The sequence below is a fragment of the Rhizobium sp. AG855 genome (assembly GCF_003610655.1).
GTDB lineage: Bacteria > Pseudomonadota > Alphaproteobacteria > Rhizobiales > Rhizobiaceae > Allorhizobium > Allorhizobium wuzhouense.
On sequence record NZ_RAQG01000003.1, the window covers coordinates 2355088 to 2410889 of the forward strand.

At 60.8% G+C, this 55802-nt stretch carries 59 protein-coding genes (2 of these 59 only partly in view); 35 read left to right on the forward strand and 24 right to left on the reverse strand.

What is annotated here, in order from left to right; translation table 11 throughout:
• From DFO46_RS11615 to DFO46_RS11685, 16 genes are all read left to right on the forward strand, one after another.
• A protein-coding gene (locus tag DFO46_RS11615; protein WP_120277387.1) for a glycosyltransferase crosses the window boundary here: on the forward strand, positions 1–365 show its final stretch. Its footprint begins 784 nt before the window's first position; only the last 365 of its 1149 coding nucleotides appear in the window; the start codon falls outside the window, past its left edge; its stop codon occupies positions 363–365.
• Positions 362–580 (forward strand): SGNH hydrolase domain-containing protein, encoded by a 219-nt coding sequence (locus DFO46_RS24270; RefSeq protein WP_281039946.1) that lies wholly within the window; start codon positions 362–364, stop codon positions 578–580. The genes DFO46_RS11615 and DFO46_RS24270 overlap by 4 nt, the downstream gene beginning before the upstream one ends.
• Positions 581–630: 50 nt before the next feature.
• Positions 631–1665, forward strand: a complete 1035-nt coding sequence (locus DFO46_RS11620) for an N-acetylneuraminate synthase family protein (RefSeq protein ID WP_120277388.1) — start codon at positions 631–633, stop codon at positions 1663–1665.
• The gene (gene neuC, locus DFO46_RS11625; RefSeq protein WP_120277389.1) at positions 1658–2812 is read left to right on the forward strand and encodes a UDP-N-acetylglucosamine 2-epimerase; all 1155 of its coding nucleotides are present in this window, start codon (positions 1658–1660) and stop codon (positions 2810–2812) included. The genes DFO46_RS11620 and neuC overlap by 8 nt, the downstream gene beginning before the upstream one ends.
• Positions 2805–3500, forward strand: a complete 696-nt coding sequence (locus DFO46_RS11630; RefSeq protein WP_120277390.1) for an acylneuraminate cytidylyltransferase family protein — start codon at positions 2805–2807, stop codon at positions 3498–3500. Before neuC ends, DFO46_RS11630 begins: the two co-directional genes overlap by 8 nt.
• On the forward strand, positions 3488–4417 hold the full coding sequence (locus DFO46_RS11635) for a D-isomer specific 2-hydroxyacid dehydrogenase family protein (protein ID WP_120277391.1): 930 nt from the start codon (positions 3488–3490) through the stop codon (positions 4415–4417). The genes DFO46_RS11630 and DFO46_RS11635 overlap by 13 nt, the downstream gene beginning before the upstream one ends.
• Positions 4404–5639 (forward strand): hypothetical protein, encoded by a 1236-nt coding sequence (locus DFO46_RS11640; protein ID WP_147412757.1) that lies wholly within the window; start codon positions 4404–4406, stop codon positions 5637–5639. Before DFO46_RS11635 ends, DFO46_RS11640 begins: the two co-directional genes overlap by 14 nt.
• Positions 5640–5657: 18 nt before the next feature.
• On the forward strand, positions 5658–7025 hold the full coding sequence (locus tag DFO46_RS11645) for a hypothetical protein (protein WP_120277393.1): 1368 nt from the start codon (positions 5658–5660) through the stop codon (positions 7023–7025).
• Positions 7018–7773: a hypothetical protein gene (locus DFO46_RS11650; protein WP_120277394.1), complete on the forward strand. Its 756-nt coding sequence runs from the start codon at positions 7018–7020 to the stop codon at positions 7771–7773. Before DFO46_RS11645 ends, DFO46_RS11650 begins: the two co-directional genes overlap by 8 nt.
• A gap of 3 nt (positions 7774–7776) precedes the next feature.
• Complete coding sequence (locus DFO46_RS11655) at positions 7777–8763, forward strand: polysaccharide deacetylase family protein (protein WP_120277395.1); 987 nt, start codon at positions 7777–7779, stop codon at positions 8761–8763.
• On the forward strand, positions 8760–9581 hold the full coding sequence (locus tag DFO46_RS11660) for a formyltransferase family protein (protein WP_120277396.1): 822 nt from the start codon (positions 8760–8762) through the stop codon (positions 9579–9581). Before DFO46_RS11655 ends, DFO46_RS11660 begins: the two co-directional genes overlap by 4 nt.
• Positions 9582–9692: 111 nt before the next feature.
• On the forward strand, positions 9693–10979 hold the full coding sequence (locus tag DFO46_RS11665; RefSeq protein WP_210210626.1) for a nucleotide sugar dehydrogenase: 1287 nt from the start codon (positions 9693–9695) through the stop codon (positions 10977–10979).
• A gap of 2 nt (positions 10980–10981) precedes the next feature.
• Positions 10982–12028: an SDR family oxidoreductase gene (locus DFO46_RS11670; protein WP_120277397.1), complete on the forward strand. Its 1047-nt coding sequence runs from the start codon at positions 10982–10984 to the stop codon at positions 12026–12028.
• On the forward strand, positions 12025–13143 hold the full coding sequence (locus DFO46_RS11675; protein WP_120277398.1) for an NAD-dependent epimerase/dehydratase family protein: 1119 nt from the start codon (positions 12025–12027) through the stop codon (positions 13141–13143). Before DFO46_RS11670 ends, DFO46_RS11675 begins: the two co-directional genes overlap by 4 nt.
• On the forward strand, positions 13140–14150 hold the full coding sequence (locus tag DFO46_RS11680) for a hypothetical protein (RefSeq protein ID WP_120277399.1): 1011 nt from the start codon (positions 13140–13142) through the stop codon (positions 14148–14150). Before DFO46_RS11675 ends, DFO46_RS11680 begins: the two co-directional genes overlap by 4 nt.
• Positions 14151–14159: 9 nt before the next feature.
• On the forward strand, positions 14160–16187 hold the full coding sequence (locus tag DFO46_RS11685; RefSeq protein WP_120277400.1) for an acyltransferase family protein: 2028 nt from the start codon (positions 14160–14162) through the stop codon (positions 16185–16187).
• 82 nt (positions 16188–16269) lie between these two features.
• On the opposite strand, the gene rfbA is transcribed toward DFO46_RS11685, so the two are convergent.
• The 10 genes from rfbA to DFO46_RS11735 all read right to left on the reverse strand — a co-directional run bounded on the left by rfbA (position 16270) and on the right by DFO46_RS11735 (position 26343).
• A complete protein-coding gene (rfbA, locus tag DFO46_RS11690; RefSeq protein ID WP_120278227.1) occupies positions 16270–17139 on the reverse strand; it encodes a glucose-1-phosphate thymidylyltransferase RfbA in 870 nt (289 codons plus the stop codon).
• A gap of 34 nt (positions 17140–17173) precedes the next feature.
• Positions 17174–18061 carry a dTDP-4-dehydrorhamnose reductase gene (rfbD, locus tag DFO46_RS11695; RefSeq protein WP_120278228.1) on the reverse strand — a complete coding sequence of 296 codons (888 nt, stop codon included), beginning with the start codon at positions 18059–18061 and terminating at the stop codon, positions 17174–17176.
• Positions 18061–19128: a dTDP-glucose 4,6-dehydratase gene (gene rfbB / locus DFO46_RS11700; RefSeq protein ID WP_120277401.1), complete on the reverse strand. Its 1068-nt coding sequence runs from the start codon at positions 19126–19128 to the stop codon at positions 18061–18063. The genes rfbD and rfbB overlap by 1 nt, the downstream gene beginning before the upstream one ends.
• Position 19129: 1 nt before the next feature.
• Positions 19130–19702: a dTDP-4-dehydrorhamnose 3,5-epimerase gene (gene rfbC, locus DFO46_RS11705; protein WP_120277402.1), complete on the reverse strand. Its 573-nt coding sequence runs from the start codon at positions 19700–19702 to the stop codon at positions 19130–19132.
• Positions 19703–19982: 280 nt separating this feature from the next.
• The gene (locus DFO46_RS11710; RefSeq protein WP_245422554.1) at positions 19983–21185 is read right to left on the reverse strand and encodes a GGDEF domain-containing protein; all 1203 of its coding nucleotides are present in this window, start codon (positions 21183–21185) and stop codon (positions 19983–19985) included.
• Between the two features lie 182 nt (positions 21186–21367).
• Positions 21368–21718: a carboxymuconolactone decarboxylase family protein gene (locus DFO46_RS11715; protein WP_110789358.1), complete on the reverse strand. Its 351-nt coding sequence runs from the start codon at positions 21716–21718 to the stop codon at positions 21368–21370.
• Between the two features lie 228 nt (positions 21719–21946).
• Positions 21947–22150: a heavy-metal-associated domain-containing protein gene (locus DFO46_RS11720; RefSeq protein ID WP_120277403.1), complete on the reverse strand. Its 204-nt coding sequence runs from the start codon at positions 22148–22150 to the stop codon at positions 21947–21949.
• Between the two features lie 72 nt (positions 22151–22222).
• A complete protein-coding gene (gene cueR, locus DFO46_RS11725; RefSeq protein ID WP_120277404.1) occupies positions 22223–22666 on the reverse strand; it encodes a Cu(I)-responsive transcriptional regulator in 444 nt (147 codons plus the stop codon).
• Positions 22667–22668: 2 nt separating this feature from the next.
• Positions 22669–23547: a hypothetical protein gene (locus DFO46_RS11730; protein WP_120277405.1), complete on the reverse strand. Its 879-nt coding sequence runs from the start codon at positions 23545–23547 to the stop codon at positions 22669–22671.
• A 48-nt stretch (positions 23548–23595) separates the two neighbouring features.
• Positions 23596–26343: a heavy metal translocating P-type ATPase gene (locus DFO46_RS11735; RefSeq protein WP_120278230.1), complete on the reverse strand. Its 2748-nt coding sequence runs from the start codon at positions 26341–26343 to the stop codon at positions 23596–23598.
• Positions 26344–26671: 328 nt separating this feature from the next.
• On the opposite strand from DFO46_RS11735, the gene DFO46_RS11740 reads away from it, so the two are divergent.
• The 4 genes from DFO46_RS11740 to DFO46_RS11755 all read left to right on the forward strand — a co-directional run bounded on the left by DFO46_RS11740 (position 26672) and on the right by DFO46_RS11755 (position 28620).
• Positions 26672–27073: a GFA family protein gene (locus tag DFO46_RS11740; protein ID WP_120277406.1), complete on the forward strand. Its 402-nt coding sequence runs from the start codon at positions 26672–26674 to the stop codon at positions 27071–27073.
• A 96-nt stretch (positions 27074–27169) separates the two neighbouring features.
• On the forward strand, positions 27170–27547 hold the full coding sequence (locus DFO46_RS11745) for a VOC family protein (RefSeq protein WP_120277407.1): 378 nt from the start codon (positions 27170–27172) through the stop codon (positions 27545–27547).
• Between the two features lie 102 nt (positions 27548–27649).
• Positions 27650–28000 (forward strand): type II toxin-antitoxin system prevent-host-death family antitoxin, encoded by a 351-nt coding sequence (locus DFO46_RS11750; protein ID WP_120277408.1) that lies wholly within the window; start codon positions 27650–27652, stop codon positions 27998–28000.
• Entirely contained in the window at positions 27997–28620 is a 624-nt protein-coding gene (locus DFO46_RS11755; protein ID WP_245422555.1) for a hypothetical protein, read from the forward strand. Before DFO46_RS11750 ends, DFO46_RS11755 begins: the two co-directional genes overlap by 4 nt.
• Positions 28621–28822: 202 nt before the next feature.
• On the opposite strand, the gene DFO46_RS11760 is transcribed toward DFO46_RS11755, so the two are convergent.
• Complete coding sequence (locus DFO46_RS11760) at positions 28823–30607, reverse strand: PAS domain-containing methyl-accepting chemotaxis protein (protein WP_120277410.1); 1785 nt, start codon at positions 30605–30607, stop codon at positions 28823–28825.
• A 219-nt stretch (positions 30608–30826) separates the two neighbouring features.
• Between DFO46_RS11760 and DFO46_RS11765 the strand changes: the two genes are divergently transcribed.
• On the forward strand, positions 30827–31714 hold the full coding sequence (locus tag DFO46_RS11765) for an AraC family transcriptional regulator (RefSeq protein WP_120277411.1): 888 nt from the start codon (positions 30827–30829) through the stop codon (positions 31712–31714).
• Positions 31715–31775: 61 nt separating this feature from the next.
• On the opposite strand, the gene DFO46_RS11770 is transcribed toward DFO46_RS11765, so the two are convergent.
• The gene (locus tag DFO46_RS11770; protein WP_120277412.1) at positions 31776–32240 is read right to left on the reverse strand and encodes a YcgN family cysteine cluster protein; all 465 of its coding nucleotides are present in this window, start codon (positions 32238–32240) and stop codon (positions 31776–31778) included.
• A 303-nt stretch (positions 32241–32543) separates the two neighbouring features.
• On the opposite strand from DFO46_RS11770, the gene DFO46_RS11775 reads away from it, so the two are divergent.
• Both DFO46_RS11775 and DFO46_RS11780 read left to right on the forward strand, forming a co-directional pair.
• On the forward strand, positions 32544–34790 hold the full coding sequence (locus tag DFO46_RS11775; RefSeq protein WP_245422556.1) for a PBP1A family penicillin-binding protein: 2247 nt from the start codon (positions 32544–32546) through the stop codon (positions 34788–34790).
• Between the two features lie 350 nt (positions 34791–35140).
• Positions 35141–36295 carry a GGDEF domain-containing protein gene (locus DFO46_RS11780; RefSeq protein WP_245422557.1) on the forward strand — a complete coding sequence of 385 codons (1155 nt, stop codon included), beginning with the start codon at positions 35141–35143 and terminating at the stop codon, positions 36293–36295.
• A 162-nt stretch (positions 36296–36457) separates the two neighbouring features.
• On the opposite strand, the gene DFO46_RS11785 is transcribed toward DFO46_RS11780, so the two are convergent.
• Entirely contained in the window at positions 36458–37378 is a 921-nt protein-coding gene (locus DFO46_RS11785) for an HNH endonuclease (protein ID WP_147412758.1), read from the reverse strand.
• A gap of 109 nt (positions 37379–37487) precedes the next feature.
• Positions 37488–38513 carry a hydroxyacid dehydrogenase gene (locus tag DFO46_RS11790; protein WP_120277414.1) on the reverse strand — a complete coding sequence of 342 codons (1026 nt, stop codon included), beginning with the start codon at positions 38511–38513 and terminating at the stop codon, positions 37488–37490.
• A gap of 466 nt (positions 38514–38979) precedes the next feature.
• Here DFO46_RS11790 and DFO46_RS11795 point away from each other — a divergent pair, with 466 nt between their 5' ends.
• Entirely contained in the window at positions 38980–39894 is a 915-nt protein-coding gene (locus DFO46_RS11795) for a phosphotransferase (protein ID WP_147412759.1), read from the forward strand.
• Positions 39895–40507: 613 nt separating this feature from the next.
• On the opposite strand, the gene DFO46_RS11805 is transcribed toward DFO46_RS11795, so the two are convergent.
• Together DFO46_RS11805 and DFO46_RS11810 are read right to left on the reverse strand one after the other, a co-directional pair.
• A complete protein-coding gene (locus DFO46_RS11805; RefSeq protein WP_120277417.1) occupies positions 40508–41413 on the reverse strand; it encodes a trypsin-like peptidase domain-containing protein in 906 nt (301 codons plus the stop codon).
• A 341-nt stretch (positions 41414–41754) separates the two neighbouring features.
• Positions 41755–42087, reverse strand: coding sequence for a helix-turn-helix transcriptional regulator (locus DFO46_RS11810; RefSeq protein WP_120277418.1), 333 nt, complete (start codon positions 42085–42087; stop codon positions 41755–41757).
• 76 nt (positions 42088–42163) lie between these two features.
• Between DFO46_RS11810 and DFO46_RS11815 the strand changes: the two genes are divergently transcribed.
• Complete coding sequence (locus DFO46_RS11815; RefSeq protein ID WP_210210627.1) at positions 42164–43360, forward strand: MFS transporter; 1197 nt, start codon at positions 42164–42166, stop codon at positions 43358–43360.
• A 21-nt stretch (positions 43361–43381) separates the two neighbouring features.
• On the opposite strand, the gene DFO46_RS11820 is transcribed toward DFO46_RS11815, so the two are convergent.
• The gene (locus tag DFO46_RS11820) at positions 43382–43768 is read right to left on the reverse strand and encodes a hypothetical protein (protein WP_120277419.1); all 387 of its coding nucleotides are present in this window, start codon (positions 43766–43768) and stop codon (positions 43382–43384) included.
• Between the two features lie 186 nt (positions 43769–43954).
• Here DFO46_RS11820 and DFO46_RS11825 point away from each other — a divergent pair, with 186 nt between their 5' ends.
• Positions 43955–44587 (forward strand): CatB-related O-acetyltransferase, encoded by a 633-nt coding sequence (locus DFO46_RS11825; RefSeq protein ID WP_120277420.1) that lies wholly within the window; start codon positions 43955–43957, stop codon positions 44585–44587.
• 27 nt (positions 44588–44614) lie between these two features.
• Here DFO46_RS11825 and DFO46_RS11830 read toward each other — a convergent pair whose 3' ends face one another.
• Both DFO46_RS11830 and DFO46_RS11835 read right to left on the reverse strand, forming a co-directional pair.
• Positions 44615–46435: a methyl-accepting chemotaxis protein gene (locus DFO46_RS11830; protein ID WP_120277421.1), complete on the reverse strand. Its 1821-nt coding sequence runs from the start codon at positions 46433–46435 to the stop codon at positions 44615–44617.
• Positions 46436–46597: 162 nt separating this feature from the next.
• A complete protein-coding gene (locus DFO46_RS11835; RefSeq protein ID WP_120277422.1) occupies positions 46598–47371 on the reverse strand; it encodes a hypothetical protein in 774 nt (257 codons plus the stop codon).
• Between the two features lie 140 nt (positions 47372–47511).
• Here DFO46_RS11835 and DFO46_RS11840 point away from each other — a divergent pair, with 140 nt between their 5' ends.
• The 3 genes from DFO46_RS11840 to DFO46_RS11850 all read left to right on the forward strand — a co-directional run bounded on the left by DFO46_RS11840 (position 47512) and on the right by DFO46_RS11850 (position 48915).
• Positions 47512–48096: a TetR/AcrR family transcriptional regulator gene (locus DFO46_RS11840; protein WP_120277423.1), complete on the forward strand. Its 585-nt coding sequence runs from the start codon at positions 47512–47514 to the stop codon at positions 48094–48096.
• A 47-nt stretch (positions 48097–48143) separates the two neighbouring features.
• Positions 48144–48431, forward strand: coding sequence for a YciI family protein (locus DFO46_RS11845; protein ID WP_120277424.1), 288 nt, complete (start codon positions 48144–48146; stop codon positions 48429–48431).
• 136 nt (positions 48432–48567) lie between these two features.
• Positions 48568–48915, forward strand: coding sequence for a hypothetical protein (locus tag DFO46_RS11850; protein WP_110789381.1), 348 nt, complete (start codon positions 48568–48570; stop codon positions 48913–48915).
• Between the two features lie 227 nt (positions 48916–49142).
• Here DFO46_RS11850 and DFO46_RS11855 read toward each other — a convergent pair whose 3' ends face one another.
• Positions 49143–49634, reverse strand: coding sequence for a histidine kinase (locus DFO46_RS11855; RefSeq protein ID WP_120277425.1), 492 nt, complete (start codon positions 49632–49634; stop codon positions 49143–49145).
• A 410-nt stretch (positions 49635–50044) separates the two neighbouring features.
• Here DFO46_RS11855 and DFO46_RS11860 point away from each other — a divergent pair, with 410 nt between their 5' ends.
• Positions 50045–50719, forward strand: coding sequence for a permease (locus DFO46_RS11860; RefSeq protein ID WP_245422558.1), 675 nt, complete (start codon positions 50045–50047; stop codon positions 50717–50719).
• Between the two features lie 4 nt (positions 50720–50723).
• Here DFO46_RS11860 and DFO46_RS11865 read toward each other — a convergent pair whose 3' ends face one another.
• The 3 genes from DFO46_RS11865 to DFO46_RS11875 form a co-directional block, all read right to left on the reverse strand.
• Positions 50724–50978, reverse strand: a complete 255-nt coding sequence (locus DFO46_RS11865; RefSeq protein WP_110789383.1) for a hypothetical protein — start codon at positions 50976–50978, stop codon at positions 50724–50726.
• Between the two features lie 240 nt (positions 50979–51218).
• Positions 51219–51740, reverse strand: coding sequence for a hypothetical protein (locus DFO46_RS11870; protein WP_120277426.1), 522 nt, complete (start codon positions 51738–51740; stop codon positions 51219–51221).
• Positions 51741–51890: 150 nt separating this feature from the next.
• Positions 51891–52784 (reverse strand): NAD(P)-dependent oxidoreductase, encoded by an 894-nt coding sequence (locus tag DFO46_RS11875; RefSeq protein ID WP_120277427.1) that lies wholly within the window; start codon positions 52782–52784, stop codon positions 51891–51893.
• Between the two features lie 151 nt (positions 52785–52935).
• On the opposite strand from DFO46_RS11875, the gene DFO46_RS11880 reads away from it, so the two are divergent.
• From DFO46_RS11880 to DFO46_RS11900, 5 genes are all read left to right on the forward strand, one after another.
• Complete coding sequence (locus DFO46_RS11880) at positions 52936–53415, forward strand: DUF3833 family protein (protein WP_183041884.1); 480 nt, start codon at positions 52936–52938, stop codon at positions 53413–53415.
• 244 nt (positions 53416–53659) lie between these two features.
• Positions 53660–54019, forward strand: coding sequence for a type II toxin-antitoxin system RelE/ParE family toxin (locus tag DFO46_RS11885; protein WP_120277429.1), 360 nt, complete (start codon positions 53660–53662; stop codon positions 54017–54019).
• On the forward strand, positions 54009–54332 hold the full coding sequence (locus DFO46_RS11890; protein ID WP_120277430.1) for a DNA-binding transcriptional regulator: 324 nt from the start codon (positions 54009–54011) through the stop codon (positions 54330–54332). Before DFO46_RS11885 ends, DFO46_RS11890 begins: the two co-directional genes overlap by 11 nt.
• Positions 54333–54519: 187 nt before the next feature.
• A complete protein-coding gene (locus DFO46_RS11895; protein ID WP_120277431.1) occupies positions 54520–55104 on the forward strand; it encodes a DUF1214 domain-containing protein in 585 nt (194 codons plus the stop codon).
• Positions 55101–55652 (forward strand): DUF1254 domain-containing protein, encoded by a 552-nt coding sequence (locus DFO46_RS11900; RefSeq protein ID WP_120277432.1) that lies wholly within the window; start codon positions 55101–55103, stop codon positions 55650–55652. The genes DFO46_RS11895 and DFO46_RS11900 overlap by 4 nt, the downstream gene beginning before the upstream one ends.
• A gap of 64 nt (positions 55653–55716) precedes the next feature.
• Here DFO46_RS11900 and DFO46_RS11905 read toward each other — a convergent pair whose 3' ends face one another.
• A protein-coding gene (locus DFO46_RS11905; protein WP_120277433.1) for an HD-GYP domain-containing protein crosses the window boundary here: on the reverse strand, positions 55717–55802 show its 3' portion. Its footprint extends 868 nt past the window's final position; 86 of the gene's 954 nt are visible here — the last part of the coding sequence; its start codon lies beyond the right edge, outside the window — the gene reads right to left on this strand; it ends in the stop codon at positions 55717–55719.

Consider the following 55802-nt stretch of genomic DNA (forward strand, 5'->3'; position numbering starts at 1 on the left):
ATGTAGGCGCGCTGAATACGGGCGAGCTCGTCGCTCTCTATCGCAAGTCGGATTTGCTGCTTTTTGCGTCGTCCTGTGAAAACCTGCCCAATACCTTGATCGAGGCCATGGCAGCGCAGATACCTGTGATCAGTTCCAACTGCGAGCCCATGCCTTCTGTCGGGCTGGACGGTTGCCTGTACGTCGATCCAAAGAATCCGCAATCGATCGCCGAGGGTATTCGCCATGCCTTAGACGAATGGTCTGCGACCCTTTCACGGCGGGATCGCGCAGCGGAACTCGCCAACTCGTACTCATGGGAAAAGTGCGCCGACGAAACCTTTGGGTACTTGTACGACGTTGCCAGTTCCTGCCGCCGAAAATGAAGACCAACCCGCCAAGCCGAGCAGGTGGAACAGCAGGCAATGAATCCGGATATATATTCGACCCCATGTCCGCTCTATGTGATCCAGATCGCTGCTTTGCCATGGCTGATGGCAAGCTGCTCTATCGTGATGACAACCATCTCAGCACGGAAGGCTCGCTCTTCCTCGCAGACCACTACAATTTTCTGTCCGTCATGGACGCAGGTAGACGTTAGCTAGGCTATTTGTTAAGCGCTGGCGCCTCGACTGTTTTGGAAAGGTCCTCATGAAAATCGGAAACCGGCATATCGGGCCTGAGCATCGGCCTTTTATCATCGCTGAAATTGCACAGGGGCACGATGGGAGCCTCGGCAATGCCATGGCATTCATTGAGGCGGCCAAAGCTTGCGGTGCGGATGCGATCAAGTTCCAGACGCATATCGCGAGCGAGGAAAGCACCCGTACGGAACCATGGCGTGTGCCGTTTTCCAAGCAGGACGTGACGAGATACGGTTATTGGGAGAGAACCGGCTTTTCGCTGGAGCAATGGAGGCTGCTGAAAAAACATGCGGACGATGTCGGCATCGTCTTCATGAGTTCGCCGTTTTCGATCCTGGCGTGCCAGTGGTTACAGGAGCTCGGCGTGCCCGCCTGGAAGCTGGCATCCGGCGAGGTCCACAACAAAGAACTCGTTGACTGGGTCAGCGCTACCGACAAACCCATCATCCTTTCAAGCGGCCTGAGTTCCGTCGACGAGACACTGACCTTGGCTTTGGAGCTGAAGCGTCGCGGCAACGAGATCGCGGTGCTGCATTGCACCACCAGCTACCCCACCCCTCCTTCGGAAGTGGGATTGAACGTGATGTCGCATTTCCTCAGCGAACTCGACGTACCCGTTGGACTGTCCGATCATTCGGGCTCGAGCTATCCCGGCACTGTGGCGGCATATCTCGGCGCGTCGATCATCGAGGTTCATCTCGCTTGGCACGAGAAAATGTTCGGCCCGGACACATCGTCGTCTCTGACACCAGAGGGACTGAAAGCACTCCGAAACGGGGTGGACTTCGCCTATCAAATGCGCGTCGGCAACGTGGACAAGGACGAACAATTGCAAAGGCTCGCGAAGGAGCGTTCGATCTTCCGGCGCAGTATCGTCGCAAGCCAAGCAATCTCCGCAGGCACGTTGATCGAGGAGCATCACCTCAGCTACAAGAAACCCGGCGGTGGAATGTCGTTTGAACAGCGCAATCAATTGATTGGCAAGCGTACCCGCTCTTCGGTCGAACCGGACCACATTTTCAAGGTGGAAGACGTTGAGTAAGAAGATTTGCGTGGCGGTCACCGCGCGCCCCAGTTATTCGCGTATCCGTTCCGCGCTGACCGCGCTGAAGGCCCGGCCGGAGATCGATCTCACGGTGCTTTGTTCCGGATCCGCCCTGCTCAGTCGTTTCGGCCGGGTGGCGGATCTGATCAGGGCTGACGGGTTCACGGTCGCCGACGAACTCTACACGGTCGTTGAAGGCAACGAGCCAATCAACATGGCTCTCACGTTGTCCAATACGATAGAACTGTCAGCAAGCGCATTCAGGCACCTCGCTCCCGACGTGGTCGTCACCATTGCGGATCGCTATGAGACTCTCGGAACAGCGGCTGCAGCAGCCTATCTGGGCATCCCGCTCGTTCATGTGCAAGGTGGCGAGGTTACAGGCAACATCGACGAGAAAGTCCGACACTCCGTCACCAAACTGTCTGATTTTCACCTCGTGGCGACCGAGAGTGCAAGAAACCGACTGATCCGCATGGGCGAGCACCCCGATACGGTGGTCGTCACGGGCTGCCCTTCCATCGACATCGCCCGAGAAGCGATTGAGACGCCGTTTGAAGACGTCCAGGCCGACATCGACAGTCTGGGTGTTGGCGCTCGTCTTGACCTGCATGAGGACTACATCGTCGTTATGCTGCACCCCGAGACGGAGAGCTACGGCAACAGTTTTGCCCGAACAATGGCGACACTCGATGCCATTGCCTCGATCAAAATGCCGACGATCATGTTCTGGCCGAATCCGGATGCCGGCTCCGACAGCGTATCGAAGGGCATACGTGTCTTCCGTGAGACGCATCGCGATCTGGAAGTGAACTATCAGAAAAACCTGGAAGGGCATCGCTTCCTTCGGCTTCTGAAGAATGCCCGCTGCATGATCGGCAACTCCAGTGTGGGCGTGAGAGAATGCGCCTATCTCGGGACGCCGGTCGTCAATATTGGCGACAGGCAACATGGCCGTGATCGCGCAGCGAATGTCATTGATGTGCCATGGGACAAGACTGCCATCGAAGGCGCCATTCGCCATCAGGTGGCTCATGGTCCCTACGCGTCATCCGATCTCTATGGCCACGGACATGCAGGTGTTCGTATCGCTGACGCACTGATGCGCGATCTCCGACCGGAGGCAAAGAGATTCTATGACTGAAGTACTGGCGCTCATTCCAGCGAGAGCAGGGTCAAAAGGCGTACCCGGAAAGAACCTTCGCAAAGTGGCGGGACTGTCGCTCATCGAATATGCGATCAAGGCTGCCCAAGCTGCCGAAAATCTCACGACGATTGCCGTGACGAGTGACGACGCCGTTGCTCTGGCGGAGGCGACGCGTCATGGAATTCTGGCTCTGAAGCGCTCCGAAGGGATCTCCGAAGACGCAAGCCCGGTGACGCTCGCCGTGCAGCAGGCGCTGGAACAGGCTGAGCAGATCACGGGAAAGCACTATGACATCGTCGTGCTGCTCCAGCCGACGGCTCCCTTGCGGACGGGGGCTGACATCGAGGCAGCGCTTGCGCTCTACGAGAAACACGGGAAAGCCGTTTGCAGCGTCAGTCGTTGCGACGACAATCACCCGGCTCGAATGTACCGGATCGAGGACGACCAGAGCCTGTCACCGCTTCTGCCGGACATCGCAGTCCTGCGTCGGCAAGACCTTCCGCCCGTCTATCTGCGAAACGGTGCGCTTTATGTCTTCGGACGCGCTGACGCGGTCAACGGGACGATCATCAAGGATGACATGACGGCCTATGTGATGCCCAACTCTACGGCGATCAACATCGACAACGAGTTGGACTTGCTGGTGCTCGAGGCATTCATGGCGCGAAACACATGGACATTTTAATCAACGAGCCGGAAGATTTTCCGCAGTCGGCGATCGCGCTTCTGGAGGACCTCGGGCGGATCTACAGATCCGACCTATCCTATCCAAAGGAGACGATTGCAGCCGTTTTCGTACGGCTGCGCGAGCGGATTGGAGAGGCGTTTCTGGCAGAGCATCCATCGCTTCGCTATGTCATCAGCCCCACCACGGGCCTGAACCATCTGGACATTGACCTTCTGGAAAGCGCGGGGGTGACCGTGCTTAGCCTTAAAGGGAAAACGGAGTTCCTGGACAACATCCATGCAACCAGCGAACTCACGCTCGCAATCACCCTCGGGCTGCTGCGTAATCTTCGTGACGCAGCAAACAGTGTGCTTGCCGGCGAATGGAACCGGAAGCCCTATCAGGGCAGCGAGATTTTCGGCAAAACTGTGCTGATTGTCGGCTATGGTCGCTTGGGACGACAGGCCCATCGGCTTTTTGAGGCGTTCGGCGCCAAAGTGATTGCAGCCGAGGTGGTTGCGGGAAAAGCGCCTTCAGCCATCTCGGTTTCCCTGCCGGACGGCCTTGCACAGGCAGACATCGTGTCCTTGCATGTCAATCTCGATGACAATACAGAAGGATTCTTCGGCAGATCTTGCATCGAAGCGATGAAACCGGGCGCCGTCCTGATCAATACGGCCCGCGGTGAACTGATCGACCAGGCAGCGCTGTTCGACAAGCTCATTGACGGACACATCGCGGGTGCCGCCCTCGACGTTCTCTGGAACGAGCCACAGCCGATCAGCGAAGATGTGGCTGCGGTCATGCGTTCGCTTGGATCAAGACTGCTGGTGACCCCCCATATCGGCGGACTGACCTGGGAATCGCTGTCTGCAGTCGAGGAGTACATGGCTCGCGGATTTGTCGACCATGTGGCTGCCAATGGCACGTCTTGAGTTCATCTTTGCACTGGGAGGTTTCGCCGCCTCAAGCGCGTTCTGGGTCCTTGCGGCCTTCATCGTCGTGCCGACGGAATTTGGCGATATCGCCAAATTGCAGGCTGCGATAACGCTTGTCGTTGCGTCCCTGACGTTGCGGACTTATGACCTGAGCTTCTTCTTGCTTCGGCAGCACGGGCAATCCCAGGCAGCGGCCTTCAGGCAGGCTTTCTCCATCGAACTCACCCTGCTGGTTCTCTCCTCCGTCTTGGTGGGTGCCGGCCTTGTGGTCATGCAGTCATATCTTCAAAACGTGACCGCAGGCATCAACGGCTGGACCTGTGCTGCTCTCGGAGTGGTGGCGTCGTTACCGATCCTGCAAGGTTCGACCCAAGCCTTGTTGCGCCAAAAGAACCGGGACTTCCTCGTTGCAACGACGGACCTCGCCGGTGGCATCGCCTTTGGCATCGCGACGATCATCGTGATCCTCATTCCGAACCGGACCGACATCATCATCATCTGCTGGCTCGCCGGTAGCGCAGTCCGACCGATCGCGCTCACTGTCCTCTCGCTCCTTCACCTGAAAGCCCCCGGGACCGATGAGCATGCGAGCGATGCCGCGATGCCGCGATGGCCGATCGTCGCGAAATTCCTGGCGCTCGGGCAGCTGACAAATGTAGTGAAGAACAATGGCCCGAGCATTGAACTCATGGTTCTCAGCAGTTTCGTGGGTTCTGCCGGCGTCGCCGTCTTCCGCGTGGCACGGTCCTTCCTTCAGCTCTCCGTCGTTCTGATCAACATCGTGTATCAGCGTGCCTTCCGGGGTCTCGCGAAGCTCGGCGCGGACGACGACAGAAAACCGTTGATGAAGAAGATAAACCAGAACTCCCTGCTGGCATGGCTGGCGAGCCTACCCCTCGTTGCCGTTTGCAGCGCTGCATTCGTGTACCTGAACCCACACCCGGGTTACGATGAACTCTGGACGGCACTGCCGCTCCTTGCTCTCGCGACCCTTCCCACAGCCTTGCAGCAGGGACAGTTTGCTGATCTTGCAATTTCCGGCCGCTATGTCGTCATCAACCTTTGCTATATGTCCGGTTTGGTCGTTTTGGCCTGCCTCTCCATCGCCACCGGCAGCGACCTGTCGATACAGCTTTTCGCCTTTTGGCTGTTCCTCGCAAATCTAACACGTTTGACCGTGATGGCCCTGTTGTTGCGTTATCACAGGCCACGAGCCTAGCATCCGGATCTGAAGCTCATGAAAAACATTGCCGTCGCCCTCCCCTATGCCGTGTCCATCCGTGATTTTGTCAACGGCGGGACTTTCGAGGCTCTGTCGTCCGGCGGGGAATTTCGGCTCACCATCTACACACTGAACCCGGACATCCCCGAACTTGAGGCCGTGCGCGCCAAAGGCTTTCAGATCCTTCCGTTTACGCCTTATGAGAACACGAGGCTGGAGGCTTTCTGCAAGCGCGTCTATCCGCAGTTCTTCTCAGACCAGATGGCCTATCTGCAACTGACCAATGCGGACAACGTGTTGCGTCGCCTCTTTGGCAATGGAATGAGCCTATTACGCCGGATGATGGGGCCGCGCCTCACGCTGAAGCTGGTCGGATCCGTCCTTGCCGCCCTCAACAGCAGACGCCACCTGCCCGACCAACTCACTGAGCCGGCCGACTTGTTCATAGGTACGCGCTCGCTGGTCAATTCCGTCGACTACGGCTTGGTTGCAGAAGCAAACAGGCGCGGAATTCCCATGCTGACCCTCGCTTCGAGTTGGGACAATTTCACCACAAAGGGCTACTTTCCGTTTCCCACCAAGGGCACTGTCGTCTGGAACGAGCAGATGCGCGAGGAATTGCTGGCACTCTTCGACGTGGAGCCCGACAAAATTGTGGTTGCCGGCTATCCACGGGCCCGCCTGCTGCAGGAACGGGTTCGGGACACAGATCCTGAAACCTATCTGAGTTCGATCGGTATCGACGGGTATAAGAGGTTTGTGCTCTACAGCGCGTCTTACGGTGAACTGACCCGTGCCCCCGGTCACCCCATTCCGCTTGAATACGAGGGTATCCTAAGTATCTGCGCGGCACTGGAACCGACATTGCCGGAAGACGTGTGCATACTGATCCGCCTGCACCCGTTCTCCAATGAGAAGGATCGAGCGCTCTTTGCCACCCTGCCAAGATGCCATGTCTTCGTGCCCGGCCGGGCGGACAAATATGTCGAGCGGGTTATGGGTATTGCCGATGAAGAACATCTGGCAACGCAACTGGCCCGTGCCGAGGCAATCGTCTCCTTGGCATCGACAGTCAGCATCGATGCGCTGTGCCTGCGCAAGGCGATCATCAATGTCGATTTCGACGTCGTGGAGGACGTTCCGCTCAAATGGAGTTCACGCCGCTTCTATCAGTTCAACCACTTTCGGGATCTGCTGCGGACAGCACGTCTGCCGCTGGCCAAGTCGATCGAAGAGGTGGTGCAATTCGTGCATGAATGCCTTGCGGGCAGACACGTCCGCGGCGTAGATATGCCCGCATTCGAACGCATGTATGTACCGCCGAACTCAGCGGACTACCCCCAGCATGTAAGGCAAGCAGTGAAGGCCATGACCAATGACTGAAGAAGGTTGGAACTACTTCCACAAGGATCGGCAGTACTCGGACGTCCACAAAGACCGTCTGGCACGGGGTGTCGAGATGGACTCGGCCAAAGCCATGGCCAGCTACATGAACAAATACTTCCGCGGCGCGCTGAACGTCCAGGACTACGGCGCGGGGCCAGGCCACTACTACCCTGTCCTGAAGCGCGGCTACAGCGGCGGCCCTGTTCGCTATCGCGGTATCGACATCGACGAAAGCAATGTCGTTTACGGCAACAAGCATTTCGAGGACGATCCCGCCATCACATTGGAACTGGGATCTGTTCTCGAACCGCAGATCGCGCCTGAAACGAATACGGTGATCTCAGCCAACACCCTCCCGCATGTCCCGAGCATCGAGCCTCTTTTGCGCGGGATCGCCGCAGCGCCCAATGTTCAATTTCTGATTTTCCGGATGCTGATCGGCAGCGAATGCGTACAGATCCGCAAGCATCTGCTTGAGGACGACTACTCGGGACTGTTCGAAGACAACTATCAGTTCAACAACATCTACACGCCACAGTATGTTCGGAATTTTCTCGGCCCCGACTGGAGCGTGGAGATCGAGGCTGATGTGGTCGATGCCGCGCGCTTGCAAGAGCACCGGATTCCGGAGCAGGACACCAACAGCTTCTACGGCAACCGCGTCTCCCGATCTGTCGACGGTATGGTCTTCAAGGGTGAAATCTATATGCCCTGGAAGTTCGTGGTGGGCGTCCGCAGGAGTTAAGGCATGCTTGCAGACAAGGCATCGGTCCATGCGGCTGGCGATCTGCTGTTCGTCAACTTTCACCATGTTTGCAACGATGCCGACCTGCCGTTTCCGCAGCTTCATCATGTGACGCCTGACCGTTTCGAGGCACAGATAGACGCGCTCGGTGCGATGTTCGATTTCCCCCCGATCGCGGCGGTGGAAAGCGCCCTCGACGCCGGCGTTGGTCTCGGTGGACCCAGTTGCGTGCTGACATTCGATGATGGCCTGGCCGATCATTACGCCACAGTGATGCCGATCCTCGACCGGAAAGGCATAAGCGGCATTTTTTCGGTGAACACGGCACCTTGGATCGACAGGCGCCTGCTGTCGGTCCATCGCGCTCATCTGCTGTCGGCGGCATTCTCCTATCTCGAACTCGCCGCCGAAATTGAAACGGCTGCAGAGGCTTCAGGTGTGTCGCATCGCGTTGCCGATGTCGCACCGGATCTCGCCCGCAGCCAGTATCGCTACGACGATATCGAAACTGCAAGGGTGAAGTACTATCTCAACGCCGTGATCCCGCAAGCCGCTCGGGATGTCGTGCTTGAACGCGTCTTTGCAAGCCGGCTCGGCGACGAAGCCGACCACGTGAACCGACATTACCTGCGCCCCGATCATGTAAGTGCGCTATCCGCAGCAGGGCATACCATCGGCCTGCATACGCATCGCCACCTGCATCTGGCATCGGCCGAAAGCCACGTTCGCACCGATGACCTCTGTCTTAACCGGGCTCTCCTGAACGAAGCCGCAGGACCGATCCGCTGGATCAGCTACCCTTATGGCGGCCCCACCAGCTACGATGCGTCGGTCGTGGCGCTGGCCGATGACCTGGGCTGCCGCTTTGGTCTTACAATGAAACGCGCGATCAATGTCCCGGGTGCGGATCGTATGCGCTTGTCCCGCGTCGACAACAACGACGTGGTGGGAGGCAAGAGACCCATGGATTGGGCGGAATTGAGAACATGAGCGAAACACAACGCTGGGCAATTGTCACCTCGGACCATGTAAGACATCGCTATTTCGCCAATGCGTTGTCAGCGCATCCTCTGGTCGAGGCATTGGTGGTCGAGCCGAAATCGCGCAATCCGGCGAACAACCACAACAACAGCGCGGATGCTCTTCTGCTCGCGGCCTACTTTGATCGCCGGGACATTTCGGAGAGAACCGTTCTTTCGGCCGGAGAAGCATGGAATTTTGCCCGCCCTCTTCGCAAGATCGACGCGCCCAAGGGCGGCATCAATGATCCCGACATCGTTGCAGAACTCGTCGCGGCCGGCATTGACCACTGCATCGTCTTCGGCTCATCGTGGCTGAAGGGCCCCTGGCTTGAGGCGTTTCCAGGCAGGTTGTTCAACCTTCACCTCGGCCTCTCACCTTACTACCGTGGCGTTGGCACCAATTTCTGGCCGCTGCACGACGGTTTGCCGGAATATGTCGGAGCCACGATTCATCTGCTTGACGAAGGAATCGATTCGGGACCGATCCTCTTTCAGGTCCGCCCCAATCCGTCACCGGACGACGACCCTCATTCCCTTGGAAACAAGACCATAGCCAAGGCGACGAAGGCATTGGCAGATCGGCTGCATCTGCTGCCGACAATGCCCCGCGCACCGCAAATGTCCGGTGAAAATGAACGGAACTTTCGCTCGAAGGACTTCGATGCCAATGCACTGCGTCATTTGATCGGCCAACTTGATGGGGGCATGATGGCTGAGTATGTACGTGACCTCCAGCGCCGCGCACTCTCGGTCCCGTTGGTGGCGGAGTATGAGCCTCTGGCCTGAAGTGGCCGTTTACCCTTGTCCAGGAAGGCTCATTATGCCATCAGAGGCTGCTTTTCTGGCACCGATAATCCCATTGGCTAGAATGCCGAATTGCCGTAACGGAGATGCGTTTTGATTGAGACAGTTGCCGTCTTGGGTCTAGGTTATGTCGGGCTGCCTTTGGCCCTGGAGTTCGGCAGAAAGCGCCGGACGATCGGCTTCGACATCTCGGAACGCAAAATCGCGAGCTATCGCCAGCATATCGACCCTACGGGTGAGATGGAAACCGAGCACATGCGCGCGGCGACCCATCTGACATATACGAGCAATCCTGCGGATCTGGCCCTCGCGGATGCTATCGTCATTGCCGTTCCGACGCCCGTCGATCAGGCGCATATTCCTGACTTCTCTGCGCTGATCTTCGCCTCGACCGCAGTGGGAAAGCACATGAAGCGCGGCGCGGTGGTGGTGTTTGAATCCACCGTTTACCCTGGCGCTACCGAAGAAATCTGCATTCCGGTTCTGGAGCGCGAGTCAGGCCTCGTCTGGAAGAAGGACTTCAACGTCGGCTACTCGCCCGAACGCGTCAATCCGGGTGACAAGGTCCACACCCTCCCGAACATTACCAAAGTTGTTTCCGGAGACACTCCGGAGACCTTGGACAAGGTGGCCGCGCTTTATGGCGAGATCATCACGGCGGGCGTTTACAGGGCATCGTCCATTCGCGTCGCAGAAGCGGCAAAGGTCATTGAAAACACCCAACGCGACCTCAACATTGCACTGATGAACGAGCTGGCGGTCATCTTCAACCGTCTGGAGATCGACACCCAAGAGGTGCTCGATGCCGCTGGGACCAAGTGGAATTTCCTGCCTTTCCGCCCGGGCCTCGTGGGCGGCCACTGCATTGGCGTCGACCCATACTACTTGACCCACAAAGCCGAGATGATCGGCTACCACCCGCAGGTCATCCTTGCGGGACGGCGGATCAACGACAACACTGCGGCCTATGTTGCAAGCCAAGTCATCAAGGGAATCATCCGCTCCGGACGGATGGTGGAAGGCGCACGGGTCATCGTGTTGGGCCTGACCTTCAAGGAAAACTGCTCGGATCTGCGGAACTCGAAAGTCGCCGACCTTATTGCCGAACTGCGTGATTTCGGTTGTACGCTGTACGTGCACGACCCCCTTGCCTCCGCCGAAGAGGCCAAGCACGAGTACGGTATCGAGCTCATTTCCTGGGACAGCTTGCCCGACGACGCCGACGCGGTCGTTCTGGCGGCCGCACACGCAGACTACCTGGACCGTCCGGTTCTGGAGCTCGCCTCCAAGCTGCGGCCCGGTGGGCTTTTCGCAGACATCAAGTCGGCAACCGATAAAAACGCGCTCGCGGAAGCGGGTTACAAAGTGTGGCGTCTTTGACAATGAAATCTTACGAAACGCATTTGGCGGAGTTGGTCGAGAACCCGAGCCGCTGGCTCGTGACGGGTGCGGCTGGTTTCATCGGCAGTCACCTGGTCGAAACGCTTCTGCGGCACGATCAGGAGGTGGTTGGGCTCGACAACTTCAGTACCGGCCATCGGCGCAATCTGGACGACGTCGAGCGCCTCGTTGGCGCGGATCGCTGGAAACGCTTCCGTCTGATCGAAGGCGACGTCAGTGATCTGGATGTTTGCCGCGAGGCCGTGCAGGGTGCGCACTACGTGCTGCATCAGGCCGCTTTGGGAAGCGTGCCGCGTTCCATCGATAACCCCGTTGCGACCAACCGCGCCAATATCGATGGCTTCCTGAACATCGTGCTGGCGGCGCGCGACGAGCAGGTGCGCTCCTTCGTTTATGCCGGGTCCAGCTCGACCTATGGCGATGAGCCGAACCTTCCCAAGCTGGAAGATCGGATCGGCCGTCCGTTGTCGCCTTATGCCGTGACCAAGTATGTCAACGAACTCTACGCTGATGTTTTCGGGCGTCTCTTTGGTCTGCGCAGCACCGGCCTTCGATATTTCAACGTCTTTGGTCCCCGGCAGAATCCCGATGGACCCTATGCCGCGGTCATTCCCCGCTGGATCAACGCGGTCGCAAGCGGAGACACAGTTTTCATCAATGGTGACGGGACGACAAGCCGTGACTTCTGCTTCATCGCGAATGTGGTGCAGGCCAACATACTGGCGGCATTACGAACGGCCGGCGACACACATCTCGTATGCAATGTTGCCGTCGGCGGTCGCACGACACTGACGCAATTGCATGACATGATTGTCAAAGAGGTCGAGGCGATCGAGCCGAATTTCTCGATGCAGCCACCCGTCTACCGGGATTTCCGCGCTGGCGATACAGCCCATTCGCTCGCCGACATCACGCGCGCCAAGACCTATCTTGGTTATGAACCCACGGACACCATACAGACCGGCCTGAAAAAGACCGTCGCATGGTTTCTGGAAAGGCATCATGAACTTATGGGAAAGTCTCGATGAAAGTTCTTATTACCGGAGGAGCCGGCTTCATTGGGACGAAGCTGGCACAGCGGCTGATCGCCGATGATCACTCTGTCATCCTTGTTGATAGTCTAAGCCCCCAGATCCACGGGGATATCCCGGACTATAGGCCACCCGAGGGAGCGACCTTCAAGCGCCTGGACGTTCGCCAGCTTGCCGAACGCACCGATCTGCTCGAAGGCACCGACGTGGTGTATCATCTTGCAGCGGAGACCGGAACCGCGCAGTCGATGTATCAGATTGCGGAATATGTCGATGTTAACGGCATGGGAACCGCCGCGCTTCTTGAAGCGCTCGCCAAACTCCAGAAGCGCCCCGCCCGCGTGATCCTGGCGTCGAGCCGCTCCATCTATGGTGAAGGAGCTTATGAAGCGCCGTCGCGGCCGGGACAGCTTATTCATCCGCGTGGCCGCACACGCGAACAGTTGGCGGCCGGCAATTGGGACTTCTCCGAAAACGGCGAAATCCTGCAAGCCGTCGCCACTCCCGAGCACTTCGCAGCGAAACCGAGTTCCGTCTATGCGGCGACCAAGATGGCGCAGGAACTGCTGCTGACCTCCTCCTGTGAATCCCTGGGCATTACTCCGGTCCTCCTGCGCTTCCAGAACGTGTATGGCGAAGGACAGTCGCTCCGGAACCCCTATACGGGGGTGATCTCGATCTTCTTCAACCGGGCACGACAGGGTCTGGAGATCAATGTCTACGAAGATGGCAAAGAGAGCCGCGATTTCGTGCATGTCGAGGATATCGTCTCCGCGCTTGTGCTCGTCATGAAGGCGGATGTGGCGCCGGGGTCCTGCTACAATGTGGGTTCCGGCATGCCGACGTCGCTGCTGGAACTCGCCAATACGCTGGTTTCGGCAAGTGGCACCACGGCACCGATCCGCATCAGCGGTGACTATCGCCTGGGCGATATCCGCCATTGCTTTGCCGACATATCGGCGATCCGTCGAGACCTCGGTTTCCAGCCGGTCGTTGACCTGAATGCGGGCCTGCAGCGTTTCGTGACTTGGGCAAAGTCGCAGCCCGAGTACCAGGACCTGTCAGACAAGGCCGCAGCCGAGCTGCGTGAGCGAGGCCTGGCAAAGGTATGAGCGAGAGCGGTGACACGGCAGGGAGAGTTCTGCTCATCTGCCCACGCTTCTTTGATTACCAGCTGCGAATTGCCGGCGTCCTGCATCGGCTCGGATACGAGACGGTCGTTCTTGACGACCGTCCGTCAAGCCACAGCCTCTACAAGGCGGCATTGCGCCTGGCGCCGGGCCTGACCGCCCGGTTGACCCATCGCATTACCATGAGACATCTCGCCGAGGTCGAGGGACAGCACTTCGATCATGTCCTCGTGGTCAAGGGCGAGGCCATCACGCGGAGAGCGATTGGAGCGCTGCGACAGTGGTTCCCGCAGGCGCGGTTCTCACTTTATCTCTGGGATGCCGTGCGTAACAACCGCAACTCGAAGGATGCCGCTCCCCTTTACGATGCCGCTGCGACCTTCGATCCCGCCGACGCCGCCCGCTACGGCTGGGGCTATCGGCCGCTTTTTGCCGATGCTTCCGTGCGCGACGACAACGAAGAGAAGATCTACGACTGGAGCTTCATCGGCACGCTTCACTCTGACCGGATGGCCGTATTGGCACGGCTCAAGCGAAGCCTGGGAGACCGGCCGTTCTTCCTCTTCGGCTTTTATTCATCCTCCATGCTTGCGGCGTTCGGCAAACTGAAGAACATGATCTACGGGCATGGAAGTTTTGGCACGGTGTCCACCAAAGCCCTTGCCGCCACGGCTGTCCGCCAGATCGTTTCCCAATCAAGGTCAATTGTCGACATCGAGCATCCGCAACAAGTGGGGCTAACGACCAGAACCATCGAGACGTTGATGGCCGGACGCAAGTTGATCACGACAAACACCACCGTGCGCCAATCCGCACTTTATGACGGGACCCGAATATGCGTGATCGACAGGTTCAAGCCTGAAGTTCCCGCCGATTTCTTTGACCTGCCGTTCACGCCTCTGAGCGAGGCTGCGCGTTATGGCTATTCCGACCTGTGCTGGGCGAGACGTGTTCTCGGACTTCCGGACACCAAGATCTCTGAGATCTGAGAGGTGCCCATGCAGTATGGATCCCAAGCTCGCCGCTCGGACATTGATGGTCTTAGAGCAGTCGCAGTTATTGCTGTCCTTGCGTTTCACCTAGACGCTAATTGGCTACCTGGCGGTTACCTCGGGGTCGACGTCTTCTTCACAATCAGCGGCTTCCTGATCGTGAGCATAATATTGCGAGACTTGGATAATGGGTCTTTCTCGTTCGGCCAGTTTTACGAAAGGCGAATTCGCAGATTATTACCCCCACTTCTGCCAGTCGTGGCCTTCTGTCTAGTGGCAACTTGGTTCCTATTTCTTGTACCGGAGTACACGGATTTTGCCAAAAGCGCTCTCGCAATGACCGCTCAGGCATCGAATATCTACTTCTTGTTCACCTCAGGCTATTTCGACAATTCCGAGTCTGTGAAACCGCTATTGCACACTTGGTCATTGGCGATAGAAGAGCAGTTCTACTTGGCTACGCCATTGGTTCTGTACCTGACTAGAAACTACAGGTCGCGCCAGGAAGCGCTGATCTTGGGGATTCTTTTCGTGTCTCTAACGCTTTACGCGTTTCAGACGATTAATCCCGCGTCGAACCTTGATGTCGTTTTCTACAGCACTCTGACGCGAGCTTGGCAGTTGTCCGCAGGTGCGGTAATCGCTCTCGTTGCCCGCCGACGTCCCGACTTGCAAATGCCGGCCGCAGCGAGAGCTATTGCCCTGGCGGGCCTGATCCATATTGTCATTGTCGGGCATCCTGCAGGGAGAACCCTTCTCGACCCGCGGTATCTGGCTACGCTCTATTCATTCATACTGGTGTTTCCGCCCCGGCTTAAGAATGATTTCGCGACCAAGGTCCTAGGTGCATCTCCCTTCCAGTTCTTCGGATCAATTTCCTACGGACTGTATCTGTGGCACTGGCCGCTGATCGTGTTCTCTTCGATCATTTTTGCATCGAACAAGATGCTGGTTCCTCCTGTGGTGATTGCTGCGTCCATCATCTTGGCGACCCTCAGCCTAAGGTGGCTCGAGCGGCCTGTGTTGACGATGCAACTTGTCCACACTCGCAAAGGCATTGTCGGGTTGTGGTTGGGAGCGGTTGGCACAATCACTGCCGTATGCCTTACCATAGTCCTTGGAAATGGGCTCCCGGGACGCCTACCACCCCAAGTCGCTCTCGCTGAAAAAGGCATTACTGACACCAATCCAGCTTGGGACAGGTGCTTTCGACCGGCCCGCTGGGAACAGGCAAACATTGAGCGGATCAACGCGGACGACCCGTGTTACCTAGGCAAACCGGATGGCAAGCCCGTCTTCGTTTTGGTTGGCGACAGTCATGCAAATGCATTGATGCCATTGTTCGACCAACTAGCAAAGGAGTATGGGGTTACAGGTGTCGCTGCGCTTTATTCCGGATGCCCCCCTCTACTGGGTGTTGATCATCCTTTTGAGGTGGGCCGTTCCTGCTATGAATTCAATGAGTCTGTTCTCCGGTTCGTCCAACGGCACAATATCCAAGATATTTTCATGGTCGCATTCTGGAACCACTACCTACGTGCGCACGTGTGGGACGGTCCACGTACTCCCGTTCCTACCCCTCCCCTCATGGGCCACGGTCAAATACCACCGAGAACTTCCGACGAAGTTGATACACTTTTTCGGGCCGCCCTGACGGCAACCGTCGAAAGATATTCGGGCAGGAAGCTGGTCGTATTGGGACAAACTCCACCGCACGCTGTGTCTGTGCCGCATGAAATGGTGCAGAGCGCCATTTTGAGACGGCTCCCTTCAATCCTCAGCATCAGCAGTGATTTAGCCGCTAAGAGGCTGGAGCCATCACGATCGATTTTTGCTGAATTTGAAGCGCGGTCGAAAATCCGGTTTATCGATCCACTGCCTTACCTCTGCGCGACAGGAAATTGCGCTTTCGAGATCGATGGAAAACCGCTGTATTATGATGATCACCACCCATCGACGGTCGGGGCAATGAACCTACGGCCAATCGTAGAGCCGGCATTTCGGGAAATTGTTCTTGGTGCGAATGGGGGCTAACGCCGAACTCGGCTGACATAACGCCGGAGACTCGTACATCGCGTCTCTCCGACGCGATGTACGAGTTGCGCGGTAATGCCCTCTATTTCTGCTGCAAGAGCCTTAGCAGATAGCGGCCGTAGTCGCTCTTTCCGACGTTCTCCGCCAGCGCCAGCAATTGCCGTTCATCGATGTAACCCAGCCGGAATGCGATCTCTTCGGGGCAAGCAATCTTGAAGCCCTGTCGCCGCTCCAGGGTCGAGACGAACTGGGCCGCTTCCAGCAGACTTTCGGGCGTTCCCGTATCAAGCCAAGCATAACCACGCCCCATGCATTCGACCGACAAGGTGCCGGCGGCCAGGTAGGCTCGGTTGACATCGGTGATTTCGAGTTCGCCGCGCGGCGACGGCTTCAGGTTGGCGGCGATGTCCACGACCTGCGCGTCGTAAAAGTACAATCCTGTAACCGCCCAATTCGACTTCGGCTCGGAGGGCTTCTCCTCGACCGAAAGAGCACGCATCTGCTGATCGAATTCGACCACGCCGTAACGCTCCGGATCCGCGACGTGATAGGCGAAGACACTTGCACCTGTGGTCAGGGTCGTGGCCTTTCGCATCAGTTCCGGCAAGCCATGACCGTAGAAGATGTTGTCTCCCAAGACCAGGGCTGAGGGACCGCCCGAAACGAAGTCGGCCCCGATGATGAACGCCTCGGCAAGGCCGTTCGGAGCATGCTGGACCGCATAGGACAAGTTCAGCCCCCATTGAGAGCCGTCACCCAGCAACCGCTTGAACACGTCCTGATCGTGCGGCGTCGTGATGATCAGAATCTCGCGTATGCCAGCGAGCATCAACGTCGTCAGCGGATAGAAGATCATCGGCTTGTCGTAGACCGGCATGAGCTGTTTGGACACAGCGCTGGTCATCGGATGCAATCGGGTTCCATTGCCACCGGCGAGTATGATGCCTTTCATGGCTTCCATATCCTTTTCATGCGGATCGAGGTCGTCAGCCCGTGTTTCCCAGGAGGCGGGCGACGACCGAACGAGTGGAGCCCTGCCATTGCGGAAGGGCGAAGTCATGCACGGTCTTGAGTTTCGTGGAGTCCAGGCGTGAATTTGCGGGACGATGCGCCAAGGTCGGGTATTCGGACGTGGAGATCGGAACGACCGCCGCATGCGGCCCACCCATGGCCGCGGACGCGCGCATAATCTCGCCGGCGAACTCCGCCCAACTTGCCTCCCCATTGGCGGTCATGTGAAACAGTCCGCGCAACCGGGCGTCAGTCGGGGACGACACCAGATTTTTGACGACACCAAGCACGGCGTCGGCGATGTCCAAGGCGGAGGTGGGATTGCCAATCTGATCCTGCACGACGCGCAGTTCAGGCCGATCCTGAGCCAAACGCAGCATGGTCTTGAGGAAGTTGCCGCCGAATGGGGAGTAGACCCAAGCGGTTCTCAGAATGGCATAATTCTCGGTCGCACGGGCCACCGCCTGCTCGCCGGCAAGCTTTGTCGATCCATAGACGCCGAGCGGACACGCGGGGTCCGTCTCCAGATAGGGAGCAAGCTTGCGTCCATCAAAGACGTAGTCCGTTGAAATGTGAGCAATCGGAATGCCGAGGTCATTACACGCTGCGGCCAGGAAACCGGGGGCTTCACCATTGATGATCCCTGCCTCAGTCTGCTCCGTTTCGGCCTTGTCGACGGCTGTGTAGGCAGCAGCCGAAATGACCGCGTCCGGGCGAAGTGCCTTCAGCACGTCGCCGGTGGATTCCCGAGCACCGCGCAGATCGAATTCGGGACGACCGATCGGCAAGATGACGACGTCATTCGCCCTTTCTCGCAATGCCGTGACAAGTTGGCCAGATTTTCCGGTCACTGCGATCCGCATCATTGGGGATCCGTCCGGGCATCTTCAATGATTCCGAGGCGCTCACCCGAATAGGATTTCCGCAGGGGCTGCCACCACCATGAATTGCCGAGATACCAATCCACAGTCCGCTCGATGCCACTCTCGAAGGTCTCTTCGGCACGCCAGCCAAGTTCCGACTCAAGCTTGTTTGCGTCGATTGCGTAGCGGGCATCATGACCTGGCCGATCGGCAACAAACCGGATAAGCGTCTCATGGGGTTGGCTCTTAGGCACGCGGCTGTCCAGGACTTTGCAAATGCTGCGGACAACATCGATGTTCCGGCGCTCATTGCGGCCACCAACATTGTATGTTTCGCCGATCCGACCGCGTTCGATGATGATATCCAGCGCTTTGACGTGGTCATCCACGAAGAGCCAGTCCCGAACATTCTCTCCACGACCGTAGACAGGGAGTTCCCTGCCTTCCAGCGCGTTGAGTATTGTCAAAGGAATAAGCTTTTCCGGATAGTGATACGGTCCGTAGTTGTTCGAGCAATTCGAGACAACGACCGGCAGCCCATAGGTCCGCGCCCAGGCCTTTGCCAGGTGGTCAGACGCGGCCTTTGAAGCCGAATACGGGGAACTCGGATCATAGGCGGTCGTTTCTGCGAAGAGGCCCGTTGATCCAAGCGAACCGTAGACTTCGTCCGTGGAGACGTGGAGAAACCTGAACCGTTCACGCTCCGGCTGTGTCAGGCCCTCGTAATGGGCTCTCACAGCTTCCAACAAGCTGAACGTCCCCATCACGTTGGTGCGGACGAAATCTTCAGCTCCGGTAATGGAACGGTCGACATGGCTTTCGGCCGCGAGATGCATCACGCGATCAGGGCGGAAATCGGCAAGGGCAGACTTCATCGCCGGAAGATCGCAAATATCCGCCCTCAAAAAATGGTGGTTGGGGTCGCCCATCACCGACTTCAGCGACTCAAGGTTGCCAGCATAGGTCAGCTTATCGACGGTCAGCACCGTGTAGCCGCGCTGCAAAACCAGATACCTTACAAGGGCCGAGCCGATAAAACCTGCTCCGCCTGTGACGAGCACTCTCATGTCAGCCCTTCTCACTTGGGTAGATAAAATAGGCGGGAATGTCTTTCAGAGCGGGCTGCGCGGCGTCCTTTGCCGACAACCTGGACCCGTCCGCAAGATCCGGCCAGATAATACCGATGTCAGGGTCATCCCACCGGACACCCTTGTCTGCTTCGGCATTGTAGTAGCTGGTGACCTTGTAGGAAACTACCGCATTTTCCGTCAGGGTACAGAAGCCGTGCAGGAAGCCTGCCGGGATCCACAACTGGTTGCCCTGGTCCGCATCCAGTACCGCCGAGACCCAGCCACCGTACGTTGGCGAGCCCGCGCGGATATCCACGGCGACATCAAAAATCGCACCATGGGTACAGCGGACCAGCTTTCCCTGCGCATAAGGCAGGGTTTGAAAATGAAGGCCTCGCACGGTACCCGGCGCCGCTGTAAGAGACTGGTTTTCCTGAACGAAAGAAACGTCTTCCACGTTCTTTGCAAACCAGTCCTGCCGAAATGTTTCGGAGAAGTAGCCGCGGCTATCGCCGTGCCGCTTTGGTTTGATTTCAACGACATCGTTGATCTGAAGACGCTTTAATTCCATTGCCATTCTCTCAGAAGTCCATCCCCCCGCATACAATAGAGCGGCAGGATTCGAAAGGTCCAAACGCACAGCGCAATGAGGGATTGAACCTGGGCGCACCTTTCGAGCAGATGGCGTTATCGATTGCGGCTCTTGCAGCCAAACTTTACTGGTCGCGGCGATTGAGCTTCGGCGGGCACTGCAATGTGGACAGGTCGGCAAAAACGGATTGAATGGCCGCATTCAATTGCTGCAATCGGCTCGACATTGTGGAGACAATCAAGCGGAGAGGTCAGCCCCCTCACCCCGCCTTCGACCTGTTCCGCCCGGCGCTCTTGGCCTCGTACAGCGCCAGATCCGCCCGGATGACCAGGTCGCGGGCGTCGCGCAGCCGGTTTTCTCCGGTGCCGGCGTACCCGACGGAGACGGTGACGGTGGCGATGCCGTCGATGCGGGCGGGGTGGGGAATGGTCAGGTCGCGGATGCTGCGGACCAGGCGGTCGGCGAGGAAGGCGCCGCCGGTCTCGGCGTCGGCGGCAAACAAAAGGGTGAATTCCTCGCCGCCGTAGCGGGCGACAAAGCCCTCGTGGCGGCTGGCGAAGAGGGAGAGCGTGGAGGCGATCCGGCGCAGGCAGTCGTCGCCCGCGACATGGCCGAAGCGGTCGTTGAAAGCCTTGAAGTGGTCGACATCGACCATCAGCAGCAGGACATCGCTGCGGGTCGCCAGCCAGGCGTCGAGCGTTTCGTCGAGGTGCCGGCGGTTGGCAATGCCGGTCAGCATGTCGGTCAGCGTCAGGTCGCGCAATTCGTCGCCCCGGCGCTCCGCCCGGTCGGCGCGGTTCTGCGCGTCATACTGGGCAAGATAGGTCAGACAGCGCTGTCGCTCGACATGCCAGTTGCCGTAGAGCGTGAAGAAAAGGCCAGTGACCACCTGCACAGTCAGGGGAAAGACGAGATTGGGATCGAGGCCCGGCTTGTGCTGGATGACGAGCAGCGCCGTCAGGCAGGTGACCGTGGTGAAAAGCAGCGCCCAGCGAAACCGGAGCACGAGCAGCATGTTGCCGAAGAGCAGCACCAGCGGCAGTTCACCCAGCGTGTAGCTGGCATAGGGCGAGGCCGAGACATAGAGCAGATAGAGCGGCAGGAGGCTCGCGACGAACATGCCGGCGAGCAGCAGCAATTCGCGGATGGCCGGCGGCACACGGGGCACCAGGAAGAAGATCGCAAGCGAACCCGGCACCAGCACGCAAAGCCGCATCATCACCGTGAAGGGCTGGATGTCCGCCATCAGATGCAGGCTGGTGAGATTGTAGATGTTGTAGACGATCAGGCCGACGATGATGGCGTGGCGCAGATGCTTGATCCGCTCGGCGCCGAAATCCCGTTCATGGGCGCGCTCCACCTCGGATGGCATGCGCAAAAGCCAGTCCAGCCGACCGCCTGCCCGTCCGGTCTTCGTCGTCCCAGCGCCCGCTCCCCCGACGATCGTTTCTGCGTCACTCACCCAGGTCATTCCCCCATCGGCACCGACCCACACCGGCGCTCCCGAGATCATGCACCCGGCTTGCAAAAATTCCCCTAATTTAGCTTGGATAAATAGTCCGATCGCGCGATATTCCGCAGCCCGCAGCCCGCAGCCCGATGCCGTCAGAGCGGGCGGCCCGCGCGGCTCGTGCGGCCTTGCCGTCAGGCCTCCGGCCCGCCGAACTGCTCCCAGGCCGCCATGGCATCGCCCGCATACATCAGCGAGGGACCGCCGCCCATATAGACGGCGAGGCCCAGCGCCTCCTCGAATTCCGCCTTCGTCGTCCCGAGCTTGATCAGCGCTTCCGTGTGGAAACCGATGCAGCCGTCGCAGCGGGTGGAAATGGCAATGCCCAAAGCCACCAGTTCCTTGACCTTCTTCGACAGCGCCCCGTCCCTGGTCGCGGCCCCCGCCATGGCGGAAAAGCCCTGCATCACATCGGGAATGTCCTTGCGCAGGGTCTTGATTCCGCTCGAAATGTCCCGGGTGATGGCGATGTAGTCCTTGCTCACGGCGAAGCCTCCTCAATATATACGACACTTCATATATATTGAGGTTCGAGAGGATTGCAAGGGAGGGGTCAGGCAGTAGGCAGTAGGCAGTAGGCAGTAGGCAGTAGGCAGTAGGTAGTGGGCAGCAAGCAGCCGGTGATGCGCAGCCAATCCTTGCACTGGCTGATGTCGCCCCCAGTTCCCAACCCTACAAACTACTGCCTACTGCCTAATCCCTATCCCCTCCCCTCACCCTTGCCGAACCGGCGTATAGCCCGCCTCGCGGATCGCCTGCTCGGCAAGCGCCGCGTCGCCTTCGACAACAGCCTTGCGGGCGGCGAGATCGATGGTGACGATGCTTCCCGGCAGCACCTCCGCCAAGGCCTTGACCACCGTCTTTTCGCAGTGCCCGCAGGTCATGTCCTCGATCCTGAATACCGTCTGTCCGGTCATGTTCGTCTTCCCTGTCTTGCGGCCCCGGCGGGGCCATTCATCGTCATTCTCAACCTTCCCATGGGGGCAAGGTCAATCCCCGCAACAGTCTCCGCCCGCCCTTGGCGCAGTGGCGGTTTGCCGCAGCGGATGCCCCTCGAGGTCGGCGAGGATCGGACAGTTCGGCCTGTTGTCGCCATGGCAACGCTCGGCGAGATGCACCAGCGTGTCGCGCATCGCCTGCATTTCGGCGATCTTCGTCTCCAGCTCCTCGACATGGGTGAGCGCCATGGCCTTCACCTCCGCACTCGCCCGCGCCTTGTCGTCCCAGAGCTTCAGCAGCCGCTCGGTTTCCTCCAGGGAAAAGCCGAGGCTGCGCGAGCGGCGCACGAAGCGCAGCCGGTTGACGCTGTCTCGATCATAGACCCGGTAGTTCGAGGCCGTGCGCCCCGCCGGGGAAATCAGCCCGATCTCCTCGTAGTACCGGATCATCTTGGCCGACACGCCCGAGGCGTGAGAGGCTTCGCCGATGGTCATCGTCATTTCTTCCAACCGAATGTGTCAGACTCAGATTTTAAATGGGCTCCAAAGCTGTAGGGGTTCCAAACTTTGTCTTCATCAAGCTTATATCGCTCTATCAAATCGTCTCGAATTCCGTGCAAGCCCAGCAAGAACAGAGCTGTGGAGATATCTGCCTTCGTTATTGATCTCGGTAGCTCGAAGCCTGAACTGCGACCGAAACCAAAGAGCGCTGACGCTTCGGCGTATACCGCCGCCTGTCCCAAAATCAGCGACTCCAGATTGCTCCTTGTCACAATTGTGCCGCGCATTAGATCGGGCTTGAGGGCAGATAGCTTTGACGCTTCAACCTGCAAAATGTACAGAAGACGCTGGAAATACCACCTTTCCTTCGCGGACAGAACCTCAACCAGTTCTTTCAGCGCCGGCGTGACATCGGTGGGAAGCTTTGAAAAATCTTCAAATTTAACTTTATTAGGAAGTATTTGTTCAATTGTTTCGCTGAGCAAGCTTTCCAAAATACGCCCATTTGTCTCGGCATATTGGCATATTGAGGACAGGATTAGGGGAGAAACGGCGAGGTTCGCCGACTTCCTAGCTTCCCGGCGCTCCCTCTCTAAGTTCTCAGCGCTTGCGATTTGCTTTTGGGCTATTGCTTCGGAGGATGCAATTTGACAGCGTATCTCGCGAACGCTGAAGTAAGCGGCGACCAGAGCTCCAATTCCCGTAATTAATCCCTGATAATCGTGGAGCCAACCCAACCCACCAAGCCAGAAAACAAAGTATATTAATGAATTATCTCCAAAAGCGGTAATTTTGCAAGCGGCAACAAAAATGATCGACAAGGCTAATATACCTGTCGAAAAGCCGAACAATACCTGCCACCAGTCTCGCCTCATGATCACTCTCTCCAAAAGCTACTACCCCAACGTTGGGACCCTGCTTCGTCACAACGTCACCCTCGCCGCCCTCAGCCGCAACGCATTGGAGAGCACAAAGACGCTCGAAAGCCCCATGGCCGCCGCCCCCAGCATCGGCGAGAAGGTCACGCCTGACAGCGGATAGAGCACACCTGCGGCCACCGGGATCAGCGCCACATTGTAGCCGAAGGCCCAGAAGAGGTTCTGGCGGATATTGCCCATCACCTGGTCCGAGAGTTCGATCGCATGCAGCGCGCCGGAGAGATCGCCGCCGACCAGCACGACATCGGCGCTTTCGATCGCCACATCCGTGCCGGTGCCAATCGCAATCCCGGCATCGGCGGTGGCAAGCGCCGGGGCATCATTGATGCCGTCGCCGACAAAGGCGACCTTACCGCCCTTCGCCTGCAACTGTCTGATGGCCTTCACCTTTCCCTCCGGCAACACTTCGGCCACCACCGCATCGATGCCAGCCTTTCTCGCCACGGCCTCTGCCGTGCGCACATTGTCGCCGGTCACCATCATTAGCTTCAGGCCACGGGCCTTCAATGCCGCAATGGCAGCCGCACTGGTCGGCTTGATCGGATCGGCAACCGCAATCGCTGCCGCGAGCCTGCCGTCGATGGCGACATAAAGCGGGCTTGCGCCTTCGTCGGCCAGACGGGTGACGGCGGCCTGAAGGTCGGCGGCGGAGACAGCCCCTCCCCCCTGTGGGGAGGGGTTGGGGAGGGGACGTTCCTCACGTGATGAACCAGAAACAAAGTCCCCCTCTGGCCTGCCGGCCATCTCCCCCACAAGGGGGGAGAGACCATGTGGCATCACGCCCAACTTCACCATGAACCGGTCAGCCCCGGCCGCAACCCGCCGGCCATCAACCATGCCGGTCACACCAAACCCCGCCACCGCCTCGACCTTCTCCACGGCGAAGAGCGATAGGCCCCGCCGCTGCGCCGCGCGCACGATCGCATCCGCCAGAGGGTGCTCCGAGCGGGCCTCCAGGCTTGCCGTCAGACGCAGAAGCTCCGCCTCCTCAAACCCCTCTGCCGTGACGATCTCGGTCACCTCGGGTTTTCCGGCGGTGATCGTGCCGGTCTTGTCCATCACCACCCAGTCGATCTGGCTGAGGCTCTGCAGCGCCTCGCCCTTGCGGAAGAGCACGCCAAGCTCGGCGGCCCTGCCCGTGCCGACCATGATCGAGGTCGGGGTGGCAAGCCCCATGGCGCAGGGGCAGGCGATGATCAAGACGGCAACGGCCGCGACGAGACCGTGCGTATAGGCGGGAGCCGGCCCGAAGATCAGCCAGATCAGGAAGGTCAAAACGGCGATGCCGATGACCACGGGCACGAACCAGGCGGTGACGTCATCGACCAGTTTCTGGATCGGCAGTTTCGCCCCTTGCGCTTCCTGCACCATGCGGATGATGCGCGAGAGCATCATGTCGGCGCCGACACCGGTCGCCTCGAAGCGGAAGGAGCCGGAACCATTGACCGTGCCGCCGATGACGGTGGCGCCAGAGCCCTTCTCGACCGGGATCGGCTCGCCGGAAATCATCGCCTCGTCGACGGCACTTCTGCCATCGATCACCCGGCCATCGACCGGAATGCGCTCGCCCGGACGCACCACCACGACATCGCCGCGTTTCACCTCGGACAGCGGCAGATCGCGCGTCTGCCCGTCCCGCTCCACCCGCGCAGTCTTCGCCTGCAGGCCCGCAAGCTTGCGGATCGCCGCCCCCGTGCGGCCCTTGGCGCGGGCTTCGAGCAGCCGGCCGAGCAGGATCAGCGAGACGATGACGGTTGCGGCTTCGTAGTAGACATGACGGGCCTCCAGCGGCAGCAGCGAGGGCGCAAAAGTCGTGACGACGGAATAGAGATAGGCGGCCCCGGTGCCGATCGCGACCAGCGCGTTCATGTCGGGGGCCAGGCGAATGAGCGCCGGGATGCCCTTCAGATAAAAGCGACGGCCGGGGCCAACGAGCACCGCTGTCGCGAGCGCAAATTGTAGCAGATACAGCGAGTTGCCGGGGAAAACATCCATCAGGACATGATGCAGCGGCGGATAGATGTGGGTGCCCATTTCCAGGACGAAAAGCGGCAGCGTCAGGACGAGGGCAATCCCGAAATCGCGCTGCAAGCCCGAAATCTCCTTCGCGCGGCGCACCTCGCGGCTGTCGACGGCGGCATGTACCGACACCGGCTGGCGGCTCGTGGCGGATGCCCCGCCGGCCCCGACATGGCCGCCCGGCGCGCTGGAGCCCTGCCCCTGAGCCGGACCGGCATTTTCGCCCTCCGCATCGTCCGCCGAAAGCTCGGCCGTATCGCCGCCGGAGAGCCTGAGGGCATAGCCGGCTTTTGCCACGGCGGCCGTCAGCGCCGGCAGGGCGGAGACCCCGCCCAGCACCGTCACCACCGCTTCGCCGGTCGCCAGATTGACGCTTGCCGTCTCGACCGAGTGCACCGTCTTCAACGCCTTTTCCACGCGGGAAACGCAGGAGGCGCAGGTCATGTCCTCGACTTCGAGCACCAGCGCCTCGGCTTTCGCCTGGTAACCTGCCGTGTCGATGGCGGCGAGCAGGGCTGCGGCCGAAAAACCGATGCCGGGCGTGACCGACAGCGTCTCGGTGGCAAAGTTCACCGCGCTTTGCTCAACGCCAGGCACGGCGGCAACGGCCTTTTCCACCCGGCGCACACAGGACGCGCAGGTCATGCCCTCGACGGGCAAGAGGATGGTTTCGCTGATATTCTTGGCCGCATCGGGCCGGGACTGCATGTTCATGGCGGTCACCTCCGCCATCTTACATGGACCTTCCCATCATGGGAGGGTCAAGGGGTGCGGTGACGATTTTTTTGGGCGGCGGGGCCGAGGGCAAACCACCCTCCCCTTGAGGGGGAGGGTCGGAGCGAAGCTCCGGGGTGGGGTGACCGGGAGGCGGCGTTTGTACCGTTCAAGGTTCACCCCCACCCGCCGCTTCGCGGCGACCTCCCCCCTCAAGGGGGAGGTGGGCCCCCTCGACCCTGGCTTTGCCATCGGTCATGGCCATTGCTGCTTGCGCAAAGTCGGCGCAAACTATCCTGCAAGGCCGAGGAACAAGGAGGGATGGCCAATGCTGATCGGGACCTGCCATTGCGGCCAGACGGGCTGGACGCTGACCGGCGATCCGGGGCCGGCCACGGCCTGCAACTGCACACTCTGCCGCCGTTACGGCGCCCTCTGGGCCTATGACCATGAGAATGAGCGCATCCAGATTACCGGCTGGCCCTCATCCTATCTGCGCGCCGGGCCAGACAAGTCCTCTCTCGAAATCCTGTTCTGCCCGACCTGCGGCTGCGTGCTCAGTTGGCGGGCCTTGCGCAGCGGCGAAGACGGGCGGCGGCGGATCGCCGTCAATCTCAGGCTTGCGCCGCCGGACGCGGTCGGCGACCTGCCGATCGACCATTTCGACGGCCTCGACACGTTTGAAGACCTGCCGTCACGCGGCGCTTGCGTGCGCGATCTCTGGGCGTGAGAGGCACGGATGCATTGCCCGGATGGGGCAGACCGCCCCCTCCCATCCAAAGTTCGTTCCAACAGTCCGTTGCCCCTCGGCCCCGGGAATATCGCCATGCGTTTCATCAATCCCATCCCTTTCGTCCGCGACATCGGGCGCGCCCGCGCCTTCTACCGCGATGTGATGCAGCTTGAGATCCGCGCGGATCACGGGAATTTCGTGCTGTTTGAGGGTGGCTTTGCCCTGCATGAGGGCCGGAGCCTCGAGAAGACCGTCTGGAAACAGAGCGACGGTGACGCCCCGGCCTCCTATGGCCGCCGCAACCTCCTGCTCTATTTCGAAACGGCGGACATCGACGCCGCATTCGCGCGCATCGCGCCTGAAGTCGACCTCATCCATCCCGTGGAGACACAGGCCTGGGGGCAAAGGGTGTTCCGCTTCACCGATCCTGACGGGCATGCCGTCGAAGTGGGCGAACCGCTTGTGATGTGATGGGGCGGTTATGCCGCATGCGGGGGGCGTCCGAAGTCGGTTGGCTTGCGCCGAGATCTACACTCGGCTAAAATACATAAAACATGTATTTTGGAGCGTGTCATGCAAATCTTCACCTCCCTCGACCTGCAAAGACAGACCGGCGATGTGCAACGGGCGGCGTCCCAGGGCGGCGTGGTCATTACTTCGCATGGCAAGCCGAGAAACGTGATGCTCTCCGTCGAAGAGTTCTGCCGCCTGAAGCGCGTGGCACAAGAAAGCGTGCCGACGCATCTTCTGGCGCGCAAAAGTCCGGTCATCCGTCACAGTGCCGATCCGCTTGGTTACGACGTCAGAGATTTTCGGCACGCTTCAGTGCAGATGTCCAGAGATGCGATCGAAGGCGTCCATGCAGAGGCCGTGGATGCGGAACTCGAGCGCGTGCGCGCCGTGTTTCTCAGAGGTCAACGGTGATCGACCAACCCGAGCCGGCAGACAGACGAAGACCTCGCTTCCTGATCATGGACAATACGCCTTTGTCCCTGCTCGGCACCATAGAGGCGCTCGACTGGTTCTTTGTGCCGGGCTGCGATGTCACGATCACCGACATGGTCATCGCCGAGGCCACGCGCGAACCGGGCGAAGGCCGCGATCAGCGACGGGCCAGCCGGGCCTATGTGACGCGATGGCTGAACGAAAACCGCAGCAGAATCACCGTTCTGAAAACCGCCGAGGGCCAGCGATACCAGCGTGAAATGCAATTGTGGGGGAAGGCGGGCAGACCTCGGGATCTTCACCCGGATTGGTCGGACCGGGGCGAACGAAGCGTACTTTCCGTCGTCCAGGACCTTAAATCAGCGCTGCTGCAGGATGAGGAAATCATCGTCATCATGGACGACCGCGACGGTCGCGATGCCGTCAGAGCCGTTCGGGCCGATATCGCGCTGATGGGCACGCGGACATTCATCCGCTGGATGGAGGAGGATTTCGGGATTGCGGCGGCGGCAACGGCCTGGCATTCCATTCGACTGGCGACCGGCGACAACGCCGATGAGGGCGACGACAACGATCCCGTCTATATCCGGACCCGCTAGTGCATTTGCGGCGAAAACGGAGCCGCCTTCATGCTCCGTCTCTTGGTTTTTTAAGTAATTCCGGATGCGTAACCGCTTCGCACTTCTGGCGGAGTTGCTTTGGGTCTGCGGCATAACTCATCCCCACCCGCAGAAACGCGAAAAAGCCGGTCGCGTGTGGCGACCGGCCTTGTTCTTCTTCTCGCGCAAGCGGCTTGCCCGCTTAAAACTCTTCCCAGCTGCCGCCGCTTTTCACGGCCGCATTGCCGTGGAATGCCTGGGCGACCTTGGCGGTCATCTGGCGTGCCGGTGAGGGCTGCGGGCGGGACTGCTGGTTGGCGGCGGCGGGGGTGCTGCGGGTCTGGTTTGCCGCACCGATCTTGAACTGGGCGAGCAGCTGGAAGAGCTGTTCGGCCTCGCGCGCCAGGCTATGGGAGGCGGCCGTGGTTTCCTCAACCATGGCGGCGTTCTGCTGGGTGCCCTGGTCGATGGTGTTGACCGCCGTGTTGATTTCCTTCAGCCCCGTCGACTGCTCTCTGGAGCCCTCGACGATCGCCACGACATTGACGTCGACCTCGATCACCTGGCTGACGATCTCCTGCAGTGCCTTGCCGGTCGTGCCGACCAGGGCCACGCCCTCCTTCACATGGGTGTTGGAGGCGTTGATCAGTTCCTTGATCTCCTTGGCAGCCTTGGCCGAGCGCTGGGCGAGTTCGCGGACTTCCTGGGCGACGACGGCAAAACCCTTGCCGGCTTCACCCGCACGCGCTGCTTCCACGCCGGCATTCAAGGCGAGCAAATTGGTCTGGAAGGCGATCTCGTCGATGACGCCGATGATGTTGGAAATTTCCGAGGACGATTTCTCGATCCGACTCATGGCCTCGACGGCATTGCCGACGACATTGCCGGAATGTTCGGCATTCTCCTTGGTCTTGCGCACCAGGGTGCCCGCTTCCTGGGCGCGGTGGCTGCTGTCGCTGACCGTCGTGGTGATTTCTTCGAGCGCCGCTGCCGTCTCTTCCACGGAGGCTGCCTGCTGCTCGGTGCGCTTGGCAAGGTCGCTGGAGGCCGCCTGGATCTGCTGCGAGGCTGCGGCGATCGCGCCGGCATTCTCGGTGATCGACTGCAGCGTGTTGCGCAGCTTCGACGAGGTCTCGTTGAAATCGATGCGCAGCTTGTCGAGCGTCGGCAGGAAGGGCTTGTCGATCGTCAGCGTCATGTCGCCTTCCGACATGGCGTTCAGGGCCGAAGCGAGCGCGTCGACGTTCTGGACACGGGTGGTCACGTCGGTGGCGAATTTCACCACCTTGAAGACGTGGCCGTTCATGTCGAAGATCGGATTGTAGGACGCCTGGATATGGACCTTCCTGCCCCCCTTGCCGATGCGCAGAAATTCGTCGGCGACGAATTCACCGGCGGCCAGTTTCGTCCAGAACTGCTTGTAGGCATCGCTGTTGGTATAGGCGGGATCGCAGAACATCTGGTGATGCTTGCCCTGGATTTCCGAGAGCTGATAGCCAAGCGTCGTCAGAAAATTCTCGTTGGCGGTCAGGATCTCGCCGTTGGGGGTGAATTCGATGACGGCCTGGGCGCGCGAGAGGGCATCCAGCTTGCCGGCGTCCTCGGCGCTTTTCAGCTTCTGCGCCGTGATGTCGGTGGCGAACTTCACCACCTTGTAGGGCTTGCCGCCGCGGAAGATGGGGTTGTAGGAGGCCTCGATCCAGATCTCACGGCCACCCTTGGCGATGCGCTTGTACTGGCGTCTGTCGAATTCGCCACGGCCGAGCTTGGCCCAGAATTCGCGGTATTCCGGCGACGCGACCTCCGCGGGGTCCACGAACATGCGGTGGTGCTGCCCGACGATTTCGGACGCCTGGTAACCAAGGGCCCGACAGAAATTTTCATTCGCCGACAGGATCGTGCCATCCAGCTTGAATTCGATGACGGCCTGGGACCTGCCAATCGCTTCAAGAACCGCCTTGCTATCTGCCGCACCAAAACCCAGCATGTTCGTTCCTCTCCAAACCCGCTCATCCCAGGCCATCCACCGGAAATCGTTGGAGCCTCGGATTGACCGTGTTAAAAGTCGCATACATGCATTTACGAATCGTGAACTTCCGGTAAGAAATGTGCAGATATTGCTCTTTTTCTACGCATCTTGCTGAAAAACTCACGCCAAGCCGGCAATATTTCGAGCAGCTAATCCTTTGAAGAGTCCGGATTTTCGATGGATCAGGAAAGCGAACTTCAGCTCAGGTTCCGTGAAGCGAATGGTCTTGCGGAAACCCATGCGGCACACAACTGGCGCGGCCTTTCCGCTCAATACTCGCGGCTGAAACTGCCTGCCGAATACGAATTCGAGTGGCACGGCAACTGGCATTATCTCGCCTATCACGACCTGGTTCTGGTCGATGGCGAGATGGAGCTGACGGGGGAAAAACCTGTCGCCGGCGGCGATCTCAGGGACAAGATGACCTATGTGCCGGCGGGACAGTCGATCGAGGGCTGGGCCAAACCGGCAAACCGGATGAACGCCTTTACCGTCGTCTGCTTCGATCCTTCCGCCATGGAGGAGGAGATCCAGGCGGAGTTCAACCAGTTCGAGCCCCGGCCATACATCTATTTCCGGGACACGCAGCTCGGCCCGACGATGCGCAAGCTCGGCGAGCTGATGGCCGACGAGCGGCCGACATCGAGGATTTATGCCGAGACCGTCGCGCTGACCGCCGCACTCGAAATGTTCAGGATCAGCATTCCGCCCGTGGCAGCCCAAAGCCGGAAGGTTCGCGGCCAGCTGAGCGCCAGTCAGCGCCGGCTGATCGCTGAGTATATCGACGCGCATCTGACGACCGATCTCGGCCTGGACGAACTTGCCAATATCTGCGGCCTGACACGCTTCCATTTCTGCCGCTCGTTCAAGGCGACCTACGGGGATACGCCCTTCCAATATGTCACGGCGAAGCGGATCGAGAAGGCGCAGCACATGCTGAGGCAATCGCGGCTGCCGGTGTCGTTCATCGCGGAAGCCTGCGGTTTCAACGGCGCCAACCAGTTTGGCCGGGCGTTCCGCAGCCATGTCGGCACCACGCCGCTCGCCTACCGGAAAATGACCTGATCAAGGACAGCCTTCACGGTCGAACCGGGACGATGCTCAAAGCGGGCGAGCGCACCCGGGCCTAACCGCGTTCGGCACCCACGCGCATCGGCCAGTCGACCACGTAGTTTTCGAGGTCCTCGACATCGAGCCCCTCTTCCGAGATCGTGCGCCCCTTGGCGGAGACGCCGGCCTCGTGCACCGTGCGCGGATCACCCGACACCAGCGGGTGCCACCAGTAGAGATCGCGGCCTTCGTCGACGAGGCGGTAGCCGCAGGTGGGCGGCAGCCACTGGATCTCGCGCAGGCCCTTGAGCGTCAGCTGGATGCAGTCGGGCACGGTGTCCTGGCGGTTCTCATAATCCTTGCAGCGACAGGTGTCGCCGTCGAGCAGCTTGCAGGCGACCGAGGTGAAGGCGATCTCGCCGGTGTCCCAGTCTTCCAGCTTGTTGAGACAACAGAGGCCACAGCCGTCGCAGAGGCTTTCCCACTCCGCATTGTCCATCTCGGCGAGCGTCTTTGTCTTCCAGAAGGGGTCGTCACGCATGCTTCATCCAGGGGCCGGTCCGGCCGGCTCTCGTTCGTGTTGCAGCCGGGCGGGTTTGGGACCCCGGCCGGGTCCGGCACGGTGTCCGTGCTGCCACGCTTGCGGCAAAACACCGGCCTCGACCGGCGGCCTCTTCGACCGGGCCGCGATTGTACTTGTTCTTTGGCGGCAAATCGACCATCACTCAGATAAGATCGATCGTTGCCGCCTGCTTGTCCTTTAGGCCTCAGGGCGGTCGCGTCAAGTCACAGATCAGGTTCCGGGCCGGCGATGCCGCGCCCGCATGCATCGGGAAGGCCCAAGGTGTCCGGAGACGACGAGCCGAACAACATGGCTGGAGACGAGGGATCCGCCGGCAGCCCGGCCGGTTCCGAAAGCCCGCGCCGGACGCGGCCGGACAAGCCACCCCGGCTGAAGCGGCACATCTTCCTCAGGATCGACAGCTGGCTCGATTCGACGCTGTGGAATGCCGGATACGACCTGGCGGAAGCCTGGGAAGAGATCACCATCTTCTTCCGCCGTTTTCGCGTGCGCGGCCTGAAGAAGCTCGGCTTCGAGATTGCCGGCGAAGCGATGACGCTCGGCACCGCCGGGACGGTGGTCCTCTTGACGCTGGCGCAGCCGGCCTTCGAGGAAACGAAGAAGGACTGGCGCAACCACGACAATTTCGCCGTGACCTTTCTCGACCGCTACGGCAACACCATCGGCCATCGCGGCATCATCCATGAAAACTCGGTGCCGGTCGACGAGCTGCCCGACCATCTGGTGAAGGCGGTGCTGGCGACGGAAGACCGGCGCTTCTTCCAGCATTTCGGCATCGATTTCATGGGCCTTGCCCGGGCCATGACGGAAAACGCCAAGGCGGGATCGGTCGTGCAGGGCGGCTCGACGCTGACGCAGCAGCTGGCGAAGAACCTGTTCCTCACCAATGAACGGTCGATCGAGCGCAAGATCAAGGAAGCCTTCCTGTCGCTCTGGCTCGAGGCGAACCTGTCGAAGAAGGAGATCCTGTCGCTCTATCTCGACCGCGCCTATATGGGCGGCGGCACGTTCGGGGCGGCGGCGGCGGCCCAGTTCTATTTCGGCAAGAACATCACCGAGGTGACGCTGGCGGAAGCCGCGATGCTGGCCGGTCTCTTCAAGGCGCCGGCGAAATATGCCCCCCACGTCAACCTGCCGGCGGCCCGCGCGCGGGCCAATGACGTTCTCACCAACATGGTGCAAAGCGGGCTGATGACCGAGGGCCAGGTGGTGGCGGCGCGGCGCAACCCGGCCTCCGTCATCGACCGCGACGAGAAGGAAGCGCCTGATTTCTTCCTCGACTGGGCGTTCGAGGAAGTGCAGCGGCTTGCAGCGCGCTTCAAGGATCACACGCTCGTCGTGCGCACCACGATCGATCTCGGGCTGCAGCAGGCAGCCGACGAGGCGGTGGCCTCCTCGCTTCGCGAATATGGCGAGAGCTACAACGTCAAGCAGGGCGCGATCGTGATGATCGAGAATGGCGGGGCCGTGCGCGCCATGGTCGGCGGGCGGGACTATGGCGAAAGCCAGTTCAACCGCGCCACCAAGGCGCTGCGCCAGCCGGGCTCGTCCTTCAAGATGTATACCTATGCGCTGGCCATGGAGAACGGCTATACGCCGCAAAGCGTGGTCACCGACGGGCCGATTTCCTGGGGCAACTGGAGCCCGCAGAATTACGGCCGCAGCTATGCCGGCCGGATCACGCTCGAAACGGCACTGGCGAAATCGATCAACACGATCCCGGTGCGGCTTGCCAAGGAGAAGCTCGGCATCGACGCGATCATGGCAACCGCCAAGGCGATGGGCGTGGAAACGCCGATCAAGAAGGACGTGACCATTCCGCTCGGCACATCGGAAGTCACGGTCATGGACCAGGCGACCGCCTATGCCGTGCTGCCGGCCGGCGGCTACCAGTCGCGCCGCCACGGCGTGGCGCAGATCATGAATTATGCTGGCGACGTGCTTTACGACTTCGAGCGCGATTCAGCCCCGCCGGAGCGGATCCTGACCGAACAGGCCGCCGCCTACATGAACCAGATGATGACCAAGATCCCCTATATCGGCACGGCGCGGCGCGCCGCCGTCGACGGGATCCTGACCGGCGGCAAGACCGGCACGACCCAGGCGTATCGCGACGCCTGGTTCGTCGGTTACACCGGCAATTACACGGCAGCCGTCTGGTTCGGCAATGACGACTATACCTCGACCAACAACATGACCGGCGGCTCGCTTCCGGCCATGACCTTCAAGAAGCTGATGGATTATGCCCATCAGGGCATCGACCTGAAGCCGATCATGGGGGTCGATGCGCCGATGCCGGAAAAGGACAAGGCGCCCGCCGTGGCAAGCGCCGACGCCGCCGATGCGCTGCCGCCGATGGTGCGTCCCCGCTCGCTGTCGGGGCAATCGACCCGGCTGATCCGCGATCTCGGCCAAAGGCTGCGTTCGGCCCCGGCGCTGGTGCTGCCCGCGAGCCAGAGCGCGCAGGCAAAGCCCGCCCCCGAGACCACGGGTTCGACCGTCCCTTAATACGATCGCAGGTTTTACCGCGCGCTAACGCCATTTGCGGCGGATGCGACGCGGGACCGGCTGATTCGCGCCCGCAAGGCCGCAAACGAGGTGCCGCCCGCCCTGCCCCCGCGTCCTCCGCGTGCCGGATCGGCACGCCGCCTGCGCAGGCCTGCGGCCCGGCCTCATCCTGGAAAGGTCCCGTTTACCTTGCGGGTTACGATAATCCCGCAATTCCCGATAAGGCACAGGTCCTTCACCCCAAATTAAGGGGGTCGCCACTAGGTTGCGGCGGTTTTCGACGTGTAGGTTTTTCATTCGGCGATTGGACATCCATGAAGAGATGGCTCGGAATTCCCGCAAGACCGCAGATGACTGCGGAACAATATCACGAATTCCTCGAATCCCGGTCGTCGATGCGCAATCGCATGTTGCGCATGGCCGTGATCAGCGTCTTCATCTTCTATCTCTGCTGCTTCCTGTTCGACCTCTGGGTGCTCGGCGACGTGACGGTGATTTCGGCCGTGCTGCGCTTCGGCGTCGTCGCGCCGGTGACCGGCGGCCTGCTGTTCTATCTCGCCGGCGAGCATCCGATCGCGCACAAGGAGGTGGCGGCGATCCTGGTCGCCTTGTTTGCCCAGGTCTGCTGGTCGATCATCGTGGTCTCGAGCCACAATCCGGCGGTGCTCGGCTATTATTACGCGGCCTGCACCTTCCAGATGGCGATCACGATTGCGGCCGCCTCGCCCTTCCGCCCCAGCCTGCATGCCAGCATCTTCACCTTCTGCCTGACCTATTGGGTGATCTGGTTGCTGGAAGGGGCAACGCCGCTTTATGCCCTGCAGCATCTCTCGGTCTATCTGCCGACCATGGCGATGACCCTGCTCGTCTGTTACCAGCTGGAGGCCGAAGCGGTGGCAAGCTATCTGCAGCAGCAGGAAAACGAGCTGTTGAAACGGGAATTGTCGCGTCAGAACAAGGACCTGGCACGGCTTTCCGTGACCGACCCCCTAACCCGGCTCTCCAACCGCCGCGGCACCGAGATGGAGCTGATGCGGCTGACCACGGAAGCAAAGAGCGAGGCCGAACGCGTGGTCCTCCTGGTCGCCGATGTCGACAACTTCAAGGCCTATAACGACGCCTATGGCCATGGCGCCGGCGACGAATGCCTCAAACGCGTGGCACGCGCCATGCGCCGGGCGCTGCCGATCGAGGCGCATTTCGCCCGCCATGGCGGCGAGGAATTCCTAGCCATCCTGTCCGGCACCGAAGCGGAGATTGCCGCAAGCGTGGCCGAAAGCCTGCGCCGCGCCGTGCGCCAGCTCGGCATCGGCCACGACCACACCGGCGACCGCAACCGCCACGTCACCGTCAGCATCGGCGCCGCCTGCGGCGCGGTGCGCTCCAGCGCCGATTACGAGCGCCTGCTGGAGGCAGCCGACCGGGCGCTGTATGCGGCCAAGGGGGATGGGCGGAATAGTTGGCGGGTGTTTGAGGGGGATGAGGCGGAAAGGGTTGTGGCGTAGGGGGGGGTTGGCCGGTCATGACCGTGCCACCGATTTCCACAATTTATGCTGCGGAGCTCAACGACAAAATGCTGCGGCCAGTTCGCCTGCCCCGTCCCTTGCTCGCGTTAAGACGCATTACAAGCCCCGCCTTGCCGCTGCGCTTTTCCTTACATGGTGGAATCACTTTAAAATTGCGCGTAATTCCTCGATAGAAAGCATCGGCTCACGCCGATGGATCATTGCATGGCAGTTTGGGCAGATTGGTCTAAGGTGTGCGATCGGATCGACCTCGTAAGTCTTCTTTATCTGCTTAAGTGGAACTAAATGATGTACGTGCATGAAGTCTTTCCCACGTTCACCGTAACGCGCCGAGAAATCCAAGCCACACCCCTGGCAAATGGGTAGATAATGGCCGATGCAGGCCGCGCGAGCACTCCTGCTTCTCTCATAGCGGTTCACTTTGACCTCAATGACAGCGCCTTCATAATAAGCATCTGGGGAAAGCTCGTCTGGATACGGTTGATCTGAAGCCCCCCCAGGTCCTGTCCAATACCGAATTACTGGGCTGCCCCAGTTGAGGTGGGGTGGAGCAGCTACATAATCGTCTAGCTTGTCGAGCACCCCCCTGCCTGCTGCCCGGTGCAGTGCGTGTGCTACAGCAGAAAAGGCCGAGTAATAAGTGCCAGCTCCTTGCCCGCCTTCGCCATAGCGGGCCAACAGAGAACTCCACACCTCTGGTTTGACAGCACGCAGACTGTCAATGAAATCGCCTGTATGAAATGGGCGCGGAATAATTTCATCCAAGACCAAGGTAACTATCTCATCAGTTAGCGCAGCCGGCGCGCGTGCGGCAAAAGCGCTACGGGCGGCTTCTCTGGCCTCATCGATCGCCCGAAATCGCCGATGCAGCTCCTCGCCACATACATTGACCGTGTAGATACCTTTGTTCGTATGGGTGTGGTTCTTGTTCTTTATGATGACTACGACAGTAGTATCGCCGATCTTACCTTCAGATTTCAGTCTGTGCCCGTGAGGTTCGAAGGTAATTTTTTCCCTTAAACGCGTCATAATAATCACCTCAATTCGGTCATGATTGACCACAAATCTCAGCACATCCTCAGTTGAGTGTCACTACTTTTTGTACACGCCAAAAAATCCAATACATGTTACGGCACGCACTAATTAGCGATGACCTTACTAAGTGCCCCCCTCACGACACCGTCACCGGCTTCGAGCGCATCCGCATCGCCGTTGCCGGATCGGCCCTGCGGCAGAGCCTGGGCGGCAAGCCTTTCATAATCAGCTCGGCGTCGGCCACCGCCATCGAGCCCAGCGCATAAAAGGCGTCGCGGGTGCCGCCGGTGCGGTGGGCGGAGAGGAGGATGTTGGGGGATTTTCGGATGGGGTCGTCGGCGGCGACGGGTTCTTCCGGGAAGACGTCGGTTGCGACGTTGATGTGGCCGGAGGCGGCCGCCGCGATCATGGCCGGGAAGTCGACGACGGCGGCGCGGCTCATCAGGAGGAAGGCGGCGCCCTGTTTCATCCGGGCGAATTCCCGCGCGCCGATGAAGCCTTCGTTTTCGCTGGTGACGCTGGCGAAGACGCAGACGACCTGGCTTTTTTCCAAGACCTCGTCGAGCGTTGCGGGCTCACAATCCTGGCGCTCGATGATCTCGTTTGGAAGCCAGGGATCGAAGACGCGGACCTTGTTTTTGAACGGGCGGATGAGATCGCGAAACGCCTGGCCGAGATCGCCGAAGCCGATCAGGCCGACGGGGGCGCCGGCGAAGCGGAAGGTGTCGGTATTGCCCTCCAGGCCATAAGCCTCGGTGCCCTCACGAAAAGCGCGGTCGGCTTGGGTGATGCCGCGCGCCAGATCGAGCGCCATGGCGAGCGCTGCTTCCGCCACCGGCGCGGCGAAGGCCGAGGCCGGCGTGATCACCCAGATGCCGCGCTCGACGCAGGCCTGATAGTCGATATTGGGCAGGAAATTGGATTCGACATTGATGATGGCTTTGAGCTTCGGCGCCCGGTCGAGACGCTCTTTCGGCATGTCGGTCTGGCCGAAGATCAGCACGGTATCCGGCAGATGCCGCTCGACCTCTTCGGCCGACATGGCGCGATCCTCCGAGACGATCACCTCTCCCAGCGCCTCCAGCCGCGCCCGGACGGCGGGTTCCATGATGAGATCCAGTGTTCTCGGCAGCGGATCGACCAGAATGACAGCGCGGCTCATCGTTTCCTCCCTCGAGAATCGCAGTTGGGCATGAGCTTAGCGTGAAACGGGGCTGGGCGGGGAGGATTGGCGAGAGGGGGAACTCGTCTGGCCGAGGTGGGCGCCCCGGACAAATCTGGCAATGGCCGATAGTCTGGAGACGGTTGATGATCCGGTGCGACGGCTGGCCCCTTCACGCGGCCCGGCACGCAACGCTGGAAACGTTGCTTGCGCTTGATGTTTGATGTCGGCCCGAAGCCGACATTGGGGAGCGATGTCTGCCAGGCGGCTACGCGCCCCCATATCGGCCTTTGGGCATATTCTGTCGTTTGCCCGAAACCTGCCGGTCCGTTTGCCTTGTCTGCAAAGCGCCAATACCGGTCATTGTGGCTGCCGCAAAACACCCTACTCTGCCAGATTGCAAAACTCAGGAAAACAAGTGTCGATTTAAACGGGATTTTTGCGACAATCCGCGTATAATTTCTTTATGATCGACATCGACATTAAGAAGCTTTCATCGCGATATGGACGGTCCTTTACAAATATTGATGTAGTCGTTGGCGGAGTGAACCGAACGTACCGCGTACTCGCTGGTGAAGACGTCTTCTACTTGCGACTCTATCGCTCGTTTGGGCGACCACTCTCGCAGATCACGGCCGAAGCAAGCCTGCTCACACGCTTTCCAGAAAGCCCACAAGTGGGGGTCAGTCGGCCGGTTGCCACCACTGACGGAGCATACGTCATCGAGCTAAGTTGGAGCGGTGAACGGCGCCACGTCTGCCTTTTCCAAGGCGCCGAAGGTGAACAATTCGAACTTAACAACATTGCGCACATGGAGCGATTCGGGGCTTCAATCGCGAACCTACATCTCGCCATGCCAGCCGTAACTGACGGCGAGGTCAGGGAATTGAATCCAATAGCAATCGTCCACGACGCGCTCCATGCGCTGCGCGAGGTGCCCGGGAGCGACGACGTAGTGGAAGCCATTAGGGACGAATATCTTCCATCTCTGCTCCGCCTCGACCTGGGGAACTTGGTCTCAGGTATTTGCCATGGCGACCCTTGGACGGGGAATGCCCGCTTTCAAAACGGCAAAACCGTGTTTTTCGATTTTGATGACTTTGGACATGGCCCCTTTGTCCTCGATTTGAGTACCGCCGCCTGGCACTTCGCGCATGAGGAAAGTGCGCAAAACGACGCCATGGCGAAAGCGTTGATCGCCGGGTATGAGAAGGTGCGCCCACTATCCGTGCCAGAGTTGGAAGCGCTTCCCCTCTTCATAAAATTGGACGAGGTTCGCTCCCTCTTGTTCCTTGCTCGCTATTGCGCCTTGTCCGATGAAATGTGGATCGAAGCCTTTGAGGGAGCAAAGGAAGTGTTCTCGCAGTCGCAAAAATCCTGAGACCAGCATCAGAGTGCGTTACGGCTTCCGAGGCAAATGATATAACGCGACACGAAACCCATCTGCATCGGGCTCGGTCAAAATTTTAAAGCCACAACGGCGACAGGTTCCGATGCTAGCCGCGTTGTCGGGGACTATGCATCCTTCCAGCGTCGCATAGGCTGTTACGAGCCCCGACAGACGCTGTGAGTACCGCCGTTGCAAGTCCTTGCCCTCTGAGACTCGGATCTACTGCCAAGTCGAGATATCCTTTGCCTGAATCTTCTCCGTCGACCTGCATCAGGGCAATATCCCAGCACGTACGCGACATGATATGCGGAAGCCTGAAGGGCCGCAAAACCAGAAACTTCGCCACAATTTAACCGACTGCGAATGACCGCTTAGGGCCGATAGCGGAAATGATTTCCGCTTTGCGCCTCCATTGCGGTCGTTCGCCCTGCGCGTGACTGTCCCAGAAGCTGCCACTCGCGCACATCAGACAGGATGTCCGGCTCGGGGTGGTTTCCTGCCTGTCCGTGAAGGGCTCCACGGCTTGAAAAGCTGACATAGGCAGATGGACAAAAGGCCCGTGGTGGGTCGCCAAACGCTCAGGCGGCGTTCGCCGGACCGGCGCCTACCGGTTGGTGAAACGCGCATCGAAGATGGACTTGATCCAGTCATATTGCGTGCTGATACGGCCGAAACCGCCGGTCGAGCCATAAACCGCGTCATCGCCCCAGTCGTTGACCCCGACAATAGCCCAACCCTCGTCGGTCTCGATCCAGAGCGAGCCGCCGCTGTCACCGGAGCCCAGCACGCCTTCATATTCATCAACCGGCAGGGGATCGCTGTTTTCGAAGACATTGCTGGAGCCATCCTCGCTGTCGAAGTCGACCAGCAGCTGGTTGCCGCCTTTGCCGTCGGGGGCCGGCTCCTGGACCACGTCGATGGTGTTGCGCGCCGCAGCGGCATCTTCGCTCTTGTAATATTTGTCATCCTGGCCGACCGAGCCGATGCCCCTCGAGCCAAAGCCGACCATGGTGGCGAGCTGCCCCAGTTCATCGTCGCCGCCATAGAGGAGTGGCGGCGTATCGCAATCCTCGACCGGTCCGTTCAACTCCACGATGGCGAGGTCGTAGCCCGGCGTCTCATCGCTGCTGGCGTCGTAATTGGGATGGATATGCACTGCCTTGCCGGTCAATTCGGTGCCGGCGCGGGTGTAATAGGTCCAGTTGGCGGGGTCGGCGCCGTCGCCGAAATTATGCGCCGCCGTCAACACATAAGCGTTGCCGTCCTGGTCATTGCCGATCCATGTGCCGGAGCCGCCAATCTGCTCGCCGTCAAAAAAGCTCATGATGGCGCAAAATTGCGGCTCCATGGCCAGCGCCCTGGCGGCGCCAAATCCGTCGCCTTCCGCACCCACCGCCCCACCCTGATCGGCCCAGGTGCTGTCGAGAATGATCACCGCCTCGGCTGGACCAGCCGCAGCCAAACTCAGGAGCGCCGTGCCCAGCAGCGCCGATACGATCCTCGATTTCATGCCTCTCCTCTTGGGGTCGCTCCGGGCATTTGTGCCATGGTCCACTCTGGTTGATGCTCAGAATGCAGGGTGTCGCGGTGATGCCAGCTTCGCGCGAGACGAAGCCTGCGCCTCAAACAGCGCTGTGTCGGTTAAGGGGGGATGGCTGTTGGCGGCGATGGTCTTGGCCTTTTGCCTACAGTCAATCGTCACAATACAGCTTGGGCAATAGCATCGGTTCGTCTCTGTTTCCGCGCAAACGGCGATGGCTTTCAGCCCACCGTTTCATCCCATTACCAGCGCAATGACTTGAACGACAAGATTTCGATCTCGCGAATGGCAAAGATGTACCACCCCGCCGCTCACTCCTCCCCCTCGCCTGCCGCCTTCAGCACCGAGGCCAGCAGGCCGGGAAACCGCGCCTCGAGGTCCTCGACACGGAGGCTCAGCCTTCGGCCGCGGCCGAGGGCTTCGTTGCGGATGACGCCGGCTTCGCGCAAAACCTTCATCAGGTGGGATTTGGTTGATTTCGGGATCGCGGGATCGGAGAGATGGCAGTGCGCCATGTCGAGCGGGCCGGAGGAAAGCTGGCGAACGATGGCGAGGCGTTCGGGGTCGCTCAAGGCGAAGAGCACGTCGGTCAGCCGCAGGTCGCGGCGGTCGGGATGGGGCAGATCGGGGCTCGGGATCGTCATGGTTCGAAAATAGTTGAACCGTGAACGGAATTCCAGTAGATCTTTGTTCGAAATTCTTCGAACAATTGGATAGTCCGTGACAGACAAGGCCACGTCCCTGCCGCGCGAGCGGCCCTTCGGCTTCCGCCTGACCCTTGCCGCCATGGCGGCGATGATGGCCGGGGCAAGCGCGCCTTCGCCGTTTTATCCGCTTTTGCAGCAGGAGATCGGCTTTTCGGCAGCGACGCTCACCGGGATTTTCGCGGTTTATACGATCGCGCTTCTGGCGACGCTGCTGTTCTTCGGGTCGCTGTCCGACCATCTCGGCCGGCGGCCGGTGATTTCCGGCGGGTTTGCGCTGATGGCGGCGAGCCTGCTCATGTTCTGGCATGCGGAGACCGTGACGGCGCTGATGCTGGCGCGGGTACTGCAGGGGGTGGCCGCCGGGCTGCTTTTGTCGGCGCTCTCGGCCGTCGTCGTCGATTTCGAACCGAAGAGCCGGCCGGGCAGCGCCTCGATCTGGAACTCGGTCGTGCCGCTGGCGGGCCTTGCCTTCGGGGCGCTCGCCGCCGGCCTGTTGATGGACCTGACGGACGGGGCGAAAGCCGAGGTGTTCGGCACGCTGGTCGTGACCTATGTCATCTGTGCGCTTGCCATCTGGATGGTTCCGGAGACGGCCGCACGGCATGAGGGCCTGCTCGCCTCGCTGAAACCGCGCATCGGCGTGCCCGAGGCAGCGTCCGCCGCCTTCTGGCGCAGCGCGCCGGCGGTGATTGCCGGCTGGGCGACGGGCGGGCTCTATCTCTCGCTCGGCGCGCCGCTGGTGCGGCATGTGTTCGGGCAGCAGGACCATGTCAGCCAGGCCTTCGTCATCGTCCTGCTCTGCGGCTTCGGGGCGATCGCCTGTTATGTCGCGCGCACGCATTCGTCACGCCGCGTCACGCTTTACGGCACGTCTGCGTTGGCGCTCGGCACGGCGCTGTCGCTCATCGCCATCGCCTGGCCGTCGCTGCCGGTCTATCTCGTGGCGCTGTCGATTGCCGGCACCGGCTTCGGCACCTGTTTCTACGGCGTGTTGCGCTCGATCGTGCCGGTGGTACGGCCGGACGAACGCGGCGAATTGTTTGCCGCGCTCTTCACCCTCTCCTACCTCGCCTTCGGCCTGCCGACGCTGCTGGCCGGCGTCTCGGTCGGGTTTTTCGGGCTGACCGCCACCGTGCTGGGTTATGGGGCGCTCATCGTGGTGTTTTCGGCCGTGGCGGGATTTTTGCGGAAGTTCCGGACGGCGGAGTGAGGGGGGCTTTGGCAAGGGCGCCTATTCCAAACCCTCCAACCCCTTGGGCAGCGAAATCCAGATCACGGTCTGTGCTTCCGGCGAATGGCGTGACAGATGTCCCTTGCCGAACGTGTCCTCCACTAGCACGAAACTACCCGCCTTGACGTGCCGCGTGTCGCCGTCGCTCGTCTCATAGTCGACCGCTCCGTCAAGCCGGACGGTGAGGACCGGCTCCGGTACGGTGTGCCAGGATACCTCCCGCATGCCTGCCGGGATGTGAGTGAAGCGGAGCCGCGACGCGGGATAACTGGTGGTCACCTCAAAGGGCACGGCATCGGGATGGACGGCGACTTTCGTCGTCGGCATCTCGATCTCGTCGAAATGGGATTCGCCGTCTGGCGTGGCATAGATGCGCAAGCATTTCATGGCGGATCACTCCGGGACATGGTGGCGGTGTGATGTCGCGTAGCACGGGCCGTGCCCAGGCACACGCGTTATACGCGGTCATTCAAACTATTCATGAGTGCATTCGACATCTTCGGTCAATTCTGACCTTCCCGGGTGCCGGCATTCGCCGGTTCTGGATTGACCATATCGCAACCGGTGCCGCGCATGCCCCTTCTTGACGCCACAGCCACGCATCCGATCACGCTTCCCGACGGGAGCCTGTATCGGGATACCGTCTATCTGAAGAACGCCATCGACCATCCGCGAATGGAAATCGGCGACTACAGCTATTTTACCCATGCCGGAAAGCCGGAGGAGACGGCGCTCGTGCTTGCGCCCTATCTCGGCCACGGATGCCGCGAGCGGCTGATCATCGGCAAGTTCGTCCAGATCGCGCGAGGATGCACCTTCATTACCAGTTCGGCCAATCACCCGATGACCGGCTTCACCACCTATCCCTTCCGCATCTTCAAGCCGGAAACCTTCGGCTACAAGGACCTGCCGGTGAAGGATACGGTGGTCGGGCATGATGTGTGGATCGGCCATGGCGCGGCGATCATGCCGGGGGTGACGATCGGGACCGGCGCGATCATCGCGGCCAGCGCGGTCGTTGCGCGCGACGTGCCGCCTTATGCCGTCGTTGGCGGAAACCCGGCCTCGATCATCCGGATGCGGTTTCGGGAAGAGATCGTTGCCGAGCTTCTGGCCATTGCCTGGTGGGATTGGCCACTTGCCAAGATTGAAGCCCATCTCATCGCGCTCGAAACAGGCGATCTTGATGCCTTGAAACGGGCCTGATCCCCGCCTGTCGGTTCCACCCCCGCCTCAGGCCACTCGTCTGTGCGCCGGCTGCCCGTCCGCCGTGCTCGCGTGCAGCCGGAACTGGCTGACGAGATCGCGGAGTTTGGTGGATTCGGTTGAGAGGGCGGCGGAGGCGGCGGTGGTTTCCTCGACCATGGCGGCGTTCTGCTGGGTGGTCTGGTCGAGGGAATTGACGGCGACATTGACTTCCGAGAGCCCGGTCGACTGCTCGCGGGCGGAGGTCGCGATCGCCTCCATGTGCTCGTTGATCAGCGCGATCCGTTCGCCGATCGCCTTCAGCGCCGTGCCGGTTTCGCGCACCAACCGCACCCCGCCTTCGACCTCGGCCGACGAGGTGTGGATCAGGCCCTTGATTTCTTTGGCAGCCTGGGCCGAGCGCTGGGCAAGCTCGCGCACTTCCTGGGCAACGACCGCAAAACCCTTGCCTGCCTCGCCTGCGCGTGCCGCCTCGACGCCGGCATTCAGCGCCAGGAGATTGGTCTGGAAGGCGATCTCATCGATCACGCCGATGATGTTGGAAATCTGGCCGGACGAGGCCTCGATGCGCTGCATGGCTTCCTCGGCCTGGGCCACCACCTCTGCCGATTGCGCGGCGCTGCGGTTGGTTTCGGTCGCGACCGCCCTCGCCTCGTTGGTCCGCTTGCTGGAATTGCCGACATTGGCGGTGATCTGGTCCAGCGCTGCGGCCGTCTGTTCCAGCGCTGCGGCCTGCTGTTCGGTGCGGCGGGCGAGATCGCCGGCGCCGTTGGAGATCTCGCGCGAGCTGTCGTCGATCGCGCCGATGCCGGAGGAGATCGCGTTCAGGGTATCGCCGAGCTGCTGGACGGAGGTGTTGAAATCGTGGCGGAGTGCTTCGAAATCCGGGGCGAAGGGCTGATCGAGGCGGAAGGCGAGATCGCCCGAGGCCAGGCGCCGCAGGCCGGCGGCGAGGCCGGCGGTCGCCGTGCGCAGCCGTTCTGCCGCATCGGCTTCGGCACGGGTCTGGGCGGCCACGCGATCGAGCTCCAGCTGCCGTCGCTCGGCCTCGGCGCCGTCTTCCATGGCCTTCTTGGCGATGGCGGCCTGGCGGAAGGTCTCGACCGAGACGGCCATGGCGCCGATTTCATCGGTGCGGTCCTTGCCGGGACAGGCAATGGCCGTGTTGCCCGCTGCGAGCTGCTGCATGTCATCGGCCAGCGCCAGAAGCGGCCCGGTGACGGATCGGCCGCAGAGGAAATAGAGGCCGATGCTGAAAACGGCGGCCGCCGCCAGGAGGGCGCCCAGAAGCCGGTTGACGGTGTGCTGGACAACGGCGCTGTGCTCGACCTCGGCCTTCGAGACGAGGCTGATCTGATCGCCGGCGTGTTCCATCGCGCCTTCCAGGTCGGAGAACTGCGCAAGGAAGACGGGCAAGGCAGAAAGGGCTGCGGCCTGATCCTTGCCCGCGAGATCGACGATGCTGGCGGCCCCGTCGATGTAGCGGGTCAGGGGCGCATCGAGATCGGCGAGAACCTTCTGGGTTGCGGGATCATCGACCAGGGCGGTGTTCGTCTTCACCACATCGAGGAAGGAGGCCTTGTGCTCCTCCATGTCGGCCGTCACCTCGGCATGGTCCACCCCGGCTGCGGGATTGGCCGAAAGGATCGCCGCCAGCACATCGGCGCGCAGCGCGTCATGCATCATGTCGGCTTGCATGTGGTTGCGCAGGATATCGGCGGATCGGCCGACATCGGCGCCGTTTTTCGCCAGAACATCGGCGGACCACATGCCCACGCCGGCCGTGCCGCCGGCAAAGAGGAAAATCGCCAGGCTCGCCACAGTCACTTTACGCTGAATGGATGCCATAACCGGATCCCGCTTAGTTAGAGTTGCAGCTATAATATTCGAATTTTCTTAATCATCCCTCAATGCAGAAGCGAAGGGCGCCAGACAGCGCTACCACTGCTTGCGGACGCGGGAATGCAGCCAGAGAACGGGGCGCGCCAGGTCGCCGGGACAGGGCGCGACTCAGGCCGCAGGGCGTCCCATCGCGTAGAGATACAGCACGGTCTTGCGGCTGTCGGACAGCGTCCAGGTCTCGTCCGGTTCGCGGTCGGGCACGGCAAAGCTGTTGGAAATGAAGAGGCTGCCCGGTTTCATCTCCGCCGAAAGCTTCTGCCAGAGGGCGGCCATGGGTTCGGGCGACAGGAAGGCGTAGACGATGTCCTCCTTCGAAACATCGGCGCGCCAGAGATCGCCGCGGCGGATATCGCCGGAGCGCGCCAGGCGGGACAACAGGCGGGCGAGGAGAAAGACGGCGGGGGCGTTTTCAATGCCGCGCGCCTGGCGGCCGCCGCCACCCAAAGCCCGCACGACGCCGCCCAGCCCGCAGCCGAGATCGAGGAAACGGGTCGCCTTGCGCTCCGTCATCAGGTCTTTGAGCACGCCCGCCGTTTGGCTGTTGGTGAGATAGAGCGGCACGCGGCCGCGCGCCGTGTTGGAAAAGACCAGCGCCAGAACGAGAAAGGCGAGACCGAACGGCCAGGCAGGCAGATTGCCGGCGAGCAGCGCGCCCGCGAGCGCCAGCGGAAAGAGGAAGGCAATCACCAGCCACCAGACGGCAAGGCCGAGCAACCGGCAAATCAGGGCTGCGAGCAGCCCCTGCAGGAGAACGGCTGCCAGGATCAGCAGCGTGCGGTCGATGCTCTCGGACAGGAGCGCCGTTGCGATCGCCACCAGCGGCATGGCGACCACCTGCGCGAGAAGAGCACCAATGATCGGCGTTCGGGTGAAGACTGACATGGGTTCTCCGGCGGGTTCTGTCGGGCCGGACAGTGGCAGGGGGATGAGCGATTCTCAAGGCTCTTGACGCATTGGGACAATTGTCCTAATTCTCCTCCAGGACAAACGTCCTAGCGCGATGACAGAGGGGAAGACGGCGGATGGAGCAGCGGGACACGCATGATCGGATCGTGGCGACGGCCGACGATCTCTTCTACCAGCAGGGTTTCGACCACACGTCCTTTGCCGATATCGCGTCTGCCGTCGGCATTTCCCGCGGCAATTTCTATCACCACTTCAAGACGAAGGACGAGATCCTGACCGCCGTCATCGACAAGCGGCTCTGCGACCGTGCGATCATGATGGAGTGCTGGCAGGCGGAGGTGGCCGATCCGCTCGGTCGGATCGAACGGTTCATCGACATCCTGCTCGTCAACGGCGACAAGATCCGCCAGCACGGTTGCCCGATCGGCACGCTGACCAGCGAACTTGCCAAGCTCAACCATGCCGCCCAGCCGAAGGCCGTGCAGCTGTTTTCACTGTTTCGCACCTGGCTTGCCCGGCAATTCGAGGGGCTTGGCCGGTCCGAGGATGCCGACCGGCTGGCGCTCGAGCTTCTGTCGCGCAGCCAGGGGGCAGCCACTCTCTACAACGCCTTCCACGACCGGGATTTTCTCAACCGCGAGGTTGCCGCCATGAAGAACTGGCTGCGAACCGTTGCGGCGACATCCCGGGCCGAGAACTGACACTTTGACCTCTGGTCCCCCAACCGCACATCTTCGGGAGCTTCTCCATGTTCATCATCTTCCTGCGCTTTTCCGAGCATCGCGCCAAGGCCGCCGAACTGATGGCGGCGCACAATGCCTGGCTCTCGCGCGGCTTCGACGCCGGGCTCTTCCTGCTTGCCGGCAGTCTGCAGCCGAATGCCGGCGGCGCGATCCTGGCGCAGGGCACCGACCGGGTGATGATCGAAGCGCTGGTGGCGGAAGACCCCTTCGTCGGCGAAGGCGTGGTGACGGCGGAGATCCACGAGATTTCGCCTGGCCGGGTGGACGCGCGGCTGGCGTTTTTGAAAGGGTGAACGGGGTGACGTTTGGGGCGTGCCGCTTGCGTGGCGAATGCGGCTCGGCGCGCTGCTTGTTTTCACGGATTATAAACAGGAGACGTGGCAGCTATTGCCGACAAGACGTGTCTTCGAACGTTGCAGGATTTCCCCCATGTCTCGCTTGCCGCTTTACGCCCTTCTGCTGGCTTCCGTGTTTTCCGCCCCCGCTTACGCGGAGGAGGACACGCTGCCCGACCATGCCTCTCCTTCGATATGCGTTGTTATCATCGGCCTTGCGCTCGAAAATGGCGCCATCGATGCCGCTGACGAGGAGGACTACAAGGCCGCTGCCGAAACTTTTCGTGAGAAGTCGGCCGAGCTCAATGGCGGCAAGGACGGCGCCAACCAGATGATCGGCAGCAGCGTCGCTTTTTATGACGCGCTGAGCAAAGCCGATCTCGAAAAGGGCGCCGACATGTGCTTGAGCGCCGAAGACGAGAGCTTTGACGCTGACGAATAACGGATTGCCACGGCCGGCCGGCATCTGACGCCGATACGGCTAGCTTTCCGTTCTTCTGCAATGAACACGCGATAGATCAACCTGTCTCCATCGGCTGACGATGGTCGAGAGACGGATGCGCTCACCGATGACACCCTGTTGTTCGACGTCACCGCAGAGAAAAACCCGCCGACACGTCGACGGGTTTACAGGTAGCCAAGGGGCACGTCAGCGCCCGAATTTCAGTCTCATTTCGCCGGCTTCAGGGATGCCAGCATTTCGCCGAGTTCCTTCTCGTGCGCCGCCTGGGTTTCCTTCGAACCCCAATAGGTGAAAATCAAAACCTTCTCACCGGCTGCCGCGAAGCCAATCGATACGTCCACCGGACCACTCTCGTCTGTGCCCTGGTAATCAAGGGAGGAAATCTTGAAACCGTTGATATCGGTCTCGGGCGATTCCTTCAGCGTGGCGGGGTCGATCTTGACGCCATTCTTTGTCAGGAAGTCGATGGCAATCTCGGTTGTCTTGTCAGACGACGCTGCGTCAGCAACATCGATGGAGAAGTAGACAGCCCCGTCTTCGGATGTGGCGTCAATGCCGGTTTCGGTTTCCTGCGGTCCCCAGGTGTCGGGAATGGTGATCGACGCAACGGGCGCGTCGCTGGGGAAGTTCAGTTCAGCAGCAGATGCGCCGAACGGAACAGAGAGTGCGAAAACGGAGGCTATCAGCAGTTTTTTCATGGCTGTCCTTTCGAAGGTCTTGTCAAATCGCGATGCGAGCGATTTGCAGCGGCTTCGATATATTCATGCCGACCAGACCCCGTAAATAGAGACCTGTTGAACGTCGCCGCGAATGCAGACTATTTCTGGTGCGGGGCCTCGATATGACGGTTTATGGGAGGAAGGGATCGCTTTTGCTTCTTAAACTTCCGGGCGCATAGAGTTTAGACCGCAACCAAGACTTTAAAAGCCAAGAAAGCCTGGCCATGCACTGCGATTTTTCGACGGTGAAGAGAGGCTGACGTCGCGGGAAAGATCACGCCGTCCGGAAGGCGTGGGGCGACGTTTGGCGCATGTGGCTTGCGTGGCGTTCGCCAGGCTGGCATCGTCATCGGCTGAGCGGCAAGAAAGGGCGAACCCAGATGGATTTCATGAAGGTTTTGAAATCGCTGGAGGAACTGCTCTATGAGCTGGTATCCTGGCTGGTCTTCTATCCGCTGACGCTGTGGCGGGCCGTGGTCTCGCCGCTGTCGATGATGCGATACGCCGATCTGGAACTCGCCGACCGGATCGAGGACCAGTATGACGATGTGATCAGCCCGCCGCTCTTCCTGCTGATCACGCTGTTGATCGCGCAAGGGGTCTCGACCCTGATCCCGCGCACGGCGGCGGAGGCGACGGCAGAGGCCGAACTTGCGGCCTCGGACACCAATCTGCTGATTGCGCGGGGGGTGATCTTCGGCATCTTTCCGCTCGCCATGGCCGTGACGCTTCTGGTGTCGAAGCGGGTCAAGGTGACGCGCAACGCCTTGCGCCCGCCCTTCTTCAGCCAGTGTTACGTGGCCGCACCCTTCGTCTTCCTGCTCGGGCTTGCCATGGATCTCCTGATCATGCCCGGTGGCGGCGGCGTATATACCGGGATCGCGACGCTGGTTGTCGCCGTCATCTGGTACGGCCAGGCGCAGGTGCGGTGGTTCCGGCTCGACCTGACGATCGGCACGCTGCGGGCGGTCGGCCTGTTTGCCATCGCCTTTCTGATCGCACTCGTTGCAGCGCTGTGCGTGGCGCTGGCCGTGGGCTGGGGTTTGCAGCACTGGAAGAGCTGAGGGCTCAATGCCCTCTTGGCGGGCGGGCCGGAGACAACGCATGACCGACCTGGTGGTCGATCAGATGCTGTTCGGCGCTGTCGAAATCGCCGAAGCCATGGAACGCCGCATGGGACCAGAGGATACGGCCGCTGAGGAGCGGCGCGTCGATGGTCGAAATCAGGTGGCCGTGCATCGCGACATCGAAGGACACGAAACGATGTCCCTCAATCGCGGTCTCGGCGACATTGGCGATGGCAAAGCGTTTCTGCTGCGCCATGCTCCCTCCCCGGATGCGCTGGCTGATCAGGCCCGATGCGGCGGGCCGCCCTTCCCCCCCGTATACATCCAGGGGTTTCTTTCGTTTTTGCGCATAATAGGATGGAAGAAAAGGCACAGGCTGTGACTTTTCGTGGGAGAGGCCCACGGCGGTGTGGAAAACGGCCGGATAATGGGGTCTGCGCAAGATTTTGCGGAAAGAGAGGACGCGGGCCGGCAATCTGCGGCCCGCTTTTTTACCTCAGCTGCGGTTGTCCCGACGCGCCTGGCCGTCCTTGACGAATTGCGAGACGCGGCCAACCTCCATCGGGTTGACGAGGTCGGGACCGCGCTCGTTGGGAACCGACCGCATGCCCTTCTTCGCGCGGCGCGAGGTCGGGCGCACGGGGCGCTTTGCGGCGCGACGCAGGGAGAGCGCCTTTTCGGCATTGTCCCTGAGCTCGGCGCGGGCCGACAGGCGCTTGCGGCGGGCGACCTCGGCATTGACCCGCTGCAGGGCGGCGGAGAGGGCTGCGAATTTTTCGCGGCTGCCGGCATTGTCGGCGGCGGGCCTGGCGCCCGACGGGGCGACCTTGCCGCGCATTTCGCGGCGCTGGCGGCTGGCGATGTCGCGCGCCCGGTCACGGCGGTTGCGCAGATTGCGCTGCAAGGCCGTGAGCTCGGTGTCGGGGCAATCCGCCAGTTGCGGATGGCGTGAGGCCTCCACCAGTTCCTTTTCCTCCGCGTCGAGAAGGCGCAATTCCAGTCGGCGTGCCTGGGCCATGTCTGTCTCCCTTGTAAGTTTCAGTCGTTCATACAAGGGGTTAACCCCCGCTCGTCCGGCGGTGTTCCGAAAAGGCGGGGATCTGGAAGCTGACAAAGGTGTGAGCTCGATGTGAAAGGTCGGGGGATGCCCTGCCCTTTCGGCGCTGCATCAGACCTTTACGTATTTGCGCCAGTCGTGCTCTTCCTTGAAGCCGAGGACCTCGCGAATCTTGGCATTGGAAAGCGGTGCTGCAAAGCCATCGAGATCACCCGTGATCGGCGTGTTCGGGGCGTATTTCGCCAGGAACTCGCGGGTCGGAATGGTGGCCGTGATCGTGTCGTTGACGGCGTTGAAGACCTGGAAGCCGAGGCCATCCTTCTTGACGCAGAGATCGACGATCTGGCCGAGATCGCGGGCGTCGATATAAGACCAGGCATTGCGCTTGCGGCATGGCGGATCGGCAAGATAACCGGGGAAAGCGGCGTAATCTTCCGGCGAGATCACGTTGCCGATGCGCAGCGCATAGACGTCGATGCCGTAGCGCATGGCAAAGGCGCGCGCCGTCTTTTCGTTGACGACCTTGGACAGGCCGTAACTGTCCATCGGGTCGGTGTCGTAGTCTTCGGTGAGGGGGAACTGGTGATAGTCCTTATTCCCTTCGGCGAAGCAGACGCCATAGGTGGTTTCCGACGAGGCGATGATCACCTTCCTGATGCCGAGTTTCGCGGCGGCCTCGATGACATTGTAGGTCGAGATCGTGTTGGCGGCGAAGGTGGCGTTGTCGGGCTTCATCAGGATGCGGGGGACGGCGGCGAAATGCACGACCGCATCGACCTTCTTCGGGCCGCCGCCTTCCTCGTAACCGTCATAGCTGAAATGGCAGGAGAGCGCGTTGAACACCTCGCCGGGATCGGTGACGTCGGTCAGGAGCGTGTGCACGCCGGGATGATCGAGCACGGTCTGGTCGACGTTCAGCACCTTGTGGCCCTGCCCCAAGAGATAGGGCACGACATGGCGCCCCGCCTTGCCGCTGCCGCCGGTGAACACGATGCGCTTGCCCATGGGTTTCCTCCTCGAAATTGGGTTGTCGGATGACCAGATAGCGCGGTGGCGGGCAAAGCGTAAGGGGGGAAGATGCGCCGCGACGGCGCCAAAGGAACCCAAGTCATGTCACCCGTGTTTCTCCCGGCACACCGAACCGAGGAGAGACGCCTTGAAACTCGACGATTTTGCAGACAGAGAGCCCGGCTTCGTCCTGGAAGCGTTCTTTTCCGGGACATTGCGGGGATGGGGCGTGACGATCGGACGGCTCGGCGGTTTCCAGAACCGCTTCACCATCGATGCGCGCGGCCGCTTCGACGCGTCTGCCCAGGTGCTGTCACTGACGGAGGATTATTTCTTCGATGACGGCCACTCTGACACGCTGACCTGGACGATCCTGAAGCGCGGCGCCAACCGCTACGAAGGGCGCGAAACGCTGATCGACGGCGTGGCCGAGGGCGAGCAGGCGGGCTCGGCCTTCCGCTGGCAGTATGCGCGGGACGTGCCGCAGGCCGATGGCTCGAAGACCCGCTTCGGCTTCGACGACTGGTTCATCCTGCATGACGAGAAGCATATGAGCGTGCATGCCTCGCTGACCAAACTCGGCGTGGAGGTGGCCACGCTGGAGGCGTTTTACGAGCGGGTGGGGTGAAGGGGGGGGGCGTCGTTCTACGGGTTAGCTTCGGAATCGTTCCGCATGAACAGCGCTTACCCTGCGCTCTCTCCGCAGCCATGGAGAGGGGGGAGCCAAACGGTTGCCGTCTCGGACGTCTCCCCCCTTGCGGGAGTCAATGGCGAGGGATTGCATCAGGGCTGACCTTGCGCAACTATGGCGCGAAACAACCTCACATCCAAAGCCACACTTGGAAAAGATAGCACTAGGTGCTATATTTGCGATGGTCTACCGTCTCTTCAAGACGACCTGGTTCATGCGGGCGGCCCGAAAGGAAGGCATTTCGGATCGCGCTCTGCGCGAGGCTGTGAAGCAGGTCGTGCTTGGGCAAGGCGATGACCTGGGTGGCGGCGTTTACAAGAAACGCCTGAATGGCAATCGTCATCGGGCCATTCTGATTGCAAAAGCCGATCGCTTCTGGGTGTTTACCTATCTCTATGCCAAGCAGGACAGAGCGAACATCGATGATGACGAATTGCGGGCCTTCCGCGCATTGGCCGCGCTCTACAGGCGAAAAACAGAGCGAGACATCGAGGTCGAATTGGCGAGCGGCGCATTGACGGAGATTCACGATGACGCATGACACACAGTTCAAATCCGACGCCTTCGAGGCGATCCACAGTGCGGTCGCCGACATGGTTCGGGCGGGCACGGTCGACAAGCAGACCGTGCGGTATTTCGACGAAACCTGTCTTTCCACCCCGCAGCCCATGTCGCCCGCCGCCATCAAGGCGCTGCGGGAAAGCCACCAGATGAGCCAGCCCGTTTTCGCCCGCCATCTCAACACCAGCACATCAACCGTGCAGAAATGGGAGACCGGGGCGAAGCGTCCCAGCGGACCGGCCTTGAAGCTGCTGGCGGTGGTGGAGAAGCATGGGATCGGGGTTTTGGGGTGAGGATGGCGGGCAGGCAAAGGTCAACCTGATCGGTCGCGCCGGACAGCCTGAACTGGTTTACAGCGTCGCGGTCACTCCCGGTCCCCCTTCACCCGCCCCCAAACTTCCCTCACCCCCGAATCAGTGATACCCGTTCGACCTCATCATCCGCGCGGCGCAGCCGCCCGTTCTGAAGGTCCTGCCACCCTTGTTTCGTGTTCCCCTCCTCGTCGCGATCGCGCTTGTCACTGCCTTTGGCGGGGCGATCCTGTCGGCGCAGTCGATGCTTTCGGCGTCGGTCGGGTTCGGGGCGATCGAGGTGTCCGGGTGGCGGGCGTTTCCCGCCGCGCAGACCGTCGATGCCGACCCTTACGCCAAGGCGCATCGGGCGAAAGCCGGCCGGTTGCTCTATGGCTCGGCGGAGGGCCTGCAGTTCACGGCGCTGCGCGATTCCAAGGGGCTTTCGCTGACCGGAACCTGTTCCTACCGGCTTTACGGCCGAACGCCGGTGGCGCGGCTGTGGACGCTTTATGCGGCCGACAGCTCCGGTGTGCCGCTGGTTGCCGGGCCGGACCTGCCAGTCGCGAAGAATTCGCAGCGGATCCTGCGCCAGCGCGACGGAACCTTCGAGATCGCCATTTCCCGCACCGCCAAGGCCGGCAACTGGCTGGCTTTGCCCGATACGGGCGGGTTCCAGCTGGTGCTGACGCTGCTCGATACGCCGGCTGCCGCCTCCACTGGCCTCTCGGGGCTGGAAATGCCCGTGGTCGAGCAGACGGGATGCGGCCAATGAGACAGTTTCTCTACGCCCTCGTCACCGGGATTTTCGGCGCGGTTCTCCTGCATATCATCATCATTCTCGGCGTGCCGCATTTCACCGGCCAGGACGCCTATACGCGGGTGACGCAGGAGGGGCCGCCCTTCGTCTTCCATGCGCTCGGCAGCCGGCCCGACAAAACGGGGCTGGCCGGTCTCGACCCCTTCCTCAAGGTGGCGGTCTGCCATTTCGACATCACCCGCCAGCCGCTGTCGCTGGTGGCGGCCGGTGACGGCGTCGATTTCTGGTCGGTCGGCATCTTCGACCAGGACGGCAACGAGGTCTATTCGATGAATGACCGCACCTCCGTTGCCGGCGATCTCGACATGCTGGTGGCAACGCCGGTGCAGGTGGCGCAATTGCGCAAGACGCCGATTGCAGCGCTGGCCGAGACCATTCTCGTCGAACATCGGGGCACCGCAGGTTATGTGGTGCTGAGGGCGCTGGCAGCGCAGGAGAGCGCCTGGCCGGAGGCGCAGGCTTTCCTCAAGGATGCCGAGTGCCTGCCCTTTACCGGGCGCTGAGCGGCGGCCGCATTCCCGGTCTCCGTGAACATCTCACGCGGCGGGAAGACGACATCAGGCCCCGTCAGTTGATCGGGCCGTCGACCAGCACGCTGCCGAGGCGGATGACCATCTTGCGATCGAAGAGATGCGGACGGGCAAACATCCAGT

Excerpts from the sequence above, each read along its gene's own strand:
- DFO46_RS11835 (WP_120277422.1), bottom strand. The coding sequence starts at position 47,371 with ATGTCAGTCTTCACCCGAACGCCGATCATTGGTGCTCTTCTCGCGCAG.
- DFO46_RS11680 (WP_120277399.1), top strand. The coding sequence starts at position 13,140 with ATGAGCGAGAGCGGTGACACGGCAGGGAGAGTTCTGCTCATCTGCCCA.
- DFO46_RS11795 (WP_147412759.1), top strand. The coding sequence starts at position 38,980 with ATGATCGACATCGACATTAAGAAGCTTTCATCGCGATATGGACGGTCC.
- cueR (WP_120277404.1), bottom strand. The coding sequence starts at position 22,666 with ATGACCATCGGCGAAGCCTCTCACGCCTCGGGCGTGTCGGCCAAGATG.
- DFO46_RS11640 (WP_147412757.1), top strand. The coding sequence starts at position 4,404 with ATGGCACGTCTTGAGTTCATCTTTGCACTGGGAGGTTTCGCCGCCTCA.
- DFO46_RS11735 (WP_120278230.1), bottom strand. The coding sequence starts at position 26,343 with ATGAACATGCAGTCCCGGCCCGATGCGGCCAAGAATATCAGCGAAACC.
- DFO46_RS11630 (WP_120277390.1), top strand. The coding sequence starts at position 2,805 with ATGACTGAAGTACTGGCGCTCATTCCAGCGAGAGCAGGGTCAAAAGGC.
- DFO46_RS11740 (WP_120277406.1), top strand. The coding sequence starts at position 26,672 with ATGCTGATCGGGACCTGCCATTGCGGCCAGACGGGCTGGACGCTGACC.
- DFO46_RS11855 (WP_120277425.1), bottom strand. The coding sequence starts at position 49,634 with ATGAAAAAACTGCTGATAGCCTCCGTTTTCGCACTCTCTGTTCCGTTC.
- rfbC (WP_120277402.1), bottom strand. The coding sequence starts at position 19,702 with ATGGAATTAAAGCGTCTTCAGATCAACGATGTCGTTGAAATCAAACCA.
- DFO46_RS11840 (WP_120277423.1), top strand. The coding sequence starts at position 47,512 with ATGGAGCAGCGGGACACGCATGATCGGATCGTGGCGACGGCCGACGAT.
- DFO46_RS11850 (WP_110789381.1), top strand. The coding sequence starts at position 48,568 with ATGTCTCGCTTGCCGCTTTACGCCCTTCTGCTGGCTTCCGTGTTTTCC.
- DFO46_RS11635 (WP_120277391.1), top strand. The coding sequence starts at position 3,488 with ATGGACATTTTAATCAACGAGCCGGAAGATTTTCCGCAGTCGGCGATC.
- DFO46_RS11870 (WP_120277426.1), bottom strand. The coding sequence starts at position 51,740 with ATGGCCCAGGCACGCCGACTGGAATTGCGCCTTCTCGACGCGGAGGAA.
- DFO46_RS11830 (WP_120277421.1), bottom strand. The coding sequence starts at position 46,435 with ATGGCATCCATTCAGCGTAAAGTGACTGTGGCGAGCCTGGCGATTTTC.
- DFO46_RS11810 (WP_120277418.1), bottom strand. The coding sequence starts at position 42,087 with ATGACGATCCCGAGCCCCGATCTGCCCCATCCCGACCGCCGCGACCTG.
- DFO46_RS11780 (WP_245422557.1), top strand. The coding sequence starts at position 35,141 with ATGACTGCGGAACAATATCACGAATTCCTCGAATCCCGGTCGTCGATG.
- DFO46_RS11790 (WP_120277414.1), bottom strand. The coding sequence starts at position 38,513 with ATGAGCCGCGCTGTCATTCTGGTCGATCCGCTGCCGAGAACACTGGAT.
- DFO46_RS11805 (WP_120277417.1), bottom strand. The coding sequence starts at position 41,413 with ATGAAATCGAGGATCGTATCGGCGCTGCTGGGCACGGCGCTCCTGAGT.
- DFO46_RS11660 (WP_120277396.1), top strand. The coding sequence starts at position 8,760 with ATGAGCGAAACACAACGCTGGGCAATTGTCACCTCGGACCATGTAAGA.
- DFO46_RS11885 (WP_120277429.1), top strand. The coding sequence starts at position 53,660 with ATGGTCTACCGTCTCTTCAAGACGACCTGGTTCATGCGGGCGGCCCGA.
- DFO46_RS11655 (WP_120277395.1), top strand. The coding sequence starts at position 7,777 with ATGCTTGCAGACAAGGCATCGGTCCATGCGGCTGGCGATCTGCTGTTC.
- DFO46_RS11875 (WP_120277427.1), bottom strand. The coding sequence starts at position 52,784 with ATGGGCAAGCGCATCGTGTTCACCGGCGGCAGCGGCAAGGCGGGGCGC.
- DFO46_RS11670 (WP_120277397.1), top strand. The coding sequence starts at position 10,982 with ATGAAATCTTACGAAACGCATTTGGCGGAGTTGGTCGAGAACCCGAGC.
- DFO46_RS11825 (WP_120277420.1), top strand. The coding sequence starts at position 43,955 with ATGCCCCTTCTTGACGCCACAGCCACGCATCCGATCACGCTTCCCGAC.
- DFO46_RS11765 (WP_120277411.1), top strand. The coding sequence starts at position 30,827 with ATGGATCAGGAAAGCGAACTTCAGCTCAGGTTCCGTGAAGCGAATGGT.
- DFO46_RS11720 (WP_120277403.1), bottom strand. The coding sequence starts at position 22,150 with ATGACCGGACAGACGGTATTCAGGATCGAGGACATGACCTGCGGGCAC.
- DFO46_RS11820 (WP_120277419.1), bottom strand. The coding sequence starts at position 43,768 with ATGAAATGCTTGCGCATCTATGCCACGCCAGACGGCGAATCCCATTTC.
- DFO46_RS11890 (WP_120277430.1), top strand. The coding sequence starts at position 54,009 with ATGACGCATGACACACAGTTCAAATCCGACGCCTTCGAGGCGATCCAC.
- DFO46_RS11675 (WP_120277398.1), top strand. The coding sequence starts at position 12,025 with ATGAAAGTTCTTATTACCGGAGGAGCCGGCTTCATTGGGACGAAGCTG.
- DFO46_RS11900 (WP_120277432.1), top strand. The coding sequence starts at position 55,101 with ATGAGACAGTTTCTCTACGCCCTCGTCACCGGGATTTTCGGCGCGGTT.
- DFO46_RS11845 (WP_120277424.1), top strand. The coding sequence starts at position 48,144 with ATGTTCATCATCTTCCTGCGCTTTTCCGAGCATCGCGCCAAGGCCGCC.
- DFO46_RS11760 (WP_120277410.1), bottom strand. The coding sequence starts at position 30,607 with ATGCTGGGTTTTGGTGCGGCAGATAGCAAGGCGGTTCTTGAAGCGATT.
- rfbD (WP_120278228.1), bottom strand. The coding sequence starts at position 18,061 with ATGCGGATCGCAGTGACCGGAAAATCTGGCCAACTTGTCACGGCATTG.
- DFO46_RS11685 (WP_120277400.1), top strand. The coding sequence starts at position 14,160 with ATGCAGTATGGATCCCAAGCTCGCCGCTCGGACATTGATGGTCTTAGA.
- DFO46_RS11745 (WP_120277407.1), top strand. The coding sequence starts at position 27,170 with ATGCGTTTCATCAATCCCATCCCTTTCGTCCGCGACATCGGGCGCGCC.
- DFO46_RS24270 (WP_281039946.1), top strand. The coding sequence starts at position 362 with ATGAAGACCAACCCGCCAAGCCGAGCAGGTGGAACAGCAGGCAATGAA.
- DFO46_RS11750 (WP_120277408.1), top strand. The coding sequence starts at position 27,650 with ATGCAAATCTTCACCTCCCTCGACCTGCAAAGACAGACCGGCGATGTG.
- DFO46_RS11730 (WP_120277405.1), bottom strand. The coding sequence starts at position 23,547 with ATGAGGCGAGACTGGTGGCAGGTATTGTTCGGCTTTTCGACAGGTATA.
- DFO46_RS11865 (WP_110789383.1), bottom strand. The coding sequence starts at position 50,978 with ATGGCGCAGCAGAAACGCTTTGCCATCGCCAATGTCGCCGAGACCGCG.
- DFO46_RS11645 (WP_120277393.1), top strand. The coding sequence starts at position 5,658 with ATGAAAAACATTGCCGTCGCCCTCCCCTATGCCGTGTCCATCCGTGAT.
- DFO46_RS11650 (WP_120277394.1), top strand. The coding sequence starts at position 7,018 with ATGACTGAAGAAGGTTGGAACTACTTCCACAAGGATCGGCAGTACTCG.
- DFO46_RS11620 (WP_120277388.1), top strand. The coding sequence starts at position 631 with ATGAAAATCGGAAACCGGCATATCGGGCCTGAGCATCGGCCTTTTATC.
- rfbA (WP_120278227.1), bottom strand. The coding sequence starts at position 17,139 with ATGAAAGGCATCATACTCGCCGGTGGCAATGGAACCCGATTGCATCCG.
- rfbB (WP_120277401.1), bottom strand. The coding sequence starts at position 19,128 with ATGAGAGTGCTCGTCACAGGCGGAGCAGGTTTTATCGGCTCGGCCCTT.
- DFO46_RS11770 (WP_120277412.1), bottom strand. The coding sequence starts at position 32,240 with ATGCGTGACGACCCCTTCTGGAAGACAAAGACGCTCGCCGAGATGGAC.
- DFO46_RS11860 (WP_245422558.1), top strand. The coding sequence starts at position 50,045 with ATGAAGGTTTTGAAATCGCTGGAGGAACTGCTCTATGAGCTGGTATCC.